The sequence below is a fragment of the Bifidobacterium minimum genome (assembly GCF_000741645.1).
Lineage (GTDB): Bacteria > Actinomycetota > Actinomycetes > Actinomycetales > Bifidobacteriaceae > Bifidobacterium > Bifidobacterium minimum.
Window position 1 is genome coordinate 689,992 of the sequence record NZ_JGZD01000009.1, and the last position, 57,671, is coordinate 747,662.

The following is a 57,671-nucleotide window of genomic DNA, read 5'->3' on the forward strand; positions in this document are numbered from 1 at the left end:
CCGGTGTTGGGCTCGACGGTCAGCGCATAAGCGGAGATGTGTCGCACGCCCAGGCCGATCGCCGTCGACAGCGAGGTCCGCCAGTCGTCCGTGCTCTCACCGGGCGTCCCGTAGATGAGATCGACGCTGGAGCGCATGGAGCAGCCGTCCGCCGCGCGGACGCCCATCTCGACGTTGCGCGGGGTATGGGTTCTGTCAAGCGTGCGCAGAACGCTGGCTACGGCCGACTGCATGCCGAAGGAGATGCGGGTGAACCCGCCGTCGGCGAGCTCGTGGATGTACGCCTCGTCGACGGTGTCCGGATTGGCCTCCGTCGTGACCTCGGCGTCCTCGCGCAGTCCCCAGATGCTCCGCACGGCATCGAGCATGGCCACCAGATCGCGCGCGGGAAGGACGGTCGGCGTTCCCCCGCCGAAGAACACGGTGGAGGCCGCGGGCTCATCAAGGCCCGTCGACAGCTGCCAGTCGCGGATAAGGCGCATCTCCTTGACGGCCATGCGCGCGTAGTTGCCTCGGCTTGCCCCGCCTCCCATGTCCACCGCGGTGTATGTGTTGAAATCGCAGTATCCGCACCTTCTCAGACAGAAGGGAACGTGAACGTAGACGCCGTAGACCATCAGGACGACTTCTCCGCCGCGCGTATCTTGTCCTTGGTGTCCCGGTCGGTTCCGGTGGACCCCGTGGACAGTGCGGCGATGAAGGCCTCCTGCGGGACCTCGACGTGGCCCAGCATCTTCATGCGCTTCTTTCCGGCCTTCTGCTTCTCCAGCAGCTTGCGCTTCCTGGTGATGTCGCCGCCATAGCATTTGGCGAGAACATCCTTGCGCAGCGCCCTTATGGTCTCCCGGGCGATGATGCGCGAGCCGATGGCCGCCTGGATGGGTATCTCGAACTGCTGGCGCGGGATGAGTTCCCTGAGCTTCTTGGTCATCATGACGCCATACGCATAGGCCTTTTCACGATGGACGATGGCACTGAAGGCGTCGACCTTGTCCCCCTGTATGAGGATGTCGACCTTGACCAGATCGGCGGACTGCTCGCCGTCCTCATGGTAGTCGAGCGAGGCGTAGCCCTTGGTCCTGCTCTTGAGCTGGTCGAAGAAGTCGAAGACGATCTCGGCCAGGGGGATGTGGTAGTGCATCTCCACGCGATCCGTCCCCAGATACTCCATCGTCCCCATCTCGCCGCGGTGGTCCTGGCACAGCTCCATCACCGCCCCGATGAACTCCTTGGGGGTGATGATGTCGGCCGCGACCATGGGCTCGACGATCCTTTTGACCTTCCCCTCGGGGAACTCGCTGGGATTGGTCACGTGGTGGACCGTCCCATCCTCGGAGGTGACCTCGTAGGTCACGTTCGGGGCGGTGGATATGAGGTCGAGGCCGAACTCGCGCTCCAGACGTTCGGACACGATCTCCATGTGAAGCAGGCCGAGGAATCCGCATCGGAACCCGAACCCGAGGGCCACCGACGTCTCGGGCTGGTAGACGAGGGCGGCGTCGTTGAGCTTGAGCTTGTCCAGGGCCTCGCGCAGTTCGGGAAACTGGGCGTTGTCGATGGGGAAAAGCCCCGCGTAGACCATGGGCTTGGGATCGCGGTATCCCTCCAGAGGAATGGACGCCGGGTGAGCCGCGGAGGTGATCGTGTCGCCGACCTTCGACTGGCTCACGTCCTTCGCTCCGGTGATCACATATCCCACCTCCCCCGCGCCGAGCGCCTTGGTGGGCGTCATATCCGGGCTGATGACTCCGATCTCGATGGGGTCATGCGTCATGCCGATGCCCATCATGTGGAGCTTCTCGCGGCTGGTGAGCTCGCCGTCGACCATGCGGATGTAGGTCACGATCCCGCGGTAGGGGTCGTACACGGAATCGAATATCAGGGCTCGTGCGGCGCTTGCGGGATCTCCATGGGGAGCCGGCACCTCCCTGACGATGCGGTCGAGAAGCTCGGACACGCCTTCGCCGGTTTTGCCCGACACGCGCATGATGTCCGAGGGGTCGCATCCCAGAAGCCCCGCTATCTCCTCGGCGTGTCTGTCGGGCTCGGCGCTGGGAAGGTCGATTTTGTTGAGGACGGGGATGATAGTGAGATCATGGTCGATGGCCATATACAGGTTGGACAGCGTCTGGGCTTCGATCCCCTGCGTGGCGTCGACGAGAAGGACCGCCCCCTCGCAGGCGGCCAGCGCGCGTGAGACCTCATAGGTGAAGTCCACATGGCCGGGGGTGTCGATCATGCCCAGCGTGTACTCGGTGCCGTCGAAGGTCCAGGGAACCCGGACGGCCTGCGATTTGATAGTGATCCCGCGTTCCTGCTCGATGTCCATCCGATCGAGGAAACGGTCCCTCATCTCCCTTTCGGGCACGATTCCGGAGAGTTGGAGGATCCTGTCGGCCACTGTGGATTTGCCGTGGTCTATATGCGCGATGATGCAGAAGTTGCGGATCAACGATTGGTCCGTATAGCCCGGGATGTTCCTCTGATCTGTCACGATCGACCTCCTTCGTCCCCACTGGCGGGGCGCGTTCGACGCGGCTCACCAGTCTACAGCCGGAGTCTACAGTCGGGGGCCGCCGGAGCCTCCGCCGGCATGGGGCGCGGACGCCGGGAACGTCGAGGCCCGGGGACGTGACGGCATGTCGGCCTCCTATGACTATGATTGTGCCATCGTGCTATCATCAGCACTGTATGTCCATTGAGCCAATGTCGTATGGAGTGTAAACCGTGGCAAACATCAAGTCCCAGAAGAAGCGCGTCCTGACCAATGAGAAGTCTCACGTGCGCAACGTCGCCGTGAAGTCAGGCCTCAAGTCGGCCATCAGGGCCACCCGTGAGGCCATCGCCTCGGGTGACAAGGATGCCGCGCAGGCCGCCTATCGCGTGGCCGCCCAGAAGCTCGACAAGGCGGCTGGAGCGGGAGTCATCCATAAGAACCAGGCCGCGAACCGCAAGTCCGGATTGGCGGCGGGCGTGAACGCCCTCTGACTGACAGGATGTGACTGACAGGATGCCCTCCTATTCGAAGGGGAGGCGTCCTTCCCGGTGTATGTCGGAATAGGTGTATGTCGGATATCTTGTCGGATGTCCATCGTGGGGTCCCGATGCGTTGAGCATCGGGACCCCACGTCGTCGTGTGGACTCCATCCCTCCGCGCGCCGCCGCCGATGGCCTCAGCGGCGCCTTCGGAACCATCGGCCGGAGGGCCGCTCCTCTCGCGGGTGAACCACCGGACGCTTGAGGTATCGGCTCTGGCTGTGGATGTCGAAGCGCTCCCGCTCGACCGCTCCGGGAAGCGTGATGTTGAACACCACCGACAGCACGCGCATGGCCACGACAAGAGCCACGATCGCCACGTCGAGAATCATCTCGGATCGCAGCCCGATGGCACCGCGCTGGGCCGCGCGGAACACCACGACCGTCAGCACGCATCCCACCGCCGTGGGGACCGCGTACCAGTGCCTGTCCCGGATCACCATCGGAACCTCATTGAGCAGCGTATCCCGGATGAGACCTCCTCCCAGAGCCGTGAACATCCCCATGAAAACCGCCGTCATCCCGGATGTGTGCAGGCCGAGCGCCTTGGCGGTTCCGTTCACCGCGAAAAGACCGACGGCCAGGGCGTCCACGATAAGCATCGTCCAGTTCATCCGCTCCACCTCGGGATGCGCGAACGCCGCGACGAGTCCGGCCGCCAGCGCCGTCAGTACGAACCCGCGGTCGGAGATTCCCACGGGCGGAAGGTCGCCGAGGAGAACGTCACGCAGTATCCCGCCTCCCAGCGCCGTCAGCCACGCGATGATGACGATGGAGAACAGATCGTAGCCGCGACGAATGGCGCTGAGCCCGCCCATTATTCCGCAGAAGAACACCGCAAGATATTCGATGCCCATGAAAAAGGCGTTGCTCTCCAGAACGACTCCCATGCCGGCCTCCCCCCATCCGTCACCTCGTTCGCATCCATGTCGTGCGTGTCGCCGTGACCGAGGGGATCACGGCGAATACAGCTTAGGATACGAGCGAGGCCATCGGCCGCGCGACACGGCGGTGGAGGTCCGGATTTGGGTCGGTCCTGCCGGCCATGTCGCTGGCCCGCCGATGTGGGTGTCGTCGTGACCATAACAACGATGGCGGGATGCGACATGAGCCGCACCCCGCCATCGAACATCCCGCCATCGGACGATGTGCCCGGACTCAGCAGATCTTCCACATCCAGTTGTGGGGGTCCTCGACCTCGCCCAGCTGGATTCCCAGAAGGTCGTTGCGCAGCTGCATGGTCAGCTCGCCCGAGCCTCCGTCCGCGACCGTGACGTCGAACTTCTCCGACTTGAAACGGCCGATGGGCGTGATGATGGCTGCGGTGCCGCACGCGAACACCTCGGTGACCTCGCCCGACCTTATCTGATCGAGCAGATCGTCGAGCTTGATCATCGTCTCGACCACGTCATGGCCCTTGTCCTGAGCGAGCTGGATCAGAGAGCGTCGGGTGACGCCCGGAAGGATGTTGCCCGTCAGTGAGGGGGTCTCCAGATGTCCGTCCTTGTGCACGGTGAACATGTTCATCCCGCCGAGTTCCTCGAGATAGGTCTTGGTGGCGGCGTCGACGAAGCACACCTGCTCGCACCCGTTGTCGATGCCCCGGTACTCGCCCAGAAGCGATGCCGCGTAGTTCCCGCCGCATTTGGCGAATCCGGTTCCGCCGGGACCGGTGCGGAACCACTGGTCCTCCACCCAGATGCTCACGGGCTTGACGCCACCCGCGAAGTAGGGCCCCGACGGTGAGGCGATCACGCAGTAGTCGACCTCCTCGGGGGCGCGGACCCCAAGGAAGGGCTCGGAGGCGAACATGAAGGGACGCATGTAGAGCGTGTACTCCCGCCGGGTCGGGACCCATGCGGCATCCCGGCGGACCAGAGCCGCGACCGATCCGATGAAGTCGTCGACGGAGACCTCGGGAAGGTACAGGCGCTTCGCGGAGTTCTGGAACCGCTCGGCGTTCGCGTCGGGGCGGAACAGCCACAGCGAGCCATCGTCGTGATGGTAGGCCTTGAGCCCCTCGAAGCATTCCTGGGCATAATGGAGAACCGAGGCGCCGGGATCCATCTTGAGCGGGGCGTACGGCTCGATCCGACGATCCGACCATCCCTCCCCCTTCGTCCATGACATATGGGCCATGTTGTCCGAGAACACCTGGCCGAATGCTGGCTTGTCGATGAGCTCCTGTCGCTTGGCGTCAGAAGCGGGGTTCTCGTTGGGGAGGACCGTGAAGGCTTCGGCGAGTGTGGTGGTGTGTGTGGGATCGTGATGTGATTGTTCAGCCATTGTCCACTTCTTCATTAGTTCACAGAAGGCCGATAAGACGGCCGCATTCCAAAATGACGCCCCGCTTCTGGCGGAGTACTGATTCCAGTGTCGCACCGTGAAAGGATTCGGGGCCGCACTGGTTCAGCATATGAAAATGGGGGTCCGACATGCGGGCCCCCATCCATGGCATATGCCGTGGTGATCAGGCGTTGTCCGCATCCGCGTCGGCGGGGGCGGCCTGCTCGGTGGCGGGAACGTCGGTTGTGGTCTCCTCGCCCGCCGTGGTCTCGGTGGCATCCTCGGGAACCTCGACCGTGACGACGGAGGCCTCGGGATCCTCGATGTCGAGCTCGGCGCCCTCAGGGAGGTCGAGATCCTTGGCGAACACCTTGGTTCCGTCGATAAGCCCATCGACGTTGACGACGATGCGCTCGGGAAGGTTCGCGACGTCGGCGCGGACCTTGATCTCCTGGATGTCGACGAAAGCGACGGCGGCGCCCTTCGGCGTCCCCTCGACGAAGACCGGGACCTCGACGTCGATTTTCTCGCCGGCGCGCACCTCATAGAAATCGATATGCTCGACGATGCGCTTGACGGGGTTGCGCTGAACGTCCTTGACGACGGCGAGCTTCGTGGTCCCGTCGAAGGTGATCGTGAACAGCGCGTTCGTACGGCGCAGCGCCAGAGTGGTCTCCTTCATCGGAAGCTCGATGAAGTCGGGATCCGCTCCGCCTGCATAGATGGTCGCGGGGATCTTGCCCGCCACGCGCATACGGCGCGCCACGCCCTTGCCGAATTCGGTTCGGGCCGTGCCCTCGATCGTGATTGTGTTGGCCATTTCCGCTCCTGTGTTCAGGACGCCGTCACGACACCGCGGCGACGTCACTCATCATGTCCGCTTGGACGCCACGACGCGTCGAGGATCATAACAGAGATGAACCACCGCCGAGTCGATAACGGTCGAAGAACGACCCTCGCCAAAGCACCATGGGCAACTATACCATGCCGGTGGACGCCGCGCTCCCCCTTACGCGTGGGGGTGTACGGCGCTCACCGGCATGTTCTTCGCGTTACTAGGCCAGCAGCTCCTTCACCGCCGCGATGACGGACTGCAGACTCGCCTTGGCGTCGCCGAAGAGCATCTGCGTATTCTCGCGGAAGTAGAGCTCGTTCTCGATTCCCGCGTAGCCGCGCCCCCGTCCGCGCTTCATGACCACGACATGCTGGGCCTTGTCGACGTCGAGGATGGGCATTCCCGACACTGCGGAACCGGGTCGCCGGGCGGCTGGATTGGTCACGTCGTTGGCCCCGACCACCAGCGCGACGTCGGCTGAGGGGAACTGCGGATTGATGTCATCGAGATCGATGAGCTGCTCGTAGGGGACGTTCGCCTCGGCGAGAAGCACGTTCATGTGTCCGGGCATGCGACCCGCGACCGGGTGTATGGCGTAGAGGACCTCGACTCCATGGGACTTGAGGATCTCCCCAAGATCGGCCAGTTCGCGCTGGGCCTGGGCCTGCGCAAGACCGAATCCGGGAACGAAGATGACCTTCGAGGCGTAGACAAGCTGGACCGCCAGATCGTCGGCGCTCCCCTCCCTCATGGTGCCCTCGGGGCCGTTGTCCTGGGAGACCGGCGCGGCCGTGCCGAAGCCGCCGGCGAGAACCCCCAGCAGCGGACGGTTCATGGCCTTCGCCATCAGCATGGACAGCGTCACCCCCGCCGCACCCACCAAGGCGCCGGCCACGATAAGCGCGACATTGCCGATGGCCAGACCGCTCATGGCCACCGCCGTCCCCGTGCACGCGTTGAGCACCGAGATCACGACGGGCATATCCGCTCCGCCGATGGGGATGACGAAAACCAGTCCATAGATCAGGGCGAACGCGGCGGTGAGCGCGCACCAGATCACGCGGTTGCCGGGTTGGACGCAGAGCATGACGAAGGACGCCAGAGTCAGAACGGCGACGATGAGATTCCAGATGCCGCGTCCCGGAATCGATAGCCGTCTGAGGACCTTCACCCCCTGAAGCTTGCCCGCGGCGATGAGGGATCCGGAGAACGTCACGGAACCGATGAGGATTCCCAGTCCCGCGGTGATCAGAACGACCATCGTGGGGACGCCGGCGGGGGCGAGGATGTCGTTGAGCGCCACCAGCGCGGCGGCTCCACCGCCCACCATGTTGAAAACGGACACGAGCTGGGGCATCGCGGTCATCTTGACGCGGCGCGCCGAGACGACCCCTGCCACCGCGCCGATGATGATTCCCGCAAGGAGCAGGACGACGGCGATGGACGAGGTGAAGCCGCCCACGGCCAGATGGACGAATGCCATGACGATGGCGGCCGCCATGCCTACCGCCGATACCGCATTGCCCTTTCTGGCGGTTCTCGGCGAGTTCATGAGATGGAGACCCACCACGAAAAGGACGGACGCCGTCAGATAGATGAACCACGATATGACGTCAAGCGTGTTCATCGGGCATCCTCCTTGTCCTTCTTCGTCCTGTCCTTGTCGGCTCGATGGGCGTCGGGGCCCGGCCCGGACGTGGAGCTGCGGAACATCTCCAGCATGCGGTCCGTCACCACATAGCCGCCGACGACGTTCATGGTCCCCAGAAGCGCGGCGAGGAATATCAGCACGTACGACAGAGCGGAATTCGCCTCAGCGGCCACGATGATGACTCCGACGATCACGATGCCGTGGATGGAGTTCGCGCCTGACATCAGGGGCGTGTGCAGGGTCGCCGGGACCTTCCCGATGACCTCGACGCCGATGAGCAGGGCGAGGACGAACAGCGTTATCGATACAACGACGGTATCCATGGTCTTTCTATTCCCCTTCCTGAGGATCCGATTCGACGGATGCGTCCGACGAGACGACGGGGGTCACGACAAGGGCCTCGCCCAGATCGTCGGCGGTCCTTTCCAATCGCGATCCCGTGATGAAGTGCGTGACGGTGTCGGCGAGATTCCTCGACAGCAGGGCGGATGCCGTGTCGGGAACCTCGCTGGCGAGATTCGGCGCGCCGATGAGGGTCACTCCGTTGTCCGTGACAAGGGTTCCGGGAACCGATCCCTCGACGTTCCCTCCCAGATCGCTCGCTGCGCAATCCACCACGACCGCGCCTCGGCGCAGACCGGCCACGCCGGATGACGTCAGCAGGCGCGGCGGACGCCGTCCGGGGACCTTGGCGGTCGTGATGACGATGTCGAATTCCGCCGCGCGCCTGTCGACCGCCGCCTGCTGGGCGGCCTTCTCGTCCTCGGTCAGTTCGCGCGCATATCCTCCCTCGCCCTGTCCCGACGATAGGTCGACGCCAAGGTCGAGGAAGGAGGCTCCGAGCGACTCCACCTCGGAGCGCGAGGCGTCACGGACGTCGTATGCGGTGACGACCGCGCCCAGACGGCGCGCGGTGCCGATCGCCTGAAGCCCGGCTATGCCCGCTCCCAGCACCAGAACCTTGGCCGGACGAACGGTCCCCGCGGCCGTCGTCATCATCGGAAGGAAGGATCCATAGGCGTTGGCCGCCACCAGCACGGCCTTGTACCCCATCACCGAGTTCTGCGAGGTCATCTCATCCATGGACTGGGCGGAGCTCAGTCGACGGGGAAGCCTTTCCATGGCGATGCCGACGAGTCGGTGCGCGGCGAGAAGGTCGATGTACGGCTGGTCGGTCAGGGATTGGAGCATGCCCGCAATCCATGTTCCCGGACGGATGCCGTCAAGAAGATCCGGTGCGGGGCGGGATACGAATCCCAGGACGTCGCTGCGCGCGAGCACCGCATCCCTGTCCGTGACCGTGGCCCCGGCGTCGCGGTAGAGGTCATCGGAATAATGGGACGCCATTCCCGCGCCTGATTCGACCAGACAAGGCACTCCGGTTTTCCGCAACCGTCGCACCACGTCGGGCGTGACCGCCACCCGCGACTCATCATCGGACGCCTCGTTGATGACGCCATAGATGGGCCCTGATGATTCTGGCGTAACTTCGACCATGCTGTCGATCCACCCTCTCCTCGCTCGTATCCGTGTCCGCCCATATGCATGCATGATGCCGCCGTCGCGGCGACGACCGTGAGCCGCGTCGTGTCCCCGGCGAATCGGGCGGCGCCGTCGACATCGAACGGCGACAGTGACATTCTATGGGAGACTCCGACTCCGAACCGACCGGCGTCCACGGTGCGGAACCGCCGGCCCGGGATCATCCGCGCCGATCCTCCCTACGCGACCGTAAGGTGACGTGCGGGGACGGGACGATTACCATGGCTTATTTGGTAGGTCAGGCGGGGACATGAGTATGAAGGAGAGTGCGATGTCCATCATCAACACGTGGAGAAGACAGACACTCGACATAGCGCGGAAGATGCTGAGTGTGACGGGGGATTTCGCGCATCCCACCCGTGACGCCGGATCGTTCGATGAGCCGGAGGACGGTGACATCGACGGGACGGACGGTCTGAGCGTGCCGAACACGCATGAATGGGCCGCGGGCTATCCCACCACGACCTTCATCGACGATGCGACGGGACTGCTGACGTCGACGACCCAGGGGAATCCGCCCCTCCCCGACGGCATGTCGATCTACGACATCTACGCCGACAGGGCCCGGCGCATGGGGAACGATCCCCTGTACACCTTCCGCCGCAACGGGGAATGGACGACGCGCACGGCGAACGAGTTCATCGGCGACGTCCGCTCCGCCGCCAAGGGCCTGCTGCATTATGGCCTTGAAAAGGGCGATGCGGTGGCGTTCATGTGCCGGACGTCCTACGAGTGGGACGTTGTCGACGCCGCGGTGATGGCGTGCGGCGGCGTGCTCGCCACCATCTACGACACCGATTCCGCCGAGCAGATCCGGGTCATCGTCAACAACTCGGACGCCGTCATGCTGATCGTCGGATCCAAGGACATGCGCGACAAAGCCGACGGAGCCGTGGAGGACTGCCCCAGCCTGAAACGCATCCTGTGTCTGGAAACCGGGGCCCTCGAGGAGCTGCAGGCCTTCGGATCGGCGGTCGACGACGCCACACTGGACGCGCGGATCGATTCCGTAAGAAAAACCGATCTGTGCTCCATCGTGTACACCTCCGGTTCGACCGATGCGCCCAAGGGCGTCGAGATGACGCATGAGCATTACTGCATGACGGCGCTCAACCTCCCCGACTATATGCCCGATCTTCTGCGCGATCGCAGAAACACCGTCCTGCTGTTCCTCCCGCAGGCGCATTCCTTCGCGCGTGCGATCAACTACATAGTCGTGGCCAGCGATCTGAGGATATTCATTGCCGAGGGGATCAAAACGCTGCTGTCCGATCTTCAGGTGGCCAGACCGTCGGTGATGATCGTGGTTCCCCGTGTTCTGGAGAAGGTCTACAACGCCGCGTCGCAGAAGGCGGGCCATGGGGCCAAGGGTCTGCTGTTCGCCAGCGGCGTGGTCACGGCCCAGCGGTATATGTCCCAGATGGGCAGGAACGGTCGGGCGGGGAAGATGCTCACGGCCCGGCGCGCCGCGTACGATCCCGTGATCTACCGGCCGCTGCGGCAGGTTCTGGGCGGACGGGTCAAGTGGATCGTCACCGGAGGCGCCCCCCTCGATCCCGAGCTGCTCGCCTTCTATCGCGGCGCCGACGTTCCCGTCTACGAGGGGTACGGACTGACGGAGACCACGGCCCCATGCGCGTTCAATCCTCTGGGGACACCGTTCCATGAGGGGTCGGTCGGTATACCGTTCCCGGGATTCTCGATACGGATCGCCGAGGACGGGGAGATTCAGGTCAACGGTCGGTCGGTTTTCCATCGGTATCACAAGAACGACGAGGCGACGAAGACGTCCTTCACCAAGGACGGATGGTACGCAACGGGCGATCTGGGGCGGATGAACGACGGCGGGTTCCTGTTCATCACGGGTCGCAAGAAGGACCTCATCATCACGGCCGGAGGAAAGAACGTCGCCCCCGGGCCAATCGAGGAGGTCATCCAGCGGTGCGAGCTCGTTTCCCAGGCTCTCGTCCTCGGGGACAAACGCCCGTTCATCTCCGCGCTGATCACTCTCGACGAATCGGCGCTGCGTCCGTGGCTGGCGGCGCAGGGGCTGGATTCCGATATGTCCATGGAACGCGCCGCATCCAACGCGGCGGTCCGGGCGCGTGTCCAGGAATTCGTGGACAAGGCCAACGAGGGGGTGTCCCGGGCGGAGTCGGTGAGGAAGTTCATCATCCTGCCCGCAGAGTTCTGCCTGGAGAACGGCCTGCTGACCGCGTCGATGAAGGTGATCAGACCCAAGGTGATACGCCGCTACTCCACGTTGCTCAACACGCAGATGTACACCAGAAGGCAATAGCGCCGGAAGACGCCGGAAGGCGATCCGTCGCGGGGCTGCGCCCATTCGGCGGATCGCCTTTTCGTATCGGGATCTCTCGGGATCTCTCAGTGTCTCAGTGTCTCAGTATCGGGGCCTGTGATCGCATCCCGCCGTGGTCGAATCCCGTGCAATGAGTGCTGCGTCGTGCGGCCGCACGACGTGCCGCTCTGTTCCTACGTGCCGCTCCGTTCCTAGAAGCCGAGCCTGTCAAGCTTCTTGGGATCCGACTGCCATCCCTTCGCCACCTTGACGTGGAGATCCAGAACGCATCTCATGCCGACGATGCGGTTGACCGGCGTCCGCAGTCTTTTCTTCACCCGTACGAGCCGTTCGGCGCCATGGCCTATGATGATGGGCTTCTGCGAGTCCCGCTCGACGTAGATGGAGACCATCACCCTGGCCCTGCCGGGCGTCGATCCTTCTGCGCCATCGGTGGCGGGACGCTCGATCGAGTCGACGACGACCGCCAGCGAGTGCGGAAGCTCGTCGTCGAGATCCTCCAGGAACGCGCCGCGGATGAGTTCGGCGATCGTGTCCTCGGGCCTCTCCTCGGTGAGCTGATCCTCGGGATACATCTGCGGGCCCACGGGCATATGGGCGATGAGCACCGACCGGACCTCGTCGACGTTGTCGTCGCGCAGCGCGCTGACGGGGACGATCTCGGTGAAATCGGCGAATTCCTGTATCTCCAGCAGTTTGGCGACCAGATCATGACGATTCAGCTCGTCGATTTTCGTGACGATGGCGATCAGCGGAATCCTCCACGTCAGCGTGCCGGCGTCGTTCTTCGTCGCGAATTCTGACCGCAGCCTGCTGAGGATCATCCTGTCCCCCGGGCCGATCTCCTGATCGGCGGGGAGGAGGAACGCGACCTCGTCCACATCGGAAAGCGAATCGCTGACGACGTCGTTGAGGCGCTGCCCGAGAAGCGTTCTTGGCCGGTGGATTCCCGGGGTGTCGACAAGAACAAGCTGTGCGGTCGGCGTCGTCAGAATGCCCCGGATGGCCTTTCTCGTCGTTTCGGGACGCGATGAGGCTATCGCGATCCGAGTGCCGACAAGGGCGTTCGTCAACGTGGACTTCCCCACATTGGGACGGCCCACCACGGCCACGAAGCCCGATCGGTATCCCGTCGCCGTTGGTGATTTCTCATCCTGCGTCATCATTCGTGGTCCTTACTGGTCGTGGAGGTGGTCGGAGCGTCGTCGGCGGTCGTCTCGGACGCGGTCGCCGCTCCCGTGTCCGGCTCCACCAGGATGGTGGACACCTTCTTTCGCCGTCCCGCGGAATCCACCGCGGTCAGTCTGAGTCCGCGCGTAACGGCGGAGGAGCCGACGATGGGGACGTTCCCGAGAAGCTTGGTCAGAAGGCCGTAGACGGTGTCCACATCATCCTCGTCGATGTCGACCTCGAAAAGCTCCTCAAGGTCGGCGATGGGAGTGCGCGCGGGAAGCCGCCACCGCCGATCGCCGACCCGTTCCGGCTCGGCATGCTGCGTTCTGTCATGCTCGTCCTCAAGCTCCCCCACGATCTGCTCGATGGTATCCTCGATGGTCACAAGGCCCGCTATCCCGCCGTACTCGTCGATGACGACGGCCGCATGCTGGCGCGATCGTTGCATGACGTGGAACAGATCGTCAACGGGCTTGGACTCGGGGACGAGAAGAGGCTGCCTGCAGACGCTTTCTACGGTTCTGTCGCTGGCCGCCGGATTGAAGGCCGTCGCTCTCACCGCGTCCTTGAGATAGGCGATTCCACGTAGATCATCGGCATCGGAACCGATCACCGGAATCCGCGAGAACCCGGAACGCGTGCACAGCTGCAGAAGATCCTGAAGCGAGGAGTCGCGGCCGATGCAGATCATATCGGTGCGGGGAACCATGATCTCGCGTGTGAGCGTATCCGAAAGAGTGAGGACGTTGCGCAGCATCTCCGACACCTCGGGATCGAAGTCGTTGCTTTCCACGAGCCGGTCGATGGCCGCGCGTCCCTGCTCATGGGCGATCGCCTCCAACGCCTCGTCGTCCGAAGGGTCGGATCCGCGTGCCCGTCTCCGCGATTTCTCCCGACCTCCCACGGTGGCGAACGGCGTCAGAAAAACCGCCGCCGAAATGACGCGGGCGTGCCGGAGCATGATGTCGACCGGCTTGGACGCGCCCGCAGACCGGGGACGGACGAGGACCGATATGACGGCCACCACGATGGCGAAGACGACGCCGACGGCGAGAGCCAGCCACAATGGCGCTCCGCAGAGCACCGCCATGCAGGCGACGAGAACCCCGTCCAGAACATTGCAGGCGATGCGGAAGAACGCGCAGGAACCCGCCGTCGAGAATCTGTCGGCGATGAGCCCCTGCACGCGGTGGACCCGTTCGATGCGCTTCATGCGCATGAACGCCGTCAATCCGTCGTCGGTCTGGATCTCGAGGATGAGATTGTTGAGATTCGCGCGCGTGACCCTGGAGACCGCGCTTTCGGAGGCCGCCATGGTCAACGAGAACCATACGAGGAGGAAGGCCACCACGGCCATCGCCACCACCAGCGAGATGGTCGCCGGGTCGGGGGTGAACAGGAATCCGGACATCAGCCCCTCGTTCTTCCCGATGCGGACGACGAATGCCGCTCCTCATAGGATGCGAGGGCGTCGGGGGTCCTCTCGGGGAGGACGGCCTGCTCGATGGGGGCGGACCGTGTCGCGAAGAACGTCAGCAGCAACTGGCGCTGCAGGCCGAACATCTGCTTCTCCTGCTCCGGCGTGGCATGGTCGTATCCGAGAAGATGCAGGATCCCGTGGATGGTCAGAAGAAGCATCTCCTCCATCGTGCCATGCCCCGCCGCCGCGGCCTGCTGCGAGGCCACCCACGGGCAGATGACGATGTCCCCCAGAACGCCCTCGTCGATTTTCCCGTCCTCGCCGGGACGGAGCTCGTCCATGGGGAAGCTCATCACGTCGGTCGGTCCTTCAAGACCCATCCATCTGTCATGCAGCTGGGCGATGGGCTCGGGATCGACGAAGAGGATCGTCAGATCGGAACTCGTGCTCACCTTCATCTGGTCAAGAACCCATAGTCCCAGGTCCGAAAAGACCTTGCCATCGATTCTCCACGGCGTCTCGTTCGTCACATCCACGCTCATTGATGATGTCCCTTGTCGCTTTCCCTTTGATGCCGATTATCGGATGGCCGCGGAGCCTCGCCCGCGGCGTGTGGTGCCGGTGGTCTGTGCGGGGATCCCTTCCCTCCGGCATCGGGTCGGGATTCGGCATGGCGCTCGTACGCCTCGACGATTCTTCCGACCAGCGCGTGCCGGACGACATCGGTGGATTCGAGATGCACGAAGGCGATGTCGTCGATGCCGTCGAGGATCCGCTGGATGGTGGCCAGACCCGATCGCGGAACCGTCAGATCCACCTGCGTCGCGTCACCCGTGATAACCATGGTGGTATTGAATCCCAGACGGGTCAGGAACATCTTCATCTGCTGTTCGGTGGTGTTCTGCGCCTCGTCGAGGATGACGAAGGCGTCGTTGAGCGTGCGTCCGCGCATGTACGCCAGTGGCGCCACTTCGATGGATCCGTCGTCCATGTAGCGCCGGAGGCGGTCCGGCCCCACCATCTCCGACAGCGCATCGTACAAGGGCCGCAGATAGGGGTCGACCTTGTCGTTCAGCGTCCCCGGGAGGAATCCCAGGCTCTCCCCCGCCTCCACCGCGGGTCTGGTGAGGATGATTCTGCTGACCTGATGGTCCTGGAAGGCGCGGACAGCCTTGGCGACCGCGAGATACGTCTTCCCCGTGCCGGCTGGACCGATGCCGAAGGTTATGGTGTGGGCCTCGATCGCGGACACGTATCTGATCTGGCCGGCGGTTTTGGGCCGCACGGGAACTCCCGAGGCGAAGACGATGACGCCGGGGACGCGAGGACGATGGCGTTCCCCGTCGATGCGGTCCCTGACTGCGACCACGCCGTCATGCGGTGCGGCGCGGGAGACCGTTCCGGCGGAGGCGTGGAAGCGATTGTCCAGAAGCCCGCGATCGAGCATCCGCCGGACGGTGTCGGCGTCCATCGGAGCGCCGTAGGCGGCGGTGATGATGGCACGGAGCGCGTCCTGGGCCTGGGACGCCTGCCGCTCCGCGGAGCGTGTCGTCGAGACGATGACGATCCTGTTCCCGCGTGCGGTGATGGTGACGTCCGGGAAGGCGGACTCGATCTCACGAAGAACCTGATCGTCCGGCCCCAGAACGGTCACGGCGTCAAGCTCGGGAGGAATGGAGACGGTTCGTGTTGTCGTTGCCACGGGGCCTAGTCGTCCATCGTCTCGCCGGTGAGCACATGGGCGTGAACGTGGAAGACGGTCTGCCCCGCGTCGCGTCCGGTGTTGAAGATCAGGCGGTATGCGCCGTGGAAGGAGTCGTCGGCTATGCTCTGGGCCACCGTGACGATGTGCGCCAGAAGCGACGGGTCGGCTTTGGCCAGCGCGGCGACGTCCGCGTAGTGGGTGCGGGGGACGATCAGGACGTGGACCTTGGCCTTGGGATTGATGTCCTTGAACGCATAGACCCTATCGTCCTCGTACACACGCTCGCTGGGTATGTCCCCCGCGACGATGCTGCAGAACAAGCATCCATCCGAATCCGCCATGGTTCTCCTTCGTGTTTCCGTCATTTCCGTCACCGGTTATGTCGGTCACCGGTTATGCCGCGCTACGCCGTTGATGGCGCCTCGCCATTCCCATGATATTGTGCGAGGCGGATATGGCCACCCCTGGAGGAAACGCCGGCCCATCGGGCCCTGCATGCGTGCCCGGCGCCTGCCTCCCTACCGTCGCGTCTTCATCTTCCGCCGCGTCTTTCGTCCTTCAGTCGGATGCATCCGACAAGGATACGCCCGGGGAGTCGAAGCGCCCCATGGCCTCGGCCAGAAGTGCCGTGGCTGCGGGGCCGGCAACCGACGCGCGCATGATCGTGCTCCCCATGGAGCAGCACTGCGCGCCGGCATCCATGAAGGAGGACACCTCGTCGTCGTCGATCCCGCCCTCGGGACCGACCACGACGCTGACCGACCGCGGCCGTCCATCGTCAAGTGATCTCTGGGCCAGGGCATCGATGGCCGTTTTCAGCCTGGTCCACGACACGGTCGCGTCCTGATGCAGCACGATGACGAGTTCGCCATGGACGCACGCCCGTCGGCACATGGCCACGATGCCCGCGTCGTCGATGCAGTCGCGCAGTCGCGGCATCCATGAGCGCCTGGATTGTTCGGTCGCCCGCGCCAGCGTCTGGAACCATTTCCGGTCGCTCCTGCCCTTCTTCCACTTGGCGATGCTGCGATGCGACTGCCAGGGAACGACCTCGTCGATGCCGATCTGCGTCGCGGCGTCGATCGCCATATCGTCATGACCGGCCTTCGCCAGCGCCTGCACGAGAACGATCCTCGTGACATGCGCGGGCTCCCGGCCGACATCGGTGACGCGCACCCTGCCGTCGGCGGCGTCCTCGACGACGGCCCGTATCCGCAGCCCGTTCCCGTCCGTGATCTGGAGCTCGTCGCCATGCGACAGCCGCATCGATTGGATGGCATGCCGCCTGACCGTGTCCGGGAGGGTGAGGATCCATCCCTCATGCAGCTCGTCGCAGTTGAGTGGGAGATCGTCCTGGGTGGTGTCGAGCAGAAACATCGGTGCTGTCATGATGACAAGGCTACACACCTGACTTCCGTACACGCCTGATCCATGTCGTCGCCATGCCGGGACGCCGCGGCATGGCGCATGGGAGGCGGGGAGGAAGACGGACGCGGATGGTCTGCGGCCGCGACACTCCGATGCGCGTCCATCGGCGAGGTGCTATAGTTCAACACGTTGCCAAAATGCACGTCCGGGTGGCGGAATGGTAGACGCGCTAGCTTGAGGTGCTAGTGCCTATTTTTACAGGCGTGCGGGTTCAACTCCCGCTCCGGACACGATGACGACGGAAGAACCCCTTGATTCGTCAAGGGGTTCTTGCATAGGCGGAGGAACGTTCTTTATGAGGATCATCACCGTGGAGTCGCTCGATGACCCCCGCCTTGAGGCCTACGTCAACCTGACCGAGCCGCAGCTGCGCAACAGGCTCGAACCCAGCAAGGGACTGTTCATTGCCGAATCGGTGAAGGTCATCGACCGGGCGCTCGACGCCGGCCGCGAACCGCTGTCCCTGCTCGTCGAGGAGCCGTGGCTTGAGGGCATGACCCGTGAGTTCGAGGACATCGACGCGCGATGGGGCGATGACGTGCCGGTCTACGTGGCCACTCCGGAGCAGCTGAAGACGTTGACGGGCTACCGGCTTCACCGAGGGGCGCTTGCCGCGATGAGACGCTGGCGGCTGCCCACCGTCGATGAGGTGTGCGCGGGGGCCTCCCGCGTCGCCGTGATGGAGAACATCGTCGATCCCACCAATGTCGGCGCGCTGATGAGGTCGGCCGCGGCCCTTGGCATCGACGCCGTTCTGGTCACCCCGTCCTGCGGGGATCCGCTGTATCGTAGGGCCGCCAGAGTGTCCATGGGAACCGTCTTCCAGATCCCCTGGACGAGAATCGGCGGGGACGACACCCGGTTCTGGCCGACGCGCGGATTGGCGCAGCTTCACGGGCTCGGATTCACGACGGTCGCCATGGCCCTGAGCGACGACTCCCTGTCTCTGGATGAGCTTGTGTCCCGCATGGGCATGGATCCCGCGGATGGCGGCATGGACAAAGTGGCCCTGATCTTCGGCACCGAAGGCGACGGGCTGTCCGAACGCACCATCGCCCAGTCGGACGTGACAGTGAGGATACCGATGAGCCACGACGTGGACAGCCTCAACGTGGCGGCCTCCAGCGCGGTTGCCTTCTACGCCACGCGCCGTCGATAGGACCGTCACATAGAGCCGTCATGCGGCGTAGAGGTCGTCTCGTTCGGTGAGCCGGTCGCCGTCGTCGCGCCGTTCGGCGCCGTTACGGCGATCAGTACTGCGGCATATTGTCGAGGTTGAATCCTATGGCTGCCAGCTGGTCGCGTCCGGAGGGCGTTATCTTGTCGATCGTCCATTGGGGGTTCCACGTCCAATCGATGCGGAACTCCTCCACCAGACCAGCCAGCGTGCTCGCGCATTCGTCCTCGATGAGGTCGGTCAGAGGGCATGCCGGGGTGGTCAGGGTCATGGTGATGATGGCCCGCCCCTGGGCGTCGATCTCGATGCCGTAGACGAGTCCAAGATCGATCACGTCGATGCCCAGCTCCGGATCGATCACCTGATGAAGGGCCTCGCGGACATCCTGCGCCGTGGCCCGTCCGATGTCATCGAGGGCCTTGAGGGGTATGCCGTCCTCATCCTCATCCGCGTGGTCGGCGCAGCAGCCGTGCGTCCCATCATCATGACGTCCTCCGCAGGCGCATGACGCATGTTTGCCATCACGGTCATCCGCGGCATCATGCCCATCAGCATCACGCCCAGCGGCGGGTTCCGTTCCGGCTCCGGCCGGCGACTCGGTTGGACGCATCCGAGGCTGTGCGGAGGACAGCAGCGATGGGTTCGCCATCACGCGTCCCGCCTCCTCCTCGTCGCCCATGACCTTGCTGATCGTGTCGAGAATGGTGGATTGGGGCTCGGGAACAAGTTCGTCGTGTGGGGTGCTCATGACCTATCCTTGCTGTTGTCGTTGAAGGTGTCGCGTCCGTCCGTATTGGCGGAGGCATCCGTGCTGGTGATGGCGTCCGTGTCGCCGACGGCGGAGGGGACCTGATCCGGTTCCGCCGCCGTGGCCAGAGCCCGGGCCACGGAATCCTTCATCCCCTCCCATGCGAGCAGAGCGCATTTGATTCTCATCGGATACCGCGAGACGCCCTGAAAGACCACGGCATCCCCCAGAGCCTCGTTCTCTTCCTCGTCGGTGAGTCCCGCGCCTCGGGAGCTCATCAGCCTGTGGAAAAGGGATTCCAGTCGCATGGCGTCATCGACCGTCGATCCCTGGACGAGGTCGGTCATAACCGACAGGCTCGCCTGGGAGATGGAGCATCCCTGCCCGTCCCAAACGATCCGGTCGATCGTCCGCGGCTCGTTGCGGGAGACCTCGACGTGGATGGTGGCCTCGTCGCCGCAGGTGGGGTTGAACTGGTGGGATTCCCCGGCCGTGCAGTATTCGTGGGATGCGGCCAGCGCCGTGTCGCCCTGGAGGGACGAGGATCCCTCGGTCGCGAGGTCCGAGCCGGCCCTCACCCGTCCATGCGGGTGCCTGGATGCGTCAAGAATCACCTCCTGATACATCTGCTGCAGGTCCTCGTCCTCCATGCCGTATCCGTTCATCGCTTCCGTTCCATGCCTTTCCCGTCATCGTCCCTGAGAGCGGCTCCGTTCCGGCGGCTCCATGGTCTCCCGTCGTGCGGCATCGCCTCCCGCTGGCTATCGTCCATGGGATCACGCGCCGAAGAAGGGCCTGACTCCATGGACCGCGTCGACCAGAGCCTGCGCCTCGTCGACCGTGTTGTACACTCCCGTGGATGCGCGGTTCGAGGCGACGACGCCGAAGTGCCGATGCACCGGCTGGGCGCAATGGTGTCCGACACGAATCGCGATTCCCTGCGAGTCGAGATATTGACCGACGTCATGAGGATGGACGCCCTCGACCTCGAACGCGACGGTGCCGATGCGGTGGTCCTCGTCACGCGGTCCAAGGATCCGTATCCCATCGACGTCCGCCAGCTTCAGCAGCTCATGCGTTATGGACCGCTCATGCCGGGCGATCTCATCCATGCCCACGGAACGCATCCAATCGGCGGCCACCCCCGCGGCCACGACCTGCGCCACGGGCTGCGTCCCCGCCTCGAAGCGTGCGGGAGGCTCCATGTACTGCGCCGGTTTGTCCATCCACGCGAGTTCGACCATGGATCCTCCGAAGCTCGCGGGAGGAAGGGCCTCGAGCAGATCCCGACGGCCATAAAGGAACCCTACGCCTGTGGGACCATACATCTTGTGGGCGCTCCAGACCGCGAAGTCGACCCCCATGGCGTGGAAGTCGACGGGAAGATGCGGAACGGACTGGCAGGCGTCCAGCACGACGATCGCCCCCACTTCGTGGGCCCTTCTGACCACCGGCGCGATATCCGTGACCGCTCCGGTGGTGTTCGCCACATGGGCGATGGCCACGATCTTCGTGCGCTCCGTGATGACCTCATCGGCCATATCGGTGCGGATGCGCCCATCCGGGGTCAGCGAGAACCATGAAAGGGATGCTCCCGTCCTTGCCGCAAGCTCCTGGAAGGGAAGAAGAACCGAATGGTGTTCGGCCTGCGACACCACGATGCCGTCCCCCGGTTTGAGGGCGAAGCGGCGGGCCTCCTCGCCTCCGCGACCCAATGACGCGTTGCCGAAGGCGGTGGCCAGCAGATTGAGACCGGCGGTCGCGCCGGCGGTCACGACGATCTCCTCCTGACCCTCGCGGGTGTCGGCGCCCACCAGAGCGGCCACGGACGCCCGGGCATGTTCGAAGGCCATGGTGCTGCGCGCGGCCAGCTCATGGGCTCCACGATGGACGCCCGCGTTGATGGACCGGTAGAAATCGGATTCCGCGTCGATGACCACCTCGGGTTTCTGCGCGGTGGCGGCGGAGTCCAGATAGATCAGGGGATGTCCGTGAATCGTCTGGTCCAGTATGGGGAACTGCCCACGCAATGCTGAGAAATCGGTCATAACGCCTTCCGTCTTCCTAATTGGCCATCGGCTCCTGTACCATAACGGCCCAGGGACCGGGCGACGCGGCTGGTGCCGAACGCACCCGTCATGACGCCCATCGTCCGAACAATCTCTTTATGCTCTTTACTCTTTATGCCGGTTCCACGCCGGTTCTACGCCAGCGCCGATTCCGTCTGCGCGCCTTCGGGAAGATACCGGTCGTATCCCTGATCCTCCAGCTCGTCGGCAAGCTCCGGCCCTCCCGTGCGCACGAAATGGCCATCGGCGAAAACATGGACGATATCGGGCTTGATGTATTTGAGGATGCGGGTGTAGTGCGTCACCATGAGGATCCCCAGGCCGGTGTTCTCCTTGGCGCGGTTGACGCCCTCGGAGACGATGCGAAGCGCGTCGACGTCGAGTCCGGAATCGGTCTCGTCGAGGATGGCGAACTTGGGTTTGAGAAGCTCCAGCTGCAGGACCTCCGCCCTTTTCTTCTCCCCGCCCGAGAATCCCTCGTTCACGGATCTTGTGGCGAACTTGGGATCCATGCGCAGCCTTTTCATCGACGCGCTGAGATCCTTGGCCCATGCGCGGATCGCCGGCGCCTTGCCGTCGATCTCCGTCTTCGCCGTGCGGAGGAAATTGGTCATCGACACGCCGGGAATCTCCACCGGGTACTGCATCGCAAGGAAGATACCCTCCTTGGCTCTTTCATCCGGGGTCTGCTTGAGGATGTCGACCCCATCGAGGAGGGCCTCACCCGAGTCCACCTCGTACTTCGGGTGGCCCGCCAAGGTGTAGGCGAGCGTTGACTTCCCCGATCCGTTGGGTCCCATGATGGCGTGGGTCTCACCGGAATTGACCGTCAGATTGACGCCTTTGAGGATCTGCTTGCGACCCTCCTTGGTCTCCACGGACGCATAGAGATCCTTGATCTGCAGGGTTGACATGATTACTTCTCCTCCAATACGGTTCGCATGGCCTCATCCTCGCCTCGAGACAACCGGCGGTCGATGACGTTCATCAGATGTCCCGAGATCGCGGGGATGCCGATCTCGTCGACGAGCTCTCCGAAGAAGCCCCTGACGACCAGCTTCCTCGCCTCGCGCTCGGGAATCCCGCGGGATTGCAGATAGAACAGCTCCTCGTCGTCGAAGCGTCCCACCGAACTGGCATGGCCCGCGCCGATGATGTCACCGTTCTCGATTTCGAGGTTGGGCTCGGAATCCGCGATCGCCCCGGGTGTGAGAACCAGATTGCGGTTGAGCTCATAGGAGTCCGTGCCGGGCGCCGTCGGTTGGATCAGCGCGTTGCCCACCCACGTGGAATGCGCGTGGCGGCCGTCCAGGGCTCCCTTGTATACGACGCGGGAACGGCATTCGGGGTGGTTGTGCACCACCATTGTCCGATGCTCGATATGCTCGCCCGGATCCACGAAATAGATGCCGAGCATGTTGAGGTCTCCCTGCGGTCCGCCGAATTCCTGATCCATGCGGATGCGGACGAAATCACCACCCAGAGTGACCATGGAATGGCGCAGGGACGCCCCCTCCCCCATATGGATCCTGTGGCTGCCCACATGCCGCGACCCCGCATCCCACTCCTGGATGAACGTGGTGGAGACGTGGGAGTCCTGGCCCGTGACGATTTCCACGCCCTCGGACAGATTGGCGAGACCATGGTGCTCGACCACGACGTCCGCATGTGAACGGTCATGGGCCCTGATCACCAGATGCAGCGAGTCCAGATCGGCGCCGCCGCCGACGATCGAGATCAGAACCGGCTGGTCCGGCTCGCCGTCGATCTCGACGACGGTGGCCTTGTCCGTCACGGACCACTGCACGGCGGAAGCGCGGTCGCTGGGCTTCATGACGGTGCCCGTGGGCTCCTGCCCCATCGGCACGGTGGACACCCTGACGCCATCAGCATCCAAGGCGGAGCCGTCCATGGAGGTCACCCGCACGGTCGTGGCGTGCGAGGGGACGAACGGTTCGAAGAAATCGGCGATCCTATTGATCGGCGTGAAGCGCCAGTCATCATCCTTGCGCGTGGGCACGGGGAAGGACGACACGTCGAAGCTGCGCGGCTCGCGGTCGGCGCTTGATGGCATGGCCGCGGGGAAGGCATAGGGGTTCTTCGGGTCGGCCGTCGGAATGGCGGGATCGTGAGGCGTCGTTCGACGCGGTTCCTCGGCCAGTTGTTGTTCCTCCGTCATGAGTCAGCCCACCGATCCTTCCATCTGCAGTTCCACCAGACGATTGAGCTCCAGGGCGTACTCCATCGGAAGTTCGCGGCTGATGGGCTCCACGAAGCCTCGGACGATCATGCCCATGGCCTCCTTTTCCTCCAGACCACGGCTCATGAGATAGAAGAGCTGATCCTCGGAGACCTTCGACACCGTGGCCTCATGGGCCATGGAGACGTCGTCCTCCCGGACGTCGACGTGCGGGTAGGTGTCGGAGCGGGAATAGTCGTCCACCAGAAGCGCGTCGCATACTACGGAGGAGCTCGAGCCCTGCGCACCCTTGAGGATTTTGACCAGCCCTCGGTAGGCCGAACGACCGCCTCCGCGGGATATCGATTTCGCCACGATGGTGGAGCTCGTGTGGGGCGCCAGATGTATCATCTTCGCGCCCGTGTCCTGATACTGCCCGGTGCCCGCGAATCCCAGCGACATCGTGGATCCCTTGGCGTAGGGTTCGGCGAGTATGCAGGCCGGATACTTCATGGTCGCCTTCGAGCCGATGTTCCCGTCCACCCATTCCATGGTCCCGCCCTCGCGGACGTACGCACGCTGGGTGACGAGATTGTAGACGTTGTTGGACCAGTTCTGCACCGTGGTGTATCGAACCCGCGCGTGCTTCTCGACGATGATCTCGACGATCGCCGCGTGCAGCGAGTCCGTGGAGTATATCGGAGCCGTGCACCCCTCGACGTAGTGCACGTACGATCCTTCGTCCGCGATGATCAACGTCCGTTCGAACTGCCCCATATTCGGCGTGTTGATGCGGAAATACGCCTGAAGCGGGATGTCCACATGAACGCCTTTGGGAACGTATACGAAGGATCCGCCGGACCACGCCGCGGTGTTGAGCGCACCGAATTTGTTGTCAGCGGGAGGTACGACCGTTCCGAAGTACTTGCGCACCAGATCGGGGTACTCGCGGACGGCGGTGTCGGTATCGACGAAGATGACGCCCTGCTCCTTGAGATCCTCCCTGATCGAGTTGTAGATGACCTCGGACTCGTACTGGGCCGCGACGCCGGAGACGAGCCTCTTCTTCTCGGCCTCCGGGATGCCCAGTTTGTCATAGGTGCTGCGGATGTCCTCGGGAAGGTCATCCCATGTCTGGGCCTGCTTGTCGAGCGGCTTGACGTAGTACTTGAAGTCGTCGGCGTTGAATCCGGACAGATCCACGCCCCAATCGGGCATGGGCTTGTCCAGGAACGCCCTGTACCCCTTGAGCCTGATGTCCAGCATCCACTGCGGCTCGTTCTTGTCAGCGGAGATCGCCCGCACGACGTTCTCGTCGATTCCCTTGCGCGCCGCGCGGCCGGCCGCGTCGGAATCATGCCAGCCATAGCCGTAGTCGCCGAACTGGCTGATGATCTCGTCGTCGCGTTTGATCTTGTCCTCGTTGACGCGTGAGCGGTCGGCCACATACTGGCTCATCTCCACGTCCGCCGCGGCCTGAGACGTCTCTTTCGTCACGTCCGCTGCCTCCATTCGTTGTGCTTCTACCATGGGCTAACCTAACAGAATTCCTTCGCAAAAAAAAGAAACGCCGACCAGAAATCGGCTCTGCGCTGATCGGCGCCCGATCCGGCTCATCCGCCGACCCGACCACGGCGGACATCGATGACGGACGAATGACGAATGCGGGGTCCGCCGTGGCTCGAAAGCCCGACGGACCCCGCAGGGGTGGCACGGCAGCGGTTCCCGGACCCTGCGCCTACGCCGTTGGGCGGTCGCCTGTCGTCTGGTGGTCCAGAGCCGCTCTGACCAGTCCCGCGAACAGGGGATGCGGTTTGGTCGGACGCGATTTGAACTCCGGATGGGCCTGCGTGCCGACGTAGAACGGGTGGACGTCCTGCGGAAGCTCGACGAACTCGGTCAGCTCCCCGTCGGGGCTTTCCCCGCTGATGAGCATCCCGGCCTCGCGAAGACGCTGCTTGTAGGCGACGTTCACCTCATAGCGGTGGCGGTGGCGCTCGGTGACATGCTCGGTGCCGTACAGGCGGGCGACCAGCGAGCCCTTCTCCAACACGGCGGGATACGATCCCAGACGCATGGTGTGTCCCATGTCGCCGTTGCCGTTGACGATGTCCTTCTGCTCCTCCATCGTCGCGATGACCGGATTGCCGCAGTCGGGCTCGAACTCCGAGGAGTTCGCGTCCTCCAGACCAAGGACGTGGCGCGCATACTCGATGACCATCGACTGCAGGCCCAGGCACAGGCCCAACGCCGGAAGCCCGTTCTCGCGGGCATAGCGGAGGGCGCCGATCTTTCCTTCGATGCCGCGGATCCCGAATCCGCCGGGGATGACGATGCCGTCGACCTGGGCGAGCGCGGCGCGGGCCCCGTCGTTCGTCTCGCACAGATCCGCGGCGACCCACTTCACGTTGACCTTCGCGTAGTTGGCGAACCCGCCGGCCTTGATGGCCTCGGTGACGGAAAGATACGCGTCCGGAAGGTCGATGTACTTTCCTACGATCGCCACGCTCACCTCATGCTTGGGATGATGGACGCGGTCGAGGAGGTCCTCCCAGTCGGCCCAATCCACGTCGTGGAACGGAAGCTCGAGCTCGCGGACCACGTACGCGTCCAGCCCCTCGTTGAACAGGATCTTCGGAACGTCGTAGATGCTGGGGGCATCCACGCAGTTGACGACGCCCTCTTCGTCGACATCGCACATCAGGGAGATCTTGTCCTTGATGGATTGCGACAGCGGTCTGTCGGATCGCAGCACCAGGGCGTCCGGCGATATGCCGAGCTGACGGAGCATCATAACCGAATGCTGCGTCGGTTTGGTCTTGAGCTCATGGGCGGCGGCGATATAGGGGACCAGGGACACGTGGACGAACATGCAGTTCTCCGGGCCCAGATCCCGGCGCACCTCCCGAGCGGCCTCGAGGAATGGCTGCGACTCGATGTCGCCGACGGTCCCGCCGATTTCGGTGATGATGACGTCGACGTCATCGGAGGCCTGGGCCCGCATGCGCGATTTGATCTCGTTCGTGATGTGCGGGATGACCTGGACGCACTGGCCCAGATACTCCCCCGCGCGCTCCTTGCGCAGAACCGACTGGTATATCTGTCCCGTGGTGACGTTGGCCTTCTGGCTGAGGAAGACGTCGAGGAAACGCTCGTAATGGCCGATGTCCAGATCGGTTTCGGCTCCGTCCTCGGTGACGTAGACCTCCCCGTGCTGGAAGGGGTTCATCGTTCCCGGATCGACGTTGATATAGGGGTCGAGCTTCTGCTGGAGGACCCGGATTCCCCGGCTGCGGAGCAGGCGTCCCAACGATGATGCCGTCAGACCTTTTCCAAGGGACGACACCACCCCTCCGGTGACGAAAATATGCTTGGTGATGTGACCCTGTGAACTCCCATGCTGTCTTCTAGCCATGGAACTTCAGCCTATCATCAGACTTCGACGCGGCGTGTTTCACGAGGTCCGGGCCCGACGCCCGGGGTCGGACCCTCCGATCGTCAGGGACGCGCCCGGGAGCCTATATGGAAGGCGACGGCCGAACCGGTGGGAACCGTTGCGGAGAAGCGCCCGTCGACGCCCACCCGGATGGTCGACGAACATGCGGCGTCCTTGTAGACGTTGCAGTATCGGCCGGCCGGAAGGGAGGTCCGATAGGACACGCGGGAATCCTGGGATGAGTTGTTCATCACGATGAAGGCCCTCCCTCCCCGTCCGAAGCCCACGACGTTGTCGCCGTCCGACTGCCAGTCCACCACGGGGGCGTCGCCGGCGATGTTGTGCCATCCGACCATCCCGATGACGGACGCGTTCCTGTCGAAGCACGTCCATCCCGTCGTCGTCCGCGATTCGTCGCAGGTGGTGTCCGGAACCGAATCGTCGGTGGCCCCCGGGGCGCCCGCGTCGCGGTCGGTGAAGCGATATCCGGAGAAGACGTTGACCGATCCGTACGGATAGGCGAGCATGAACGCGGTGGCGAGGGTGTACTTGTCGCCATCCTTGTACGTCAGCGTCGACCCGTCGCGTTCCGTGTCCCAGTTGGTGACGAACACCGAGGCCTGGGAGCTGGACACGAGATTTGAGGCGATCTCGTCAAGCGTCAGGCTTCCCCCCATCAGGGAGTCGTCGAAAAGGCGTTTGAGGCGGTAGGCGTATTGGAACTCGTTGACCTGGCCGGATCGGAGGTACCTGTCGGGCTGGATCTCCTCCGCCTCGTTGACGTTGCCGATGACCTCCTGCATCCACCAGATGTCATCGATCGACCGTCCGGTCTTCTCCGCGACGATCCTTTTGATGGCGAGCACGTCGTCAGCGGCGATGTGCTTGACGGCGTCCACTCGGAAACCGGACACCCCGAGATCCAGCAGAGTGGCGAAATACTGCGCGAGAACCGATCTGACGTGGGTTGAGGACGTGTCCAGATCCTGAAGTCCGCTCACCCTGCACTCCTGGACGTCCGTGACGTCGCGGTAGTTCATGATGTTCTCGGTGCAGGAGTGGAAATCCTCGGACGTGTAGGGAACAGCCGGGAAGTCGCCCGTGTTCGTGTACGTGTTTCCCGCCGTGCCGACGCCCTGCGCGGTGTCCACGCCCGTCGTATGGTTGATGACCGCGTCCACGACCACGCCGACTCCCGCGGCCTTGCACTGGCGGATCATGTCGCGGAATTCGGACGTCGTTCCCTCCTTGGAGTCCAGCGCATAGCTGACCGGCTGGTACGACGTCCACCACGAGGAGCCGAGGATGCTCTCCTGCGGAGGGGACACCTGGACGTATCCCACTCCGGCGGGGCCCAGAACCTGCGTGCACTCACGGGCCACGGATCTCCAGTTGTACTGGAAGGCGGTCACTATGACGTCGCCGCGATGATCGGATGGACGAAAACCCGAAGAATATCCCGCGGGAACCTGAACGGTGCCCATGGACATCGCCAGTGACATCGCTACCGCGACACAGGCCATGCCTATGGCGCGGATCCTCATTCGATAGGTGCGCACGATTCGAGCCTCTTTCGTTATGCGCTTATGGGGTTCCGCATGGATGCGGCCCCCGATGGAGGGGCCTCCGCATCACCCTCGTGAGGATGCGGAGGCCCGGCGCCGGACGACGTGTTCCGTCAGACGCCCGTCACGGCATCACTTCGATGATGCCGAGTGGGATCCCCTCCTCTCACGGCGTGACGCCTCGCGCACGCCTATACCGGCCGCCGACAGGATCGCGACCGCAAGGACCAGCCATGCGACGGACGATCCCGTTGAGGACAGGGTCGTCGTGGTGGATGATCCGTCCTGGGCGTCGGAGGCGCTCAGCGCTCCGGTCGAGTCGTCGCCCGTCGTGTCGGATCCGGAGGTCTGGCAGGATCCGGTCGTATCGGATGAGGCCGAGGTCGTCTCGAGCTTGAGCACCGTCGCGGAAAGGGAGGCCGCGGCGTAGTCGCCGTCGGTGACCTTGACCGTGGTCGGGGTCGTGTCGGCGGAGGCGCACGGATCGTTGTCGTCAAGAACCGTTCCGTCCCTGACGAGCACCTGATAGGTCCCCTTCTTCAGGCCGGACACGGCCGTCGTCGCATCCTTGGAGGCCAGGGACCTGGCGGAGGATGTCGTCGTCGCGGACGAACCGGACGCGGAGTTGAGGATCACCACGTAGGTTCCGCTGTCGTCCTTCACCTGATAGGCGACGACGCCGTCGGAGGATTTGAGGATCGTGGCGTTCTTGGAGATGTCGTCATAGCTCGACATCCGGAAGGCCGCAGTGTTCTTCCGTAGGGCGAGAAGCCCCTTGACGTAGTCCACGGAGTCCTTGTAGGTCGTCGTGCGGTCCCAATCGATGGCATTGACCGAATCGCCCGAGTTGTAGCTGTTTCCGTCCCCGCCCTTGGTGCGCAGGAACTCCTGCCCCAGCTGGATGAAGGGGATGCCCTGCGACAGCGTGACGAGGGAGTCGGCGAGCTCGGCCCGCTTCACCGTCGTCGCGTCGTCGTCAGTGGGGACGCTGGCGCGCAGCTTGTCGTAGAGCGTCATGTTGTCATGAGCCTCGACGTACTGGACGATCTGCCCGGCATCGGCGTACCTGACGTTCGTCGTGCCGTTGGTGCACAGGTCCGATGATGCGGTTCCCGTGGCATTCCGGCATCCGAGCAGGTTGTTGGCGATAAGGCCTTCAAGCCCCGACTTCCCGGATACGAATCCGGTGTCGGCGTCGGAGAACACCGATCCCTTGGCCGCGTCGCGGATGGAGTCGTTGAAGAAGGCGACGCCGTTGTCCTTGACGAGTCCCGTCGAGCCGGCGAGGCCGGTCGTTCCCGTCGAGGATGCGCTCACGGAGGACACGGACTGGGATGCCAGCTTATACGCGTTCGGCTGGGTGGACATCTCGCTTTTGTCCATCGTGGTGTTCATGTCCCAGCCTTCGCCGAGGACGATGATGGACGGGTCGATCTTGTCGAGCGCGGCCCGGACCTCCTTCATCGTCTGGGTGTCGATCAGGCCCATGAGGTCGAATCGGAACCCGTCGACGCCGTAGTTCTTCGCCCAGTACGTCACCGAATGCACGATGTACCTGCGCATCATGGCGCGCTCCGAGGCGGTGTCGTTGCCGCATCCGGAGTCGTTGGTGAGGCTGCCGTTCGAATCGTACCGGAAGTAGTATCCGGGCACGGTTTTGTTGAACGAGCTCTCCGAAGCGTCGTAGACGTGGTTGTACACCACGTCCATGATGACCCGCAGATTGCTTTTGTGCAGCCCTTGGACCATCTCCTTGGCTTCGACGATACGGGTGGATGGATTGGTCGCGTCGGAGGAGTACGACCCTTCGGGCACGTTGTAGTTCACGGGATCGTAGCCCCAGTTCTGCTGGTACGAGCCGTCGGACTTCTTCGCGTCGTAGGAGGTGTCGCTCGCCTCGTCAGTGCTGCCGTAGTCGAACATGGGCATGATCTGGACGTGGGAGACGCCGAGGTTCTTGAGATAGTCGAGACCTGACGTCGCGCCTTTCGTCGTCGTCGTGCCGGATTCGACGACCCCAAGGTATTTGCCCCTCTTGGCGGCGGATATCCCGGAGTTCCCGGCGATGGAGAAGTCGCGGATGTTCATCTCGGCGATGGTGGCGTTCGTGGCGCTTCCGAAGGAGGCCATGTGGGTCGTCGACCCTGCCACCGTCGTGGATGACGTCGGCAGGACGACCGAGCGCTGACCGTTGACCACGGAGGCCGTGGCATAGGGGTCGGCTGAGTCGTTCGTCGTGCCGTCGGCGAAGGTGAGACGGTAGGTGTAGGCGAACTCGCTCTGCCTGCCGTTGAGGGTCACCGACCACACGCCTTTGTCGCCGCGGGTCATCGGCGAGGTGTAGTAGACGCCGGCGTCCGCGGTGCGGTCGGACTTGTAGACGACCAGCTCGACGCTGGTCGCCGTCGGTGCCCAGACCTTGAGCGTGGTCGCGTCCGCTGTCCATGTCGCGCCGAGGTCGTCGCCGTCATAGGCGTACCTGTCGTCGAAGGCGTCCGTGCGGACCACGGAGCCGGCCACCGCGTCGGCGGTGCCGAAGCCTTTCACCGTCACCGTGTACTTCCCCGTGACGGAGAGCTCGTTGGCCGTGGTGATGGTGAGAGCAGTGCCCGAGACGGCGATGGACTTGACATCCACGGCCTTGCCGTCGGCGTCCGTCACGCTCACCTTGCCGTCCAGGGCGTCGGCCGTGGAGGACTTGGAGAGCTTGGCGGTGAGCTCGGTGAATCCGGAGATCTCGGCGGACTTCACCGAGAGTCCGGTCGAGGGCCGGGCCGTGTACACCGTGGAGTCGCCCTGGACGAGCCACACCTCCGCGGTCGCCTTGCCGTTCGAATCGGGAACGATGGCGTTGGAAGGCACGGAGTAGTTCCTGTCATCCGGGTCCTTGCTCTTCCACTCGTCCTTGCCGTAGCGGCGAAGCAGACCTATGCTCTGCACCTGAACGCTGTCCGTGAGGTCGTAGGACGCCACGGCGCCCCAGTCGTCATGCGAGGTGAAGCTGGCGGAGAAGCCGTTCACACTGGACGACCATGTCCACAGATCCCACTGCGGGTCCGTGGTCGAGGTGTCCGATGCGTTGAAGTACAGGCCGTCGGAGCGGTAGTAGTGCACCTTCACGGTCACGTCGGTGGCCTTGCAGTCGTAGCTGCTGGGCGCCTCGGTAAGGGTCGTGGACTCCCCGTCGGACGACGTGCCGTCGATCCACACCTGGACGGTGCCGTCGGAGCCGACGGTGACTTTGCGGTCGCCACCGTACTTGTCCCATCCGGAGGTGGTGACGATCAGGCCGATGTCGTCATAGACGCCGTCGAAGGTCTGCTCGTACACCTTGCCCCAGCAGTCGGTGCCGGTGAAGGCGTGGTACGCCCCCGCGAGAGTGTCACCGCTCTGGGTGTTGGACCCCCAGACGTAGACGCCACGTCCGGGATCGCCGTCGGCGGCCTTGTAATGGACGACGACCCGGGTCTGCCCGGTGAGGTTCTCAGGGTTGCCGTACGACAGCGAGCCGTTGGTCACTCCCGCCTGGATGATGCCGGCCGGCGCCGTGTAGTTGTTGTTGTTGTTGCTGTCCCAGTGGTTGTCGCCGTCGTTGAAGCATATCTGAACGGCCTTGCCTCCGGTGTCGATGGTGAGCGAATAGTAGCCGGAGGAGTCCGGTCCGTTCATCTTCACGCCGGGAGCGGTGGTCCAGGTGTCTCCGATGCCGTAGTGCATGTACACGGTGCTCCACGATTTGGTGGGCTTGTAGTACACGGTGAGGGTCGTGTCGTCGGGGCTGACCGTATCGGACTCGTCGCTGAGCGTCGGATCGGAGGGGTCGGTGGCCGTCGAGCTGGAGGGGTGCGACGCCTTGGTGGCGCCCGCGTACAGCGCGATCGCCGAGCGCGCCGGGATGGTGGTGGTCACCTTGCCGCCGGAGACCGTGACGGTCTGCGAGCAGTCGAGCACCGAGTAGACGTTGCAGTACTCGCCGTCGGGCAGGGACGTCGTGTAGCTCACGTCCTTGGCCGAGGTGTCGTTGTTGATGGCGACGAAGCCCTTGCTGCCGCGGGAGTAGGCGATGTTGTTGCCGCCGTCGTCCTGCCAGTCCGTGAGCGCGGCGTCGCCGACGTAGTTGTGGAAGGCGATGAGACCCCGTGTGGAGGTCCAGCGCTGTTCGCAGTTCCAGTCACTGGTATTCGTGGAGCATGCGGTGTCCATGTCGACGTCCGGCACCGAGGTCGCCGTGGCTCCGGGTGCGCCATCATCGCTGGCGCTGAACTTGTAGTCGGAGATCAGCCGCGCCGTGCCGTAGCCGTAGGAGAGCATGAAGGCGTTGGCCAGCTGGTAGCGGGCCCCGTCCTTGTATGTGAGGGCGCCCTCGCTGCGCGCGGTGTCCCAGTTGGTCACGAACACGTTGGCGGAGTCGGAGTCGATAAGCCTGCTGCTCAGCCCCTTGAGGTTCGAGATCTTGCCCTTGAAGTTCTCGTTCATCTCGCTTTTGAAGCCGAACTCCGTCACGTCGCCGTTCTGCGTGTAGTTCGATGGCTGGATGCCGGAGGCTTCGCTGGAATTGCCGATGGTCTCCTGGATCCAGTAGATGTCGCTGGCCGATTTGCCGACCTTGATCGCCATCTCGGCCTTGATCGCCTTGAGGTCATCGGTGTTGATGTGCTTGGCCGCGTCGACTCGGAAGCCCGCTACGCCCAGCTTGTACAGCGACGCCAGATAGTCGGACTGGATGTCGCGCACCTTCGTCGAGGAGCTGTTGAAGTCCCACATGCCGCTCAGACGGCATTCCTGCACCTCGGTCTGGTTGGTGTAGTCGGAGATGCTCGTCGTGCAGTCATGGAAGTCGCTGGAGGTGATGCCGTTCGTGTACTGGTCGTCGGATCCCGTGAAGCCCGGGTAGTCTCCCGTGGCCGGGTTGTAGGTCGTTCCGGCGACTCCCGTCTGGGTGTCGGAGGATGCATCGGTCGTCGTCGTGTCGGCGCCCGTGGTCTGGTTGAGCACGACGTCGGCGATGATGCCCACGCCCGCCGCCTTGCAGGTGGAGATCATCGTCTTGAATTCGTCTGCCGTGCCGAGCTTGGAATCGAGCTTGTAGCTTACGGGCTGGTAGGAGGTCCACCACTGGGTTCCCTGGATTGACTCCTGGGGCGGGGACACCTCGACGTATCCCACGCCTTCGGGTCCGTAGGTCTGCGTGCATTCCTTGGCGATGGTGTTCCACGTCTGCTGGAACGCGATCACCTGGACATCCTTGGACGTCGACGTGATCGAGGCCTGATTCTGGGCGTCCTTCGTGGGGCTGGCCTGGGCGGCCAGAGGTCCCACGACGGCACCGCCGCCGGCGAGCATGGCGAGGGCGACTCCCATGCCCAGAAGCTTGCCGGCCATAGAGTTCAATCGTTGAACTGTCATATGTCCTTCCATTCTCATCCTTGAGAAGCCCCATCCATTCCATCCGAAACGGATGGATGAGCGGGGTTGATCGATACCACTTCCCTGTGCAGGGTCCCTTTGCGGAGGCCCGATGCCACGGCGCCGGGCCACGGACATGAACGAACGTATGCCCAAGCGGACACGACACATTCACATGATACGCATAATTGCGAACGTTGTCATAAATGGCACGATCGCGCGCCGTGAAATGCCGAAACGCCGTTGACCATGAGCGAATGGTATGAGCCCCGAGGGAACCGCAGCCGTTCCGACACCGCAGCCGTTCCGACACCGTAAGAAAAGACAGCTGTGCCTGCATGGCAGGGGCTTTTTCATGCAGGTGTTCCTGCACGAACGGAAAACGGGACCGGGCAGTGCCGATGGAACCGGCAGCCGGCGAAACCGGACGGCGTGACCTTCTAGACGGTTTCCATAAGATGCGCGACGGCTTCAAGGGCGAGACGGTATCCGAAGAATCCCAGACCCGTGATGGTTCCGGTCGCCACCGGTGAGATCACGCTTCGCTTGCGAAACTCGTCGCGCGACGCGGGATTCGATATGTGCACCTCCATCAGGGGAAGCCCCGCGTCGCCGACCATATGCGCGGCGTCAGCCAGCGCATAGCTGTAATGGGTGAAGGCGGCGGGGTTCATCACGACGGGCGTCAGCTCATCGACGGCATGGTGCATCCACGAGATCATCTCCGCCTCGTCGTCGGTCTGCCGGACCTCGACGTCCAGACCAAGCTCATCCCCCCAGACGCCGCACAGTCGGGTCAGCTCGGCCAGATCCTGATGCCCGTAGACGTCGGGCTGCCGGACTCCCAGCCGTCCGAGATTGGGACCATTGACAACCACCACTCGCGGATGCTTCTGCGTGGACATGCGAATCACCATCGCCTTTCATTGCGTCGTCTTCGCCGTGCTGTTTTCGTCGCGTCGTCTTCGTCTCGTCATTTCCCGCCGTGTCGCGTCGCCGCGGATCCCCGGTGCGATCCCGGGCTCCCACCACGGCCGACGGCGCCCGTGGCCGCTAGGCGCGGATGCGGTCGAAGGCCTCGTGGACGGCCTCGATGGGAGGATCGTCCAGATGGCGGGGATGTCCCATGGAGTCGAGGATAACGAACCGCAGCGTATTTCCGCGCGCCTTCTTGTCCCGGTGCATAAGGCCAAGGACGTCATCCCAGCCGCCGCCCGACCATGATGTCGGAAGTCCCAATGATGACAGAAGCCGGCGATGCTCCTCGACATCATGATCGGACAGATGCCCCAGAATGCGCGACAGCTCCGCGGCGAAAACGCATCCCACGGCGACCGCGTTGCCATGCCGCCACCGGAAGTGCTCCGACTGCTCGATGGCATGGCCCAGAGTATGCCCGTAGTTGAGATACTCGCGAAGCCCCGACTCGCGAAGATCGCTGGCGACGTGATGGACCTTGACCCGGACGGTGCGCTCGATGAGCTCGGTGACGACCGGCTCGAGATCGGAACCGGTGAACGATCCGCCGTCGAAGGCCCTCAAGGCCCGGGCGTTCTCCGACAGAATCCGCAGAATCTCGTCGTCCATGATGAAACCGGATTTCGCGACCTCACCAAGTCCTTCGATGAAGATATCCGCGGGAAGCGATGCCAGCGCGCCCGTGTCGGCGAGCACGCCCGCTGGAGTGAAGAACGAGCCGACCAGATTCTTCCCCTCGGGGATGTTGACGCCGGTTTTCCCGCCAGTCGAGGCATCGACCATCGCCAGCAACGATGTGGGGCAGTTCACGTACCGGATCCCCCGCATCCATGTGGCGGCCGCGAAGCCGGCGAGATCGGTGGCGGCACCTCCCCCGATGCCCACGATCGCATCGGAACGCGTGAATCCCCCGTCCGCGAGCCGATGCCACACGCCATCCGCCACCTGGACGGTCTTCCCCGCCTCGGCGTCGGGAATGACGATCTCCGTGACCTCGCGGCCGTCCTTGCGCAGTAGCGCGCGGGCCCTGTCCGAATACCGCTGGACGGAGGCCGTGTGGATGATGGCCACGCGGACCGGGCCGGCCCCCATCATCGCAGGAAGCTGGTCCATGACCCCCACGCCGATGCGGACGTCATAATCCGATCCTGCCTCAACCGGGACATGAACCACGCGTTCATTGACCATGGCTATCATCCTCCTTGCCGCTGCCGTTGGTGACATGGACCGCGTCCTCATATCGCAGGTCGCGATGCGCGAGAAGACCGGATCGCGCTGCTCGAACAATTCGGTCCATCGTCTCCGCGCATCACCGGCCAGCATGGGTCGGCCTCCCGACTGAACGGCGCGTTCCATGGCCTCCTGGGGGTCTGCCCTGAGATAGACGATTCGCCCGCCATGACCCACGTATTCGCGGAGACGCGCACGGGTGGAATCCGTCATGGGCGCGCCACCGCCCAGAGATAGTATCCCGCTCGATTGCGTGAGGAGATCGGCGATGACGTCGGCCTCGAGATCGCGGAAACGGCGCTCCCCATAGTCGCGGAAATACCTCGTGATGGACATGCCGACGCGTTTCTCGATGCGCCTGTCCGAATCCTCGAAGGGGATCCCCAGCATACGCGCGGCCTCACGACCGATACGGGTCTTCCCCGCGCCGGGCATACCGATGATGACCGCACGGGGTCCTCTGGTTCCATGTGAGCCCATCGTCAGCCCCTAGCGCATGTGCTCCGGCCAGGATGCCAGATATTCCTTGGCGTTTCTCGATACCTCATCGAGACTGTCCCCACCGAATTTCTCCAGAACGAATCGGGCCAGCGTCAGACGCACCATCGCCTCCGCGACGATGGACGCCGCCGGCACCGCAGTGGTGTCCGAGCGCTGGTTGATGGCCTTGGCCGGCTCGCCCGTGGATACGTCAACCGTTCGCAACGCCTTGGGAATCGACGGGATGGGCTTCATCGCTACCCGGATCCTGATAGGCTGTCCGTTGGACATCCCCCCCTCGATTCCGCCGGCCCGGTTGCTCAGACGCGTGATGCGCCCGTCGGGGCCGGGAACCATCTCATCGTGCGCGTGGGATCCGAACCGTTCGGACTCGCGGAAACCATCGCCGATCTCCACTCCCTTAATCGCCTGGATCCCCATCAGCGCGCCCGCGAGTGCCGCATCGAGGCGGCGGTCCGATTCCACGTAGGTGCCAAGCCCCGCGGGAACGCCATACGCGATGACCTCAACGACGCCACCCACGGTATCGGCGTTGGCCTTCGCCTCATCCACGCGCTTCATCATGCGGCTCTCGGCGTCGGCGTCGAGCGTCCGCACCGGCGACGCGTCAAGCGCCGGGCAGTCGTCCGGAGTGGGAAGGGCGTAATCGTCGCCCAGACCGACGCCTCCCATCGACACAACATGCGCCACAGTCCTCACCGACAGCGCCTGCTCAAGGAAATCCGCCGCGATGGCGCCCAGCGCCACGCGCGAAGCCGTCTCGCGCGCGCTCGACCGTTCCAGGACGGGACGCGCATCGTCGAATCCGTACTTGCGCATTCCCGTGAGATCGGCATGTCCCGGACGGGGACGGGTCAGAGGGGCGTTGCGTCCGGTTGGTTCAAGATCCTCGTCAGGCGCGTCCACGCTCATGACCTTCGTCCATTTGGGCCATTCGGTATTGCCGATCTCCACCGTGACGGGGGAACCCAGCGAGAGTCCATGACGCACCCCCGTGAGCAGACGGACACGATCCTGTTCGAAGGACATGCGTGAGCCGCGTCCATAACCAAGCCGTCGTCTGGCCAGAGCGTCGGCCACATCCCGGGAGGAGATGCTCACCCCCGCGGGAAGGCCCTCAATCATGGCGACAAGCGCCTCACCATGTGATTCACCCGCGGTCTGCCAGCGCAACATTCGTGACCTCTCCTCCGTGTCCTTTTGACGATGTGCCCATCCTACCGCCGTAGGAGGCCTCGGCGGCGGCGGCGCCCACGATTCGGCTCCGGGGATGGCCTCGTCGGGATGCCGGCGTCATGCCGTTTCCCCGTGACGCCCTCTCCCCCGTCCGCGTCCCGTCTTCCCGCGGGATCTCAGTCGGATCTCAGTTGGCGTCCTCGTTGGAGTTCTTGTATTCCTCCCGGATCTTCCAGAACTCATCCTCGGTGGCGACGAACTTGGTCTCACCGGTTTTCAGATTCGTGGTCACGAAGTACAGCCAATCGCCCGCGGGCGGATTCATGGCGGCAGTTATGGCCGAATCGCCGGGATTGCTGATGGGCGACGGCGGCAATCCGGTTTTGACGCGTGTGTTGTAGGCGTTGTTCGTGTCAGCAAGCATGGCGTTGGTCAGCTCGCTGGCCTTGACACCAGCGCCGTATGCCACCGTCGTGTCCATTCCCAGGGGCATGGATTTGCTCAGGCGATTGAGGATCACCCGGACGACCTTGCCGTAATATTCCTCCGTGTTGACCTCGGACTCCGCGATGGAGGCCATGATCAGCACCTTCTGGCGCTCCGTCCCGGTAGGCACGCCCAGATCGTCGAGCTTGGCGATTCTGGCCTGGACCATCTGCTTGAGCACCGCGGAGGCGCTGGACGCATTGGAGACGTCATATGTTCCCGGCTCAAGCCATCCTTCAAAATGTCCCTCGGCCTCGTCGGGGAGGATGCCCTTCCCGCCGGCGTCGACGATTGCGGTGAAGTCGGCCTCGGGGATGGACGACAGCGATGCGGCCGACTTCACCACATCCGACACCCTCTCCCCCGATTTGACCTCCAGCATGCCCTTCGCCTTGCTTTGGTCGGATAGGATCGCGAGGGCGTCGGCGGCCGGCATGCGTTTCTTAAGCGCATAGGTGCCGGGATAGATGGTGGACGAGTTGGCCGACACCACCGACGTGAAGGACTGGGCGGATTTGACGACCCCGGCCTTCACGAGGCGGCTCGCCACGGAATCGACGCTTTCGCCTGTGGAAACCGTGAACGACACGCTTCCTGTGCCGGGGCCGGGATAGTCAAGGCTCTCGCTGGTGGTGCTTTGCGCCGCGCGCGATTGGCTCCAGCGCGACAACGCCCGGTATCCCGAGTACAGCCCGACGACGATCAGGGCCACAACAACGAGCGCGCCGACGATAAGAATGATGGCATGGCGCTTTTTCGTCTTCCGAATCCTTCTGCGCTGCCTGCGCGACATCGGAAGGTCCTCATGATCGTCCAGAGGCTGTTCCATCCCCTCGGAGGGCGCCTCCCACTGGGCGCGGCTGTCGAAGAAATCGTCAAAATCGTCGGAGGATGGTTCGACGTCGTCGTCATCGCGTTCCTGCCGGTCATCCGTCATATTGCCCGCCTTTCCGTCGCGCGTCGTCCAGAGCCGATTGCAGTATCAGAACCGCCGACTGCTGGTCGATCATCGGCCTATGGCCTTTTTCACGTATGCCCGCGCCGCGCAGCTCCCTGTGCGCGGCGACCGTCGTGAGTCTTTCATCCTTCAGAAGCACGGAGGGCGATCCGGCGCCGAACCATTCGCCCGACCGTATCAGCGCGTCCGCACGAACCGTGAGATTGCGCGACCACCGGCGTGCCTTATGGGCGTGGCGTCCCTCGGAGCCATCAAGAAGCAGCGGAAGCCCGACCACCACCACGTCGACGCGCTCACGCTCGACGATGTCGAGCACCTCGTCAAGGGCCTGAAAGGAATCGCCGTGCACGGCGATGTTCCCGATCGGGTGGGCGAAGGACAGCTCCGGGTCGGACATGGCCAGACCGACCCGTGCATCCCCCAGATCAACACCAAGCCATGGCACCGCGCTAGCCGATTCGCTCGATTGATCGACGAACGTCGCCTATGGCCTCGTCGACCTTGGAGACATCGACGCCGCCTCCCTGGGCGAAGTCGGGCTTTCCGCCACCGCCGCCGCCAAGCACCGCGGACGCCGACCTGACGAGGTCACCGGCCTTGAGACCCAGGGACCTGGCCGAGGCGTTCGTCGCCACGGCGATCATGGGACGGTCGTCCTCGTTCACGCCTGCGAGGGCGATGACGACGGGACGTCCCTCACCCATACGGGAACGGATGTCAAGAACCGTGCGCCTCAGCGCCTCGAACGAGCCGAATCGTCCGACATTGCGTGAGATGACGACCACATCGTCCTGTGACGCGTTGGCCTCGTCGACCAGAGCGGGAACCGACTGCGCGAGCTGCGCCTCATACATGGAGGAGAGACGACGGTCGGACTCCTTGAGCTTGGCGAGAAGAACCGAGATCCTTTCGGCGAGCTCGTCGGGACGGGCGTTGAGCTTGTCGGACAACTGGGAGACGAGTGCGTGCTCCCGTGCGTGGAAGTCGTACGCGCCCTTGCCCACCACGGCGTCGACCCTGCGCACCCCCGAACCGATCGAGGCTTCCGACATGATGCTGACGGCGCCGATCTTCCCCACATGGTCGACGTGGGTTCCTCCACAGAGCTCACGGCTCCAGCCATCCTCGCCGATGGAGACGACGCGGACGACGTCACCGTATTTCTCACCGAACAGATGCATCGCGCCAAGGGCGATGGCGTCATCGAACTTCATCTCCGTCGTCGTGACCGCAAGATCGTCCCGCAGCTTCTCGTTGACCCTCTCCTCGACGGCGTTCATGGCGTCGCGTCCCGGAGCCTTGGACCACTGGAAGTCGAAGCGCAGGCGGTTGGGCGCATCCTCCGAGCCACGCTGGGTGGCCTGGCTGCCCAGCTCCTCGCGGAGGGCCTTGTGGACCATGTGGGTGGCGGTGTGGGATCGCGCGATCGCGCCACGACGCTTCATATCGATGTTGGCGTTCACCGTGGATCCCACGACGAGGGTGCCCTCGGTCAGCCTGCATTGATGGACGATGAGATCCTTGATGGGCTTCTGGACGTCGTCCACCTCAAGAACCGCCCCCTCGTCGGAGACGATCTCGCCCTGATCGGCCAGCTGGCCGCCCGCCTGGGCGTAGAACGGCGTGCGATCGAGGATGACCTCGACCGTCGCGGGAGCCGTGACGGCGGGAACCGCGCCCTTGCCCTCCTGGATGATCCCCAGAACGGTGGACTTGGCCGAGAACTGGGAATAGCCGAGAAAATCAATGGGGTTGTCCAGTGTCTTGCGGAAGTCGTCATAGACGCTCAGATCGACGTTATGGCGCTTCTTCAACGCGTCCGCACGGGCCCGCGACTTCTGCTCGCCCATCAGCCTGCGGAAGGTGGCCTCGTCGACTTTGACGCCCTGCTCGGAGGCCATCTCGAGGGTCAGTTCGATCGGGAAGCCATAGGTGTCATGGAGGGTGAAGGCATCCTGTCCCGAGACCTCGGTTTTGGCTGCCTTCGCCTTGCTGACCGCCACGTCGAGGATCGTGGTCCCGTTCTCCAGAGTACGGCGGAAGGCATCCTCCTCGCCGCACGCCGATTCGTACACCTCATGGAAGGTGTTGGCGAGCTCGGGATAGCTCGGGATCATTGCGTCGCGCGACACGGGGAACAGCGTCGGCAGCACGGCGTCATGGACGCCGAGCATCCTCATGGAGCGCACCGTTCGCCGGAGAAGCCGCCGAAGCACGTAGCCGCGCCCCACGTTGCTGGGCCGCACCCCGTCGCTCATGATCATCAGGGCGGAACGAACGTGGTCGGCCACCACGCGGAACCGCACGTCGGAGCTCTCGTCCCGTCCATAGGCCAGACCCGTGAGCTTCTCGGCGGCCTCGATGACGGGATAGACCTCGTCGGTTTCGTAGATGTTCTGTTTGCCCTGAAGGAGATAGGCCAGACGCTCAAGTCCGGCTCCCGTGTCGATGTTCTTGTTCTCCAGCTCACCGACGATGTGTAGGTCGGTTTTGGATTTGACGTTGTCGACCTCGTAGTTCTCGAACACGAGGTCCCATATCTCGATGAAGCGGTTTTCGTCGGCGGCGGGCCCTCCGTCCCGTCCGTACTCAGGCCCCCTGTCGACGTATATCTCCGAGCAGGGGCCGCCCGGTCCGGGTCCTCCCGTCGTCCAGAAGTTGTCCTCCATGCCGAAGATCTGCATATGCTCGGGGTCGAAGCCCTCGTTGCGCCACAGCGATCGGGCCTCGTCGTCGTCCGTGTAGGTGGTCACCCACAGCCGTTCGGGATCGAAGCCATAGCCGCCCTGGTCCTGCGGGGTCGTCAGCAGCTCCCATGCATAGTGGATGGCCTTCTCCTTGAAGTAGTCGCCGAACGAGAAGTTGCCGAGCATCTGGAAGAACGTCCCATGCCGCGTGGTCTTGCCGACCTCGTCGATGTCGAGGGTTCTCACGCATTTCTGGTTCGATGCCATGCGCGGTGACGGGGGCGTCTGCTCGCCGAGCAGATAGGGGATGAACGGGACCATTCCCGCGATGGTGAACAGTGTCGTCGGATTGGGCGATATCAGAGAGGCTGATGGAACGACCATGTGGCCGTTGTCCTCGAAGTAGCGTAGATACCGCTTGGCTATTTCCGAAGTGCGCATGTTCGGATTGACTCCTTGATCGATGATAGCGGGTGGTTGTCGCCCGGTGTCCAGGCCGTGGGCCTCACGGCATCGGAAGATGAGCGCGTCAGGAAGCGACGTCCTGATAGCGACGGTTGAGCTCCTTCTCGCGGGCCTCCCGGGCGGCGGAGAAGTCGCGCCATAGATTCGACACGGTGGCCAGACCGAGGTTGTCGGCGACTTCGGGGAAGAGCGCTCCCCGTGCGGCATGTGGCGTGTTCGCCCTGACATAGGCGCGGGCCTTGGTCACCGTGACCACCCCCGCGGCGAATCCCAGGGATATCCAGAAAAGCCTTTTCCCCATCATTCCTCCTTGCCGGGGACGGACGACGTGGTTTCGGCGGAGGGTCCATCCGTCGGGTGACCGGTTGCGGACGCGCCCTTTCTTCCCGCGACGAACGATCCGATCGTACTTTTCAGGGCGTAGAAGGTGGATGCGATCTTGATGACGGGCTTGCCCAGGAAGGAGCCGTACAGGTCAGCCAGGGCTCCGACGTTGCGTGCCGTCGAGGACGCCGCGTCGGATATCCTGTTCACATCCTCGAGCGACCTGTTGATCTGACGGACCGTCGTCACGCCCTCGTCCAAAGCCGGTATCGCATGGTCTCCTGATTCGCGGACGGTGGCGGCGATCTGGTCGAAAAGCTTGCCCAGCCGAATCAACGGGTAGATAAGAAAGCCGACGAGAATGGCGAACGCGATGGCCGCGATCAGTCCGGCGATGTCTCCAACATCCATCAGTGCACCTCTATTTTCTGCCGCGGAACCGTTCCATACAGACAAGAACCCAGCTTAGCCTAGACCGCGACCCCGACTCCCGCGACCCCGACTCCCACGTCGTACGCCGTGGAAGCGGAAACATGCCGGCAGTCCCCATCGTTCCCATCGTTCATGGTTCCTATCGTTCGTATGCGAGTATGGTGACGCCGGCATCGAGATCGACGCTCGTGTCGAATCCGATCACGGTGACGCTGCCGTTGGCGGGTCGTTCCGTGGCCGCGTGGTCGGAGGGGCCGAAGCGGTTGATGAGGCTGAGCAGAGTGTTGCCGTGCGAGATCTGCAGGACGTGGTCCCCGTCCCTGAGATGGGGGTTGGACGCTATCAGGGAGAAGCCGGATTCGATCCGGCGCCAGTACTCCTCGTCGGATTCCGCGTCATGGAACGGATCGGCCTGCTTGAGGAAGTCGCGGGTCGCGGATAGACCGTGATCCCTGACGATGGCGGCATATGTCGGTGATCCGTGCGGGGCTCCCGCGGCCCACCATGCCTCGGACATGTCGCGTCCCTCGAAATAGCCATAGAACTGCTCCCGGAAGGCCTTGGACGTCGTCAGAGCGGGGCGTGCGTGCCCGGCGCGCTCGTTGGCGTCAAGAATCACCCGCGCGGTCGTGACCGCACGCGTGGTGTCCGAGCAGTAGGCCGCCGCGAAATCGATCCCGGAGAGTTTCTCGGCGGCATGGCGGGCGTCGCTTTCGCCCTTCTCGGTCAATGGCGAATTGGACCATCCCTGAAGTCGGTTGTAGCGATTGAAGTATGTCTGGCCGTGACGGACAAGATGAAGGATGATGCGCATACCGCGATTATCCCACGCGTGGAGGATGCGTGCGATCGGACGTCATGGGACGTCGCGGATGCGGCACGGCATGGCATAATGGCGTGATGAGTTCATTCCTTTCACGCTGGCTCGTCGTCTTCATCGCGGCGGGCGTCATGGTCGCGCTTCTTCCGGGCATGACGCCGATCGGTGACCCTCCTGTTGCGGGCGTGGCCGCCTTCGCGTTCTTCATGGCGATCATCAACGCATCGATCAAGCCGATCGTGCATATGCTCGCGCTTCCCTTCAGTATTCTGAGCTTCGGTCTTGTGGCCCTCATCATCAACTGGCTGTTCATGAGGCTGGCGTCCTGGCTTGCGCTGTCGATCTTTGGCATGGGCGTCGTCATACAGGGCTTCCTGTGGTCCGTTCTCGGTTCATTGATCATGGCCGTGGTCTCGTCACTGGTGGGCGGCATCATCGGCGACTGATCGGTTCCCGCACTATGACGAAGGCCCTCGCAGAGGAATTCCTCTGCGAGGGCCTTCGGCGGTATCGGCGACGAACGGCGAACCGATGTCATACGGTCAGAACGTCAGCGGGCGTAGAACTCCACGACGTACTGGATGTTGATCTGAACCGGAATCTCCTCGGGTTCGGGCTTGCGCACCAGCGTGGCCTTCAACGAGGCGAGGTTCACGTCAAGATAGCCGGGAACCGCGGGGAGGACGTCGCGGTGGACGCCTTCGGCGGCGATCTGGAAGGGAACCATGGTCTGGCTCTTGGCCTTGACCTGAATCGTCTGTCCGGGCTTGACTCGGTAGGAGGGACGATCAACGATGTTTCCGTCGACGAGGATGTGGCGGTGGACGACGAACTGCCGGGCCTGGGCCGTGGTGCGGGCGAATCCCGAGCGCAGGACGAGCGCGTCGAGGCGGGACTCAAGATCGAGCAGCATGGCGTTGCCGGTCTGGCCTGCGGTATGGGTTCCACGCTCGTAGACGGCGCGAAGCTGCTTCTCGGAGACGCCATACTGGGCGCGCAGACGCTGCTTCTCGCGAAGACGGACGGCGTAGTCCGACTCGGTGCGCCGACGGGTGCGTCCATGCTCGCCGGGAGCATAGGGGCGCTTCTCGAAGATGCGCTGGGCCTTGGGCGTCAGTGCGATGCCCAGAGCGCGCGACAGGCGGACCTGACGGCGTGAGCGCTGAATGTTGGTCATGATGTTTCCTTCTGTTTCTGTCGTTATCTGAAACGTGACGCGCGTATGGCGCGCGCCGAGTCAGCCTCTCCAGCGCTTCGGCACGATGTGCCAACGATTCCGGTGTTCCGACGAACCGCCGTCCCGCTGATGGGCCAGGACTCCAGACAATATCCGCCTGATGACGGACACAATCTATAAGGCTATCACAGCTTTTCCAGAGGCGCCATCCTGAGCAGAAGCCGTTTCACGCCGTCGGAGCCGAAATCCACCACGACGACCGATTTGGTTCCCTTGTCCTCGACGCCCACGACCTTGCCGAGGCCGAAACTGTCGTGCGACACCCTGTCCCCCACGGAGATCTGCGATACGTCCAGACGGGACGCGCCTGCGGACGAGCTGGACACCGAGTCCGCATGGGGTCTCGCGGACGGTTGCGATCTTCTGGACGAGACGTCCGAGGATCTCCCATGCGAGGAGGATCCGGATGAGCCAGATGAGCCATACGACCCATACGATCCATATGTGCTGCGGGCCCCCGAGCGCCGTCCCGATGACGATCCGGATTCCCGGGCTCCATACCTGCCGCGGGATCCTGCGGACGATCCCCATGACCGTCCCCGGCGCTGACTGTCGGCGGAACCGTATGAGGAACGTCCGTACGAGGAAGAGAAATCGTCGTCCGAATCATCCCAGCCGCCGAACTCGTCATCCTCCCGTCCACGGATAAGCTCCGTGGCGGCCTGCCGGCGACGCCAGTCGATCAGGGCGTCCGGAACCTCGTCGAGAAACTGGCTGGGCAGCATCTCGTCGGTTTTCCCCCATTGGAAGCGCGTCGCGGCACGGGTCAGATACAGCCGTCTCTTCGCGCGGGTTATTCCCACATATGCCAGACGCCGTTCCTCGGACAGCTCGTGGGCATCCTCCAGGGCGCGCGAATGCGGGAACGTCCCCTGCTCCATCCCGGGAAGGAACACCACGGGATATTCGAGCCCCTTGGCCGTGTGAAGCGTCATCAGAGTGGCCTTACCGGTATTCTCGTCCTCGTCGGGCAGCTGGTCGGCGTCCGCGACCAGAGCCGTCGTCTCCAGGAATCCCGCGACCGTCGCATCCGGGGTGTTCTGCTCGAACTCGGCGGCCACCGACTGCAGCTGCGCCAGATTGTCGACACGGGATGCGTCCTGTGGATCCTCGGAACGGCGCAGCTCGTCAAGCAGCCCCGTATCCTCCAGTATGCGTGCCACCACCTCCGAGGGATGATCGTCGTGCTCCGCCGCGAATTCGCGCAGTCCCCGCATCAGCTCGCGGAAGGAGTCGAGCATTTTCCCCGTCCGCGTGGGCATCCCCTCGATCCGTTCCCAGTGATCGACGCCATCCCAGAACGTGGCGGCGTTGTTCTGCGCGTACGCCATCACCAGGGACTCCGCGCGCGCTCCCAATCCGCGCTTGGGGACGTTGAGGATGCGACGCATGTTCACGTCGTCCGCAGGGTTGACGATCGCCTGAAGATAGGCCATCGCGTCCTTGACCTCGCGGCGTTCGTAGAAGCGCGTCCCGCCGATCAGCTGATAGGGTATGCGGGCGTTGATCAGCGCCTCCTCGATGGCCCTTGACTGCGCGTTCGCACGGTACATGACGGCGACGTCCGAATAGGGGACGTCATCCTCGGCGGACAGGCGCTCTATCTCCCGGGCTATCCAGGACGCCTCCTGACGTTCGTCGTCCGCAGCGTATCCCACGATCTTCTCGCCGGGGCCCGCCGCGGTCCAGAGCTTCTTGGGCCGTCGTTCGGTGTTGTGCGAGATAACCGCGTTCGCTGCGTCGAGAATGGTCTGCGTCGAACGGTAGTTCTGCTCGAGCATGATGACGCGCGCCTGGGGGAAGTCCTTGTCGAAGTCCTGGATGTTGCTGATGTCGGCGCCCCGGAAGGCGTAGATGGACTGATCGGAGTCCCCCACTACCGTGACCCAGGCGGGTGCCTCGTCCTGTTTGTCGCGCGGACCCGCATCATCCGTCGCCTGCCGCACCGTCTGCGCGTCCACGCCGGCGAGCTCGCGGATGAGCTCATACTGCGCGTGGTTGGTGTCCTGGTACTCGTCGACAAGAATGTACCGGAATTTGTGACGGTAGTATCGGGCGACCCGTGGATCGGAGCGGAGGAGCTCCACCGTCCGGCCGATCAGATCGTCGAAATCCACGGCGTTCGCCATCGCGAGGCGATGCTGGTATTCCGCATGGACGACGGCGACGATCATCTCGAGATCGTCTGTCCGCGCCAGATGGTACCCGCGTTGACCGGGACGGTAGTCCGGTGCGTTCGCCTGAAGCTGGACGCGCCAGTCCTTGAGTCCGTTCTTGGCGTCGGATATCTTCGACAGGATCATCTTGGGCGTGTAGCGCTTGACGTCGACGTTGAGCTCGGTGCAGATGATCTTGACCAACCGCTCGCTGTCGGCGGAATCATAGATCGAGAAGCCCGACGCCAGCCCGATGGACTTCCCGTCGCGGCGGAGGATGCGCACGCAGGCGGAGTGGAATGTGGACACCCACATGCGTTGGGCCGCCGGACCGATCAACCGCTCCAGACGTTCGCGCATCTCCCCCGCGGCCTTGTTGGTGAAGGTGATAGCCAGTATCTGGCTCGGCCATGCCCGCAGCTCGGTCAGCATCCATGCGATGCGACGCGTCAGGACCCTGGTCTTGCCCGATCCGGCCCCCGCTCCGATAAGAAGCGCCGGGCCACGATAGGTCACGGCCTCGCTCTGCTGTGGATTGAGGCCCTTGACGAGCTCCTCCGTCGTGCGCTGGATGACATCCGGATCCTGTGACACTCGCGTCCTTCCGTTGAACCGTTCCAAGGGCGTGCGGCCCCTCATCTGCGCATACATGTTTAGCACGAACGTCAGTCAGCGACCGGGCGTCGAAGCCTGCGCACCCGCCGCGCGGTGGCGGGGATCCCGGAATATCGCGGGCGCGTCCGGCGTCCTCTGACCGCGATCCGGAACAGGGATGCCCGGCGTCTTCCAGACGGCGGGGCGTCGGTCAACTCGCACGGCTATGCTCGCCATCCATACGGGTGTTCGTCGCCGTGGACGCGGTGCCAGGCAGGTGCCAGGCAGACGTCAGACAGACGTCAGACATGGATGGGAAAAGGACGGTTATGCGGGAGCTTGAGGAGAGGATCAGACGCGACGGGGTCGTCAGGGACGGCGGCGTCCTCAAAGTCGATTCGTTTCTGAACCATCAGTGCGATGTGGCGCTGTTCGATCGAATGGGAGCCGAATGGGCGACCCTGTTCAAGGGGAAAAGAGTGGACCGGATATTGACGATCGAGTCGTCGGGAATCGGCCTCGCATGCTGCGCCGCGCGCCATTTCGGCGACGTCCCCGTGGTTTTCGCTAAGAAGGCGCAGTCGATCAACCTCGATGACGATCTGCTCACCACCACGGTCTATTCCTTCACCAAACGCCGGGAGTTTCCGGTTATCGTCTCCCGCCGATTCCTCCATCAGGGGGACCACGTCCTTCTCGTCGACGACTTCCTCGCCAACGGGCGCGCCATGGAGGGGCTTATCGAGTTGTGCGACAAGGCCGGCGCTACCGTCGAAGGCATCGCGATCGCCATCGAGAAGGGGTTCCAGGATGGTGGCGGACGACTGCGCCGACGTGGGTACGACGTGCGGTCATTGGCCATCGTCACGCGCATGGATGCCGGCACCGGAACCGTGGAGTTCGCGTGACGTCGCGGGGAAAGGCCTCTCGGCGCGGCCCGCGGGTAGAGAATCCCCGGCACTCGTCGGATGATCCCAACCTGATGTTTCCTCTGCTCGACACGCTCGTCGCCGTGTATGAGATGGGGCAGTTCACGGTGGCCGCCGACAAGCTGCATGTATCGCAGTCGACGGTGTCGGCCCGCATGCGGTCGCTGGAGGAGATCGTGGGAGCACCGCTTTTCGAGCGGCATGCGAAAAGCGACGTGACGCCCACCGCGGCCGGACGGATACTCTACGACACCGCACTCGACATCGGGGAGAGATGGAGAAGCGGTTATTCCCACGCCATCCATGCGTCTGCGAAGCGCGAACGGTTCTCGATCGCATGTTCCCATACGACGAGCCAGGTTCTTCTTCCGGAGATTATGGGGATAGCGGAATCCGAGCTCGGCGCCGTCGATCTGACGGTGGGCACGGCCAATTCCGAGGACATCCTCGACAAGGTGGCCATGAACCACGTTCAGCTGGGCGTGGTCGAGAAGGCCGTCACCAGCGCCGCGGCGTCGCGCACGCCGATCCGTCGCGACAGCCTCGTGCTGGCGGGCGATCCCCATGGCGTGTGGCTGCTGCGTGAACAGGGTTCGGGAGTCCGCTACTACACCAATCTTTTTCTGGCCTCCTCGCATACCGTTCCCCAGCGTCAGATCCTCATGTCGAGCAACTCCGCCATCATCAGCTGTCTCGCGGCGGGTTTCGGCCAATCCATCATCTCGTCCCGGCTTGTCCCCGATGGCGTTCCCGTGCGCGATCTGGGTCCCGACTTCGTCAGACGCTTCTATGCGCTCACCCCGGCGTCCGGCCTGTCCCCCGTGCAGAGGGCGCTGTGCGATGAGATCATCGCAGGGCTGTCCGATCCCTCCGACCGGGAGTGATCCCAGACGATGGGTCGATGCGCCGGACCATATGGCGCATGGCATGGCATGGTGTGACGAGGCGAGGCGCTGCAAGGCCAATGCGATGCGATGCACGGCGATGTCAGACAAATATCATCGGCATACACGATTCAATGCATGGATATTTGTGATTTGACCGATGCCATGGCGGGGAGTTCACTCGTCCGAGTGAAAACATCATTGTCATCATGGATGCACCGCATCACCACCATCGACATGCTCGTCATCGCCTTGGTCACGCTCGTGGCGTCCCTCGCGGGATCGGCGCTCAAGAGCCTTCCCGTCCTCAGCATGTTCGGAGCCCTCATCATCGCGCTTCTCATAGGGATGGTCGCCCAGTTCCCGATCAGACGCTGGTACGAGAGGGGACGGTCGGCGCGCGTCGACGGCGTCCGTGACGGCGCCGGCCTGATATCCAACAAACTGCTGAGGCTCGGGATCATCCTTCTGGGCTTCAAACTGAATCTCCAGATCCTGTTCACCAAGGGGATCGTCTGCCTCCCCATCGCGGCCGTCGTGGTGACCTTCGCGATCGTCGTGACGTACGCCATCGCCCGGGCGTTCAGGGTCGATCCCATGCTGGCCATACTCGTGGCCGGCGGCACCGGAATCTGTGGAGCCGCCGCGGTCATGGGGCTGTCCAGCGCGATCACCGTCGACGAGGACCGGGAGGAGGAGAAGCAGGAGGACATCATGATGGCCGTCGCCGCCGTCGCCATCATGGGAACGGTCTTCGCTCTGGCGGAGATCGTCGCCGGCCCGCTCACGGGACTGAGCGCCACGCAGCTTGGCGTCGTTGCCGGAGCCTCCCTGCATGAGATCGCGCACGCGGTGGCTGCCGGAGCGGCCTTCGGAAGCGTCGAGATCGCGACGATCATGAAGCTCTCCCGCGTGCTCATGCTTGTCGTGGCGTCGATCGTGATAGCCCTGTGGTGGGACCGCACCCAGGAGACCCCGGACTCCGCGGGACGACGACGCATCGTGTTCCCCTGGTTCATGCTGGGGTTCATCGGTGCGTCGATCGTCGGATCGTTCGTCCCGGGCGTCTCCACGATCGCCCCCACCCTTGTCGACATCGCCTATGTGGTTCTCGGAATGGCCATGGCCGCACTGGGCATCACCGTCAATTTCCGTGCCATAGCGAATCGAGGGCGTGCGGCGTTCCTCGCCAGCTTCCTCGCCTCCATCCTCCTTCTCGGACTGGCCGTGGCGATCGCCGCTCTGGTCTTCTGACGGGTCCCGATCAGCCGGGGACGCGCCGCGCGAACCCGTCCTTCTGGCGGTCGGGCGCGGCGCGATTCGGCTCATATCCCCGGGGTGTGGGAGAATCCACCCGATCATCGATAGTCGGACCGGGATAAGGGGGGGGCGCATGGTCGCGTTCATCGAGCAGCTGTTTCTGTGGTGGCTGTTCTATGGCTTCGTCGGATGGGTGTGGGAGACCTGTCTGGGCGTCGCCACACGGGGACGGTTCGTGGAGCGCGGCGTCCTCATCGGACCGCTGTGCCCCATCTATGGATTCGGCGCGATCATCGTCATCCTCACGCTTCGTGACGTGACCAATCCGCTTGCCCTGTTCCTCAGCTCCGGTGTCCTCGCATGCCTGCTGGAATACGTCACGTCGTCTTTCGTGGAGAAGGCCTTCCATGTGCGCCTGTGGGACTATACGAACAGGCCGTTCAACGTCAATGGACGGATCTACCTCAACGGATTTCTGGCTTTCGGCTTCGGCGCCAGCGTGGTCAAGCTCGCCGTCCAGCCCATGGTCGCAGGCCTTACGGGGTCATGGACGCCAACGACGCTGCATGTCGCCACGGCCTGCGCGGCGGGTCTTCTCGTCGCCGACGCCTCCATCACCATCGCCGGACTGACCAGCTTCGACCGCCGTCTGGCGCGGATCAATGACGGCATCGCGAAGGCGAAGAGCACCAGAATCGCGGCCATCGACGAACGGCTGGAGAGAAGCGGACATGGGCCGGAGAGCGTCGCCGACGCGGCCGAAAGGATCCGCAGGACCCTGACGTGGCAGCAGCGGCGTCTTATCAGGGCGTTCCCCGGCATGACCTCCACGCGTCACGGTCACACGCTCAAGAGCGTCCGAGAGGCTTTGGCGAGAAAGGCCCAGCGATTGACCAAGGATCGATAGACGGTCGATCCTCGGTAGGAGGAGGGCCGCCACAAACCGCGACCCAGAAGGCCCGGATCACAGGGCGCCTGCAGTCCGCGCTTCACCGGGAACCGTCGTCGCACTGCCGGTAAGGGCGCATTGCCGGTAAGGGACGGATAAATAGGATAAAAGGCAAAACGAAGCTCCCGCGACCCTCGGCTCCATGAGGGTCGCGGGAGCTTCACCAAGGTCACTCCCACTCGATGGTCGCCGGCGGCTTCGAGGTCACGTCAAGCACCACGCGGTTGACGTCCCGGCACTCGTTGGTGATCCGCGTGGAGATCGTCGCGAGCACGTCGTAGGGGATGCGGGACCAGTCGGCCGTCATGGCGTCCTCCGAACTGACCGGACGCAGCACGATGGGCATGCCGTAGGTTCTCTCGTCGCCCTGGACCCCGACCGAATGCACGTCGGCCAGAAGAACGACCGGGCATTGCCAGATGTCGCGGTCGAGCCCGGCTCGCGTCAGCTCCTCGCGAACGATGGCGTCGGCCTCGCGCAGAACATCCAGACGCTCCCTCGTGATCTCCCCGACGATGCGGATGCCCAGGCCCGGACCGGGGAACGGCTGCCGCCAGACGATCTCGTCCGGAAGACCCAGCTGGGTCCCTATCGCGCGGACCTCGTCCTTGAACAGGGTGCGCAGCGGCTCGATGAGCTCGAACTTGAGATCCTTGGGTAGACCGCCGACGTTGTGATGGGATTTGATGTTCGCCGCACCGTCCCCGCCGCCGGATTCGACGACGTCGGGGTACAGCGTCCCCTGCACGAGGAAGCGCACCTCGGAGCCCGTTCTCCCGGCCTCCTCGATGACCTGCCGCTGGGCCTTCTCGAAGGTGCGGATGAACTTCTCCCCGATGATCTTGCGCTTGCGCTCGGGCTCGCTGACGCCCTTCAGCGCGGAGAGGAAGTCCTCGGAGGCGTCCTCGGCTATGAGCCTGATCCCCGTGGCCGCCACGAAATCATGACGGACCTGCTCGGCCTCGCCCTTCCTCAGAAGACCGTGGTCGACGAACACGCAGGTCAGCTGATCGCCGATGGCGCGATGGACGAGGGCCGCCGCCACCGCGGAATCGACTCCGCCGGACAGTCCGCAGATCACCTGGGAGTCCCCGACCCTTTCACGGATCGCCCTGACCTGATCGTCGATGATGCCCGCAGCGTCCCAGTCGGACGCCAGTCCGACGCACTCGTGGAGGAACGTGGATATCAACGCCTGCCCCAGAGGCGTGTGCCGGACCTCGGGATGCCATTGGACGCCATACAGCCCGCGGGATCCGTCCTGCATCGCGGCGACCGGAGCGCCCTGCGTGTGCGCAAGGACCTCGAATCCCTCCGGCGCCTTCTCCACGGCCACCCCATGGCTCATCCATGTGCTCTGGCTGGCCGGCGATCCCGCCAGTATCCCGTCGGCGCGGTCGATCGTCGTCTCCGTTTTACCGTACTCCCCCATGGCCGCCCGATCCACGGTGCCGCCGAGCTCATAGGCCATGACCTGGAATCCGTAGCAGATCCCCAGAACGGGGACGCCCGCGGAGAAAAGCGAGACGTCGATGCCGGGGGCGCCGGGTTCGAACACGGATGCGGGTCCGCCGGAAAGGATGATCGCCTTGGGATCCTTGGCGAGCATCTCCGCGACGGGCATGGAATGCGGGACCAATTCGGAATAGACGTTCGCCTCGCGCACTCTGCGGGCGATCAGCTGGGCGTATTGGGCGCCGAAATCGACGACAAGGACTGGACCCTTGGCCATGTGCTCTCCTCCGGGACAATGCTGATAAGGCACCATGTTGCTGTGCCGGTCAATGACATTGTGTCCGGTCAAGACGACAAGCGCGCGGCTACGGGTCTCATCGTCGACGCCGAAGGTCCGACAACACGCCGAAAGGAGGCCGCCGCCTTTACGCGGGAGGAGTAATGAACATCACCGACCGTCATGGTCAATGATGCCGGGCGTTCCTGATATTCCGCGGATTTCCCGCCTTGCCGCGGTCTGCGTCGCCATGTCGATCGAAGTGGGATCCGTATAAAAAGGGAACAATTCCGAACACACAAGCAAAAAAAGCGTCAAAAGTCGCAAGTCCCACGTACCATGTGTCTCGATTGGAAGTGGTTGTCCCACGCATCCAGCGTCGGGGAATTCACGTCCTACCGATAATAATCAATCGCACGCACGCGTGCAGGAGTACAGGAGTACACATGACGAATCCTGTTATTGGCACCCCTTGGAAGAAGCTTAACGCTCCGGTTTCCGAGGAAGCCCTTGAAGGCGTAGACAAATATTGGCGCACCGCCAATTACCTTGCCATCGGCCAGATCTACCTTCGCAGCAACCCGCTGATGAAGGAGCCCTTCACTCGCGAGGACGTCAAGCACCGCCTTGTTGGACACTGGGGAACCACCCCCGGCCTGAACTTCCTCATCGGCCACATCAATCGTCTTATCGCCGACCACCAGCAGAACACGGTCATCATCATGGGACCCGGCCACGGCGGCCCGGCGGGAACCGCCCAGTCCTACCTCGATGGGACCTACACCGAGTACTTCCCGAAGATCACCAAGGACGAGGCTGGCCTGCAGAAGTTCTTCCGCCAGTTCTCCTACCCGGGCGGAATCCCCTCGCACTACGCGCCGGAGACCCCCGGATCCATCCATGAGGGTGGAGAGCTCGGATACGCGCTGTCGCACGCCTATGGCGCGGTGATGAACAACCCCAGCCTTTTCGTTCCGGCCATCGTCGGCGACGGCGAAGCGGAGACCGGACCTTTGGCCACTGGCTGGCAGTCCAACAAGCTGGTCAACCCCCGCACCGATGGAATCGTGCTCCCGATCCTGCACCTCAACGGATACAAGATCGCCAACCCGAGCATCCTGTCGCGCATCTCGGATGAGGAGCTCCACGACTTCTTCCACGGCATGGGCTACGACCCCTACGAGTTCGTCGCCGGTTTCGACGATGAGGACCATGCGTCCATCCACCATCGCTTCGCCGAGCTTTTCGAGACCGTCTTCGACGAGATCTGCGACATCAAGGCCGCGGCCCAGACCGACGACATGACCCGTCCCTTCTACCCGATGATCATCTTCCGCACGCCCAAGGGCTGGACCTGCCCGAAGTTCATCGACGGCAAGAAGACCGAAGGCTCGTGGCGCGCCCACCAGGTTCCGCTGGCCTCCGCCCGCGACACCGAGGCCCACTTCGAAGTTCTCAAGAACTGGCTCGAGTCCTACAAGCCCGAGGAGCTCTTCGACGAGAAGGGCGCCATCAAGTCTGATGTCACCGCGTTCATGCCTAAGGGCGAGCTGCGCATCGGCGAGAACCCGAACGCCAACGGCGGCCGCATCCGCGAGGATCTCAAGCTTCCCGATCTCGACGACTATCAGGTCAACGAGGTCAAGAAGTACGGACATGGCTGGGGACAGCTCGAGGCGACCCGCCGTCTGGGCTCCTACACCCGCGACATCATCAAGCTGAACCCGGACTCCTTCAGGATCTTCGGACCCGACGAGACCGCGTCCAACCGACTCCAGGCCGCCTACGAGGTCACCAGCAAGCAGTGGGACGCCGGATACCTTTCGGCGCAGGTCGACGAGCACATGGCCGTCACCGGACAGGTCACGGAGCAGCTTTCCGAGCATCAGATGGAAGGCTTCCTCGAGGGCTACCTGCTCACCGGTCGCCACGGCATCTGGAGCTCCTACGAGTCCTTCGTGCACGTGATCGACTCCATGCTGAACCAGCATGCGAAGTGGCTTGAGGCGACCGTGCGCGAGATCCCGTGGCGCAAGCCCATCTCGTCGATGAACCTTCTGGTCTCCTCCCACGTGTGGCGTCAGGACCACAACGGGTTCTCGCATCAGGATCCGGGCGTGACGAGCGTTCTGCTGAACAAGACGTTCAACAACGACCACGTGATCGGAATCTACTTCCCGGCCGACTCGAACCTTCTGCTCGCCGTTGCGGAGCGCTGCTTCAAGTCGACGAACATGATCAACGCGATCATCGCCGGCAAGCAGCCCGCCGCGACATGGCTGAGCCTTGACGAGGCTCGCGCGGAGCTCGAGAAGGGCGCCACCGAGTGGGAGTGGGCCTCCAACGCGAAGTCCAACGACGAGGCCGACATCGTCCTGGCCGCCGCCGGTGACGTTCCCACGCAGGAGATCATGGCCGCCGCGGACAAGCTCAACAAGCTTGGCGTGAAGTTCAAAGTCGTCAACGTCGTGGATCTGCTGAAGTTGCAGTCCGCCAAGGAGAACGACCAGGCCCTTTCCGACGACGAGTTCGCCGACCTCTTCACGGCCGACAAGCCCGTCCTCTTCGCCTACCACTCCTACGCCCATGACGTTCGTGGACTCATCTACGACCGTCCGAACCACGACAACTTCAACGTTCACGGCTACGAGGAGCAGGGTTCGACGACCACGCCGTACGACATGGTGCGCGTCAACGAAATCGATCGCTATGAGCTCACCGCCGAGGCGCTGCGTATGATCGACGCCGACAAGTACGCCGGAGAGATCGACAAGCTCGAGAAGTTCCGCGACGAGGCGTTCCAGTTCGCGGTCGACAAGGGCTACGACCACCCGGACTACACCGACTGGGTGTGGCCCGACGTGAAGGTCGACCAGCCGGGCGCCGTCACCGCGACGGCCGCCACAGCCGGCGACAACGAGTGAGCATGGCGGGATGATCGTCCCGCTCGCTGACTGATACGGCGACGCCGGGGGTATCGGAGAATTTCGATGCTCCCGGCGTCGTCGTATCCGCATCGTCGCCGTATCCATTCCCCGTATATCCGTATCCATACCAGACCCGTATCCATACCAGATAAGGTGCGGACGTGACGTACGCGACGCGCGACACCGAATTTCCGTTACCGTTCCCATTCCTGTCCTACAATGTGTGTGGCGTAGGCCGTGCGAAGAAGCGTGACCATGCACCGCCACGATGAAGGAGCAGTTATCTTGACCACAGCCATCTATATCGCCAGTCCCGAGGGACGAACCGGAAGAAACGCCTTTGCCTATTCGTTGGTGAGCCGACTGCACAGCTCGGGGAAGACGACGGTGGTTTTCCGCCCCATCGCCCGGCGGCATGACCCGTTGGGGACCGCTTTGTCCCATGCCGCGAATCCCTCCGGTTCCGAGACGGCATACTCCCGTGGCGTGTGTCCCTGCCATTGGCGCGACGACCCGGACGCCTCCCGCGGTGACGTCGTCAGCGCCTACCATGGGCTTCTCGACGGGCCTGCGGGCAAGCCCGATGTCGTCGTCATCGTGGGCGCGGATGGCTCCCCGACCTATTCGCCCGACGCCTTCGCCAACGACTGCGCGATCGCCTCCGACCTTCATGCGAATCTTGTTCTGGCCATATGCGGGCGTCACCGTGACGCCCGTGAACTCCGCGACAGCGTTGACGTCTGCCTCGCCATCGCGGATAGATACGGCGCTGACATCGCCGATGTGGCCGTTACGGGCTGCGATGGTTCCCGTGCCAAGGAGCTTACCGACGCATTGTCGGATCTGGACGTTCCGACGCAGGCCATTCCTTCCGTCGAATTCGATTCCGAGGACGAATCGACATGGGCGACCGCAACCGAGAAATGCGCGGCTTCCATCACCGACCATGATCTCGCGGCGTTGCTGTCCC

45 protein-coding genes and 1 tRNA gene (2 of these 46 only partly in view) are annotated in these 57,671 nt (G+C 63.6%); 11 read left to right on the forward strand and 35 right to left on the reverse strand.

Annotated features, from left to right (window positions below):
* Both hemW and lepA read right to left on the reverse strand, forming a co-directional pair.
* Positions 1–617, reverse strand: partial view of a radical SAM family heme chaperone HemW gene (gene hemW / locus BMIN_RS06680; protein WP_022860709.1) — the 5' portion only. Its footprint begins 556 nt before the window's first position; 617 of the gene's 1,173 nt are visible here — the first part of the coding sequence; it begins with the start codon at positions 615–617; its stop codon lies beyond the left edge, outside the window.
* The gene (gene lepA / locus BMIN_RS06685) at positions 617–2,494 is read right to left on the reverse strand and encodes a translation elongation factor 4 (protein ID WP_022860710.1); all 1,878 of its coding nucleotides are present in this window, start codon (positions 2,492–2,494) and stop codon (positions 617–619) included. Before lepA ends, hemW begins: the two co-directional genes overlap by 1 nt.
* 233 nt (positions 2,495–2,727) lie before the next feature.
* On the opposite strand from lepA, the gene rpsT reads away from it, so the two are divergent.
* Positions 2,728–2,988, forward strand: coding sequence for a 30S ribosomal protein S20 (rpsT, locus tag BMIN_RS06690; protein ID WP_022860711.1), 261 nt, complete (start codon positions 2,728–2,730; stop codon positions 2,986–2,988).
* Between the two features lie 185 nt (positions 2,989–3,173).
* Here rpsT and BMIN_RS06695 read toward each other — a convergent pair whose 3' ends face one another.
* The 6 genes from BMIN_RS06695 to BMIN_RS06720 form a co-directional block, all read right to left on the reverse strand.
* A complete protein-coding gene (locus tag BMIN_RS06695; protein ID WP_022860712.1) occupies positions 3,174–3,926 on the reverse strand; it encodes a trimeric intracellular cation channel family protein in 753 nt (250 codons plus the stop codon).
* 268 nt (positions 3,927–4,194) lie between these two features.
* Positions 4,195–5,322, reverse strand: coding sequence for a branched-chain amino acid aminotransferase (locus BMIN_RS06700; protein ID WP_022860713.1), 1,128 nt, complete (start codon positions 5,320–5,322; stop codon positions 4,195–4,197).
* 184 nt (positions 5,323–5,506) lie between these two features.
* Entirely contained in the window at positions 5,507–6,142 is a 636-nt protein-coding gene (locus BMIN_RS06705; protein ID WP_022860714.1) for a 50S ribosomal protein L25/general stress protein Ctc, read from the reverse strand.
* Positions 6,143–6,377: 235 nt separating this feature from the next.
* Entirely contained in the window at positions 6,378–7,784 is a 1,407-nt protein-coding gene (locus BMIN_RS06710) for an NAD(P)(+) transhydrogenase (Re/Si-specific) subunit beta (RefSeq protein ID WP_022860715.1), read from the reverse strand.
* Positions 7,781–8,131 carry an NAD(P) transhydrogenase subunit alpha part 2 gene (locus tag BMIN_RS06715; RefSeq protein WP_022860716.1) on the reverse strand — a complete coding sequence of 117 codons (351 nt, stop codon included), beginning with the start codon at positions 8,129–8,131 and terminating at the stop codon, positions 7,781–7,783. Before BMIN_RS06715 ends, BMIN_RS06710 begins: the two co-directional genes overlap by 4 nt.
* A gap of 7 nt (positions 8,132–8,138) precedes the next feature.
* Positions 8,139–9,305 carry an NAD(P) transhydrogenase subunit alpha gene (locus BMIN_RS06720; protein ID WP_022860717.1) on the reverse strand — a complete coding sequence of 389 codons (1,167 nt, stop codon included), beginning with the start codon at positions 9,303–9,305 and terminating at the stop codon, positions 8,139–8,141.
* 316 nt (positions 9,306–9,621) lie between these two features.
* Between BMIN_RS06720 and BMIN_RS06725 the strand changes: the two genes are divergently transcribed.
* Positions 9,622–11,649 (forward strand): AMP-dependent synthetase/ligase, encoded by a 2,028-nt coding sequence (locus BMIN_RS06725; protein ID WP_022860718.1) that lies wholly within the window; start codon positions 9,622–9,624, stop codon positions 11,647–11,649.
* Positions 11,650–11,861: 212 nt separating this feature from the next.
* On the opposite strand, the gene era is transcribed toward BMIN_RS06725, so the two are convergent.
* From era to BMIN_RS06755, 6 genes are all read right to left on the reverse strand, one after another.
* Positions 11,862–12,836, reverse strand: coding sequence for a GTPase Era (gene era / locus BMIN_RS06730; RefSeq protein WP_022860719.1), 975 nt, complete (start codon positions 12,834–12,836; stop codon positions 11,862–11,864).
* Positions 12,833–14,254 (reverse strand): hemolysin family protein, encoded by a 1,422-nt coding sequence (locus tag BMIN_RS06735; protein WP_022860720.1) that lies wholly within the window; start codon positions 14,252–14,254, stop codon positions 12,833–12,835. The genes era and BMIN_RS06735 overlap by 4 nt, the downstream gene beginning before the upstream one ends.
* Complete coding sequence (ybeY, locus tag BMIN_RS06740; RefSeq protein ID WP_022860721.1) at positions 14,254–14,805, reverse strand: rRNA maturation RNase YbeY; 552 nt, start codon at positions 14,803–14,805, stop codon at positions 14,254–14,256. Before ybeY ends, BMIN_RS06735 begins: the two co-directional genes overlap by 1 nt.
* Complete coding sequence (locus BMIN_RS06745) at positions 14,802–15,965, reverse strand: PhoH family protein (RefSeq protein WP_022860722.1); 1,164 nt, start codon at positions 15,963–15,965, stop codon at positions 14,802–14,804. Before BMIN_RS06745 ends, ybeY begins: the two co-directional genes overlap by 4 nt.
* A 5-nt stretch (positions 15,966–15,970) precedes the next feature.
* Positions 15,971–16,309, reverse strand: a complete 339-nt coding sequence (locus tag BMIN_RS06750; RefSeq protein ID WP_022860723.1) for a histidine triad nucleotide-binding protein — start codon at positions 16,307–16,309, stop codon at positions 15,971–15,973.
* Between the two features lie 217 nt (positions 16,310–16,526).
* Positions 16,527–17,357, reverse strand: a complete 831-nt coding sequence (locus BMIN_RS06755) for a 16S rRNA (uracil(1498)-N(3))-methyltransferase (protein ID WP_051126221.1) — start codon at positions 17,355–17,357, stop codon at positions 16,527–16,529.
* A gap of 182 nt (positions 17,358–17,539) precedes the next feature.
* On the opposite strand from BMIN_RS06755, the gene BMIN_RS06760 reads away from it, so the two are divergent.
* Both BMIN_RS06760 and BMIN_RS06765 read left to right on the forward strand, forming a co-directional pair.
* A tRNA-Leu gene (locus BMIN_RS06760) sits at positions 17,540–17,626 on the forward strand.
* Between the two features lie 65 nt (positions 17,627–17,691).
* Complete coding sequence (locus tag BMIN_RS06765) at positions 17,692–18,555, forward strand: TrmH family RNA methyltransferase (RefSeq protein ID WP_022860725.1); 864 nt, start codon at positions 17,692–17,694, stop codon at positions 18,553–18,555.
* Positions 18,556–18,646: 91 nt separating this feature from the next.
* Here BMIN_RS06765 and BMIN_RS06770 read toward each other — a convergent pair whose 3' ends face one another.
* The 18 genes from BMIN_RS06770 to BMIN_RS06855 form a co-directional block, all read right to left on the reverse strand.
* On the reverse strand, positions 18,647–19,321 hold the full coding sequence (locus BMIN_RS06770) for a metal-sulfur cluster assembly factor (protein WP_022860726.1): 675 nt from the start codon (positions 19,319–19,321) through the stop codon (positions 18,647–18,649).
* Positions 19,318–19,986, reverse strand: coding sequence for a Fe-S cluster assembly sulfur transfer protein SufU (gene sufU, locus BMIN_RS06775; RefSeq protein WP_022860727.1), 669 nt, complete (start codon positions 19,984–19,986; stop codon positions 19,318–19,320). Before sufU ends, BMIN_RS06770 begins: the two co-directional genes overlap by 4 nt.
* 111 nt (positions 19,987–20,097) lie before the next feature.
* A complete protein-coding gene (locus BMIN_RS06780) occupies positions 20,098–21,369 on the reverse strand; it encodes a SufS family cysteine desulfurase (RefSeq protein WP_022860729.1) in 1,272 nt (423 codons plus the stop codon).
* A 155-nt stretch (positions 21,370–21,524) separates the two neighbouring features.
* Complete coding sequence (gene sufC / locus BMIN_RS06785; protein ID WP_022860730.1) at positions 21,525–22,304, reverse strand: Fe-S cluster assembly ATPase SufC; 780 nt, start codon at positions 22,302–22,304, stop codon at positions 21,525–21,527.
* 2 nt (positions 22,305–22,306) lie between these two features.
* Entirely contained in the window at positions 22,307–23,569 is a 1,263-nt protein-coding gene (gene sufD, locus BMIN_RS06790) for a Fe-S cluster assembly protein SufD (protein WP_022860731.1), read from the reverse strand.
* Positions 23,570–23,572: 3 nt separating this feature from the next.
* Positions 23,573–25,027 (reverse strand): Fe-S cluster assembly protein SufB, encoded by a 1,455-nt coding sequence (gene sufB, locus BMIN_RS06795; protein WP_193345797.1) that lies wholly within the window; start codon positions 25,025–25,027, stop codon positions 23,573–23,575.
* A 280-nt stretch (positions 25,028–25,307) separates the two neighbouring features.
* Positions 25,308–26,984: a CTP synthase gene (locus BMIN_RS06800; RefSeq protein ID WP_026647353.1), complete on the reverse strand. Its 1,677-nt coding sequence runs from the start codon at positions 26,982–26,984 to the stop codon at positions 25,308–25,310.
* 83 nt (positions 26,985–27,067) lie between these two features.
* Positions 27,068–28,528 carry an alpha-amylase gene (locus BMIN_RS06805; RefSeq protein ID WP_238565637.1) on the reverse strand — a complete coding sequence of 487 codons (1,461 nt, stop codon included), beginning with the start codon at positions 28,526–28,528 and terminating at the stop codon, positions 27,068–27,070.
* A gap of 174 nt (positions 28,529–28,702) precedes the next feature.
* Positions 28,703–33,976 (reverse strand): alpha-amylase family glycosyl hydrolase, encoded by a 5,274-nt coding sequence (locus tag BMIN_RS06810; protein WP_026647354.1) that lies wholly within the window; start codon positions 33,974–33,976, stop codon positions 28,703–28,705.
* Positions 33,977–34,416: 440 nt separating this feature from the next.
* Positions 34,417–34,881: a type II 3-dehydroquinate dehydratase gene (locus BMIN_RS06815; protein WP_033395358.1), complete on the reverse strand. Its 465-nt coding sequence runs from the start codon at positions 34,879–34,881 to the stop codon at positions 34,417–34,419.
* Positions 34,882–35,029: 148 nt separating this feature from the next.
* Positions 35,030–36,664: a bifunctional shikimate kinase/3-dehydroquinate synthase gene (locus BMIN_RS06820; RefSeq protein ID WP_033395274.1), complete on the reverse strand. Its 1,635-nt coding sequence runs from the start codon at positions 36,662–36,664 to the stop codon at positions 35,030–35,032.
* 9 nt (positions 36,665–36,673) lie between these two features.
* Entirely contained in the window at positions 36,674–37,861 is a 1,188-nt protein-coding gene (gene aroC / locus BMIN_RS06825) for a chorismate synthase (protein ID WP_022860738.1), read from the reverse strand.
* A gap of 187 nt (positions 37,862–38,048) precedes the next feature.
* Positions 38,049–39,284, reverse strand: a complete 1,236-nt coding sequence (mltG, locus tag BMIN_RS06830) for an endolytic transglycosylase MltG (RefSeq protein ID WP_022860739.1) — start codon at positions 39,282–39,284, stop codon at positions 38,049–38,051.
* On the reverse strand, positions 39,274–39,750 hold the full coding sequence (ruvX, locus tag BMIN_RS06835; RefSeq protein ID WP_022860740.1) for a Holliday junction resolvase RuvX: 477 nt from the start codon (positions 39,748–39,750) through the stop codon (positions 39,274–39,276). Before ruvX ends, mltG begins: the two co-directional genes overlap by 11 nt.
* Before the next feature lie 4 nt (positions 39,751–39,754).
* On the reverse strand, positions 39,755–42,433 hold the full coding sequence (gene alaS / locus BMIN_RS06840; protein ID WP_022860741.1) for an alanine--tRNA ligase: 2,679 nt from the start codon (positions 42,431–42,433) through the stop codon (positions 39,755–39,757).
* 88 nt (positions 42,434–42,521) lie between these two features.
* Complete coding sequence (locus BMIN_RS06845; protein WP_022860742.1) at positions 42,522–42,758, reverse strand: hypothetical protein; 237 nt, start codon at positions 42,756–42,758, stop codon at positions 42,522–42,524.
* Complete coding sequence (locus BMIN_RS06850; RefSeq protein WP_022860743.1) at positions 42,758–43,192, reverse strand: DUF948 domain-containing protein; 435 nt, start codon at positions 43,190–43,192, stop codon at positions 42,758–42,760. The genes BMIN_RS06845 and BMIN_RS06850 overlap by 1 nt, the downstream gene beginning before the upstream one ends.
* Before the next feature lie 160 nt (positions 43,193–43,352).
* Positions 43,353–44,027, reverse strand: coding sequence for a histidine phosphatase family protein (locus tag BMIN_RS06855; RefSeq protein WP_022860745.1), 675 nt, complete (start codon positions 44,025–44,027; stop codon positions 43,353–43,355).
* An 86-nt stretch (positions 44,028–44,113) separates the two neighbouring features.
* On the opposite strand from BMIN_RS06855, the gene BMIN_RS06860 reads away from it, so the two are divergent.
* Positions 44,114–44,479: a phage holin family protein gene (locus tag BMIN_RS06860; protein ID WP_026647357.1), complete on the forward strand. Its 366-nt coding sequence runs from the start codon at positions 44,114–44,116 to the stop codon at positions 44,477–44,479.
* A 104-nt stretch (positions 44,480–44,583) separates the two neighbouring features.
* On the opposite strand, the gene rpsD is transcribed toward BMIN_RS06860, so the two are convergent.
* Both rpsD and BMIN_RS06870 read right to left on the reverse strand, forming a co-directional pair.
* The gene (gene rpsD, locus BMIN_RS06865) at positions 44,584–45,210 is read right to left on the reverse strand and encodes a 30S ribosomal protein S4 (RefSeq protein WP_022860747.1); all 627 of its coding nucleotides are present in this window, start codon (positions 45,208–45,210) and stop codon (positions 44,584–44,586) included.
* Between the two features lie 185 nt (positions 45,211–45,395).
* Positions 45,396–48,020 (reverse strand): UvrD-helicase domain-containing protein, encoded by a 2,625-nt coding sequence (locus BMIN_RS06870; RefSeq protein WP_022860748.1) that lies wholly within the window; start codon positions 48,018–48,020, stop codon positions 45,396–45,398.
* Between the two features lie 329 nt (positions 48,021–48,349).
* On the opposite strand from BMIN_RS06870, the gene BMIN_RS06875 reads away from it, so the two are divergent.
* From BMIN_RS06875 to BMIN_RS06890, 4 genes are all read left to right on the forward strand, one after another.
* Positions 48,350–48,928 carry a xanthine phosphoribosyltransferase gene (locus BMIN_RS06875; protein ID WP_022860749.1) on the forward strand — a complete coding sequence of 193 codons (579 nt, stop codon included), beginning with the start codon at positions 48,350–48,352 and terminating at the stop codon, positions 48,926–48,928.
* A complete protein-coding gene (locus tag BMIN_RS06880) occupies positions 48,925–49,833 on the forward strand; it encodes a LysR family transcriptional regulator (RefSeq protein ID WP_022860750.1) in 909 nt (302 codons plus the stop codon). The genes BMIN_RS06875 and BMIN_RS06880 overlap by 4 nt, the downstream gene beginning before the upstream one ends.
* Positions 49,834–50,022: 189 nt before the next feature.
* Positions 50,023–51,087, forward strand: coding sequence for a YeiH family protein (locus BMIN_RS06885; RefSeq protein ID WP_026647359.1), 1,065 nt, complete (start codon positions 50,023–50,025; stop codon positions 51,085–51,087).
* A 139-nt stretch (positions 51,088–51,226) separates the two neighbouring features.
* A complete protein-coding gene (locus BMIN_RS06890) occupies positions 51,227–52,000 on the forward strand; it encodes a putative ABC transporter permease (protein ID WP_022860752.1) in 774 nt (257 codons plus the stop codon).
* Between the two features lie 211 nt (positions 52,001–52,211).
* On the opposite strand, the gene guaA is transcribed toward BMIN_RS06890, so the two are convergent.
* Positions 52,212–53,774, reverse strand: coding sequence for a glutamine-hydrolyzing GMP synthase (gene guaA / locus BMIN_RS06895; protein ID WP_022860753.1), 1,563 nt, complete (start codon positions 53,772–53,774; stop codon positions 52,212–52,214).
* Between the two features lie 446 nt (positions 53,775–54,220).
* On the opposite strand from guaA, the gene BMIN_RS06900 reads away from it, so the two are divergent.
* A complete protein-coding gene (locus BMIN_RS06900; RefSeq protein WP_022860755.1) occupies positions 54,221–56,698 on the forward strand; it encodes a phosphoketolase in 2,478 nt (825 codons plus the stop codon).
* Positions 56,699–56,986: 288 nt separating this feature from the next.
* Positions 56,987–57,671, forward strand: partial view of a phosphate acetyltransferase gene (gene pta / locus BMIN_RS06910; protein ID WP_022860756.1) — the 5' end (the start) only. The gene runs 1,004 nt beyond the window's last position; the window shows 685 of its 1,689 coding nt (coding positions 1–685); it begins with the start codon at positions 56,987–56,989; its stop codon lies off the right edge, out of view.

Coding starts and splice junctions, on each gene's coding strand:
- BMIN_RS06695 (WP_022860712.1), bottom strand. CDS start 3,926: ATGGGAGTCGTTCTGGAGAGCAACGCCTTTTTCATGGGCATCGAATAT.
- BMIN_RS06700 (WP_022860713.1), bottom strand. CDS start 5,322: ATGGCTGAACAATCACATCACGATCCCACACACACCACCACACTCGCC.
- BMIN_RS06705 (WP_022860714.1), bottom strand. CDS start 6,142: ATGGCCAACACAATCACGATCGAGGGCACGGCCCGAACCGAATTCGGC.
- BMIN_RS06710 (WP_022860715.1), bottom strand. CDS start 7,784: ATGAACACGCTTGACGTCATATCGTGGTTCATCTATCTGACGGCGTCC.
- BMIN_RS06715 (WP_022860716.1), bottom strand. CDS start 8,131: ATGGATACCGTCGTTGTATCGATAACGCTGTTCGTCCTCGCCCTGCTC.
- BMIN_RS06720 (WP_022860717.1), bottom strand. CDS start 9,305: ATGGTCGAAGTTACGCCAGAATCATCAGGGCCCATCTATGGCGTCATC.
- BMIN_RS06725 (WP_022860718.1), top strand. CDS start 9,622: ATGTCCATCATCAACACGTGGAGAAGACAGACACTCGACATAGCGCGG.
- era (WP_022860719.1), bottom strand. CDS start 12,836: ATGATGACGCAGGATGAGAAATCACCAACGGCGACGGGATACCGATCG.
- BMIN_RS06735 (WP_022860720.1), bottom strand. CDS start 14,254: ATGTCCGGATTCCTGTTCACCCCCGACCCGGCGACCATCTCGCTGGTG.
- ybeY (WP_022860721.1), bottom strand. CDS start 14,805: ATGAGCGTGGATGTGACGAACGAGACGCCGTGGAGAATCGATGGCAAG.
- BMIN_RS06750 (WP_022860723.1), bottom strand. CDS start 16,309: ATGGCGGATTCGGATGGATGCTTGTTCTGCAGCATCGTCGCGGGGGAC.
- BMIN_RS06755 (WP_051126221.1), bottom strand. CDS start 17,357: ATGACAGCACCGATGTTTCTGCTCGACACCACCCAGGACGATCTCCCA.
- BMIN_RS06765 (WP_022860725.1), top strand. CDS start 17,692: ATGAGGATCATCACCGTGGAGTCGCTCGATGACCCCCGCCTTGAGGCC.
- BMIN_RS06770 (WP_022860726.1), bottom strand. CDS start 19,321: ATGAGCACCCCACACGACGAACTTGTTCCCGAGCCCCAATCCACCATT.
- sufU (WP_022860727.1), bottom strand. CDS start 19,986: ATGAACGGATACGGCATGGAGGACGAGGACCTGCAGCAGATGTATCAG.
- BMIN_RS06780 (WP_022860729.1), bottom strand. CDS start 21,369: ATGACCGATTTCTCAGCATTGCGTGGGCAGTTCCCCATACTGGACCAG.
- sufC (WP_022860730.1), bottom strand. CDS start 22,304: ATGTCAACCCTGCAGATCAAGGATCTCTATGCGTCCGTGGAGACCAAG.
- sufD (WP_022860731.1), bottom strand. CDS start 23,569: ATGACGGAGGAACAACAACTGGCCGAGGAACCGCGTCGAACGACGCCT.
- sufB (WP_193345797.1), bottom strand. CDS start 25,027: ATGAGCCAGTATGTGGCCGACCGCTCACGCGTCAACGAGGACAAGATC.
- BMIN_RS06800 (WP_026647353.1), bottom strand. CDS start 26,984: ATGGCTAGAAGACAGCATGGGAGTTCACAGGGTCACATCACCAAGCAT.
- BMIN_RS06805 (WP_238565637.1), bottom strand. CDS start 28,528: ATGGCCTGTGTCGCGGTAGCGATGTCACTGGCGATGTCCATGGGCACC.
- BMIN_RS06810 (WP_026647354.1), bottom strand. CDS start 33,976: ATGACAGTTCAACGATTGAACTCTATGGCCGGCAAGCTTCTGGGCATG.
- BMIN_RS06815 (WP_033395358.1), bottom strand. CDS start 34,881: ATGTCCACGCAGAAGCATCCGCGAGTGGTGGTTGTCAATGGTCCCAAT.
- BMIN_RS06820 (WP_033395274.1), bottom strand. CDS start 36,664: ATGGGCTCACATGGAACCAGAGGACCCCGTGCGGTCATCATCGGTATG.
- aroC (WP_022860738.1), bottom strand. CDS start 37,861: ATGTTGCGCTGGCAGACCGCGGGTGAATCACATGGTGAGGCGCTTGTC.
- mltG (WP_022860739.1), bottom strand. CDS start 39,284: ATGACGGATGACCGGCAGGAACGCGATGACGACGACGTCGAACCATCC.
- alaS (WP_022860741.1), bottom strand. CDS start 42,433: ATGCGCACTTCGGAAATAGCCAAGCGGTATCTACGCTACTTCGAGGAC.
- BMIN_RS06845 (WP_022860742.1), bottom strand. CDS start 42,758: ATGGGGAAAAGGCTTTTCTGGATATCCCTGGGATTCGCCGCGGGGGTG.
- BMIN_RS06850 (WP_022860743.1), bottom strand. CDS start 43,192: ATGGATGTTGGAGACATCGCCGGACTGATCGCGGCCATCGCGTTCGCC.
- BMIN_RS06855 (WP_022860745.1), bottom strand. CDS start 44,027: ATGCGCATCATCCTTCATCTTGTCCGTCACGGCCAGACATACTTCAAT.
- BMIN_RS06860 (WP_026647357.1), top strand. CDS start 44,114: ATGAGTTCATTCCTTTCACGCTGGCTCGTCGTCTTCATCGCGGCGGGC.
- rpsD (WP_022860747.1), bottom strand. CDS start 45,210: ATGACCAACATTCAGCGCTCACGCCGTCAGGTCCGCCTGTCGCGCGCT.
- BMIN_RS06875 (WP_022860749.1), top strand. CDS start 48,350: ATGCGGGAGCTTGAGGAGAGGATCAGACGCGACGGGGTCGTCAGGGAC.
- BMIN_RS06890 (WP_022860752.1), top strand. CDS start 51,227: ATGGTCGCGTTCATCGAGCAGCTGTTTCTGTGGTGGCTGTTCTATGGC.
- guaA (WP_022860753.1), bottom strand. CDS start 53,774: ATGGCCAAGGGTCCAGTCCTTGTCGTCGATTTCGGCGCCCAATACGCC.
- BMIN_RS06900 (WP_022860755.1), top strand. CDS start 54,221: ATGACGAATCCTGTTATTGGCACCCCTTGGAAGAAGCTTAACGCTCCG.